At 44.8% G+C, this 57,230-nt stretch carries 64 protein-coding genes, 1 tRNA gene and 4 pseudogenes (1 of these 69 running past the window's edge); 24 read left to right on the forward strand and 45 right to left on the reverse strand.

Annotation, left to right across the window (positions count from 1 at the left end; all coding sequences use genetic code 11):
• Positions 1-354 (forward strand): IS3 family transposase (locus BC351_RS24940; protein WP_144028443.1); only part of this gene is annotated, 354 nt, incomplete at its 5' end.
• Positions 355-635: 281 nt separating this feature from the next.
• Here the strand turns inward: BC351_RS24940 and BC351_RS24945 are convergent.
• Both BC351_RS24945 and BC351_RS24950 read right to left on the reverse strand, forming a co-directional pair.
• A complete protein-coding gene (locus BC351_RS24945; RefSeq protein ID WP_079416116.1) occupies positions 636-851 on the reverse strand; it encodes a hypothetical protein in 216 nt (71 codons plus the stop codon).
• A 112-nt stretch (positions 852-963) separates the two neighbouring features.
• Positions 964-1,509: a DUF4352 domain-containing protein gene (locus BC351_RS24950; protein ID WP_244209166.1), complete on the reverse strand. Its 546-nt coding sequence runs from the start codon at positions 1,507-1,509 to the stop codon at positions 964-966.
• Between the two features lie 183 nt (positions 1,510-1,692).
• Between BC351_RS24950 and BC351_RS24955 the strand changes: the two genes are divergently transcribed.
• On the forward strand, positions 1,693-2,403 hold the full coding sequence (locus tag BC351_RS24955) for a copper amine oxidase N-terminal domain-containing protein (protein WP_244209167.1): 711 nt from the start codon (positions 1,693-1,695) through the stop codon (positions 2,401-2,403).
• Positions 2,404-2,493: 90 nt separating this feature from the next.
• Here BC351_RS24955 and BC351_RS24960 read toward each other — a convergent pair whose 3' ends face one another.
• On the reverse strand, positions 2,494-3,993 hold the full coding sequence (locus tag BC351_RS24960) for an alpha/beta hydrolase family protein (protein WP_079416122.1): 1,500 nt from the start codon (positions 3,991-3,993) through the stop codon (positions 2,494-2,496).
• 299 nt (positions 3,994-4,292) lie between these two features.
• On the opposite strand from BC351_RS24960, the gene BC351_RS24965 reads away from it, so the two are divergent.
• The 7 genes from BC351_RS24965 (at position 4,293) to BC351_RS24995 (ending at position 10,942) form a co-directional block, all read left to right on the forward strand.
• Entirely contained in the window at positions 4,293-4,994 is a 702-nt protein-coding gene (locus BC351_RS24965; protein WP_079416124.1) for a response regulator transcription factor, read from the forward strand.
• Positions 4,991-5,986, forward strand: a complete 996-nt coding sequence (locus BC351_RS24970) for a sensor histidine kinase (RefSeq protein WP_079416126.1) — start codon at positions 4,991-4,993, stop codon at positions 5,984-5,986. The genes BC351_RS24965 and BC351_RS24970 overlap by 4 nt, the downstream gene beginning before the upstream one ends.
• Positions 5,987-6,125: 139 nt before the next feature.
• Entirely contained in the window at positions 6,126-6,899 is a 774-nt protein-coding gene (locus BC351_RS24975) for an ABC transporter ATP-binding protein (protein ID WP_079416299.1), read from the forward strand.
• Between the two features lie 64 nt (positions 6,900-6,963).
• On the forward strand, positions 6,964-8,850 hold the full coding sequence (locus BC351_RS24980; protein ID WP_079416134.1) for an FtsX-like permease family protein: 1,887 nt from the start codon (positions 6,964-6,966) through the stop codon (positions 8,848-8,850).
• A 206-nt stretch (positions 8,851-9,056) separates the two neighbouring features.
• A complete protein-coding gene (locus BC351_RS24985) occupies positions 9,057-9,572 on the forward strand; it encodes an RNA polymerase sigma factor (protein ID WP_079416136.1) in 516 nt (171 codons plus the stop codon).
• Positions 9,553-10,581, forward strand: coding sequence for a hypothetical protein (locus tag BC351_RS24990; RefSeq protein WP_079416138.1), 1,029 nt, complete (start codon positions 9,553-9,555; stop codon positions 10,579-10,581). The genes BC351_RS24985 and BC351_RS24990 overlap by 20 nt, the downstream gene beginning before the upstream one ends.
• Before the next feature lie 175 nt (positions 10,582-10,756).
• Complete coding sequence (locus tag BC351_RS24995; protein WP_144028520.1) at positions 10,757-10,942, forward strand: hypothetical protein; 186 nt, start codon at positions 10,757-10,759, stop codon at positions 10,940-10,942.
• Positions 10,943-11,037: 95 nt separating this feature from the next.
• On the opposite strand, the gene BC351_RS25000 is transcribed toward BC351_RS24995, so the two are convergent.
• The 3 genes from BC351_RS25000 to BC351_RS25010 form a co-directional block, all read right to left on the reverse strand.
• Positions 11,038-11,343 carry a hypothetical protein gene (locus BC351_RS25000; protein WP_079416142.1) on the reverse strand — a complete coding sequence of 102 codons (306 nt, stop codon included), beginning with the start codon at positions 11,341-11,343 and terminating at the stop codon, positions 11,038-11,040.
• A gap of 124 nt (positions 11,344-11,467) precedes the next feature.
• A complete protein-coding gene (locus tag BC351_RS25005) occupies positions 11,468-12,001 on the reverse strand; it encodes a TlpA disulfide reductase family protein (protein ID WP_079416144.1) in 534 nt (177 codons plus the stop codon).
• A 220-nt stretch (positions 12,002-12,221) separates the two neighbouring features.
• Positions 12,222-12,857, reverse strand: coding sequence for a stalk domain-containing protein (locus BC351_RS25010; protein WP_079416145.1), 636 nt, complete (start codon positions 12,855-12,857; stop codon positions 12,222-12,224).
• Positions 12,858-13,018: 161 nt separating this feature from the next.
• On the opposite strand from BC351_RS25010, the gene BC351_RS25015 reads away from it, so the two are divergent.
• Both BC351_RS25015 and BC351_RS25020 read left to right on the forward strand, forming a co-directional pair.
• A complete protein-coding gene (locus BC351_RS25015; protein ID WP_158082221.1) occupies positions 13,019-13,711 on the forward strand; it encodes an RDD family protein in 693 nt (230 codons plus the stop codon).
• Positions 13,712-13,723: 12 nt separating this feature from the next.
• Positions 13,724-13,966 carry a hypothetical protein gene (locus tag BC351_RS25020; RefSeq protein WP_079416149.1) on the forward strand — a complete coding sequence of 81 codons (243 nt, stop codon included), beginning with the start codon at positions 13,724-13,726 and terminating at the stop codon, positions 13,964-13,966.
• A gap of 615 nt (positions 13,967-14,581) precedes the next feature.
• Here the strand turns inward: BC351_RS25020 and BC351_RS25025 are convergent.
• Positions 14,582-15,658 carry a hypothetical protein gene (locus tag BC351_RS25025; RefSeq protein ID WP_144028521.1) on the reverse strand — a complete coding sequence of 359 codons (1,077 nt, stop codon included), beginning with the start codon at positions 15,656-15,658 and terminating at the stop codon, positions 14,582-14,584.
• Between the two features lie 397 nt (positions 15,659-16,055).
• On the opposite strand from BC351_RS25025, the gene BC351_RS25030 reads away from it, so the two are divergent.
• Together BC351_RS25030 and BC351_RS25035 are read left to right on the forward strand one after the other, a co-directional pair.
• On the forward strand, positions 16,056-16,277 hold the full coding sequence (locus tag BC351_RS25030) for a hypothetical protein (RefSeq protein WP_079416153.1): 222 nt from the start codon (positions 16,056-16,058) through the stop codon (positions 16,275-16,277).
• Positions 16,278-16,477: 200 nt separating this feature from the next.
• Positions 16,478-17,065, forward strand: coding sequence for a CBO0543 family protein (locus BC351_RS25035; RefSeq protein WP_079416155.1), 588 nt, complete (start codon positions 16,478-16,480; stop codon positions 17,063-17,065).
• A 59-nt stretch (positions 17,066-17,124) separates the two neighbouring features.
• On the opposite strand, the gene BC351_RS25040 is transcribed toward BC351_RS25035, so the two are convergent.
• Positions 17,125-17,196, reverse strand: a tRNA-Lys gene (locus BC351_RS25040).
• 172 nt (positions 17,197-17,368) lie between these two features.
• Here BC351_RS25040 and BC351_RS25045 point away from each other — a divergent pair.
• The gene (locus tag BC351_RS25045) at positions 17,369-17,845 is read left to right on the forward strand and encodes a DUF5680 domain-containing protein (protein ID WP_079416157.1); all 477 of its coding nucleotides are present in this window, start codon (positions 17,369-17,371) and stop codon (positions 17,843-17,845) included.
• Positions 17,846-17,885: 40 nt separating this feature from the next.
• Positions 17,886-18,056 (forward strand): hypothetical protein, encoded by a 171-nt coding sequence (locus tag BC351_RS42410; protein WP_158082222.1) that lies wholly within the window; start codon positions 17,886-17,888, stop codon positions 18,054-18,056.
• An 85-nt stretch (positions 18,057-18,141) separates the two neighbouring features.
• Here BC351_RS42410 and BC351_RS25050 read toward each other — a convergent pair whose 3' ends face one another.
• The gene (locus BC351_RS25050) at positions 18,142-18,426 is read right to left on the reverse strand and encodes a hypothetical protein (RefSeq protein ID WP_079416159.1); all 285 of its coding nucleotides are present in this window, start codon (positions 18,424-18,426) and stop codon (positions 18,142-18,144) included.
• A gap of 169 nt (positions 18,427-18,595) precedes the next feature.
• Between BC351_RS25050 and BC351_RS25055 the strand changes: the two genes are divergently transcribed.
• Positions 18,596-19,093, forward strand: coding sequence for a GNAT family N-acetyltransferase (locus BC351_RS25055; protein WP_079416161.1), 498 nt, complete (start codon positions 18,596-18,598; stop codon positions 19,091-19,093).
• 4 nt (positions 19,094-19,097) lie between these two features.
• Here BC351_RS25055 and BC351_RS25060 read toward each other — a convergent pair whose 3' ends face one another.
• Positions 19,098-20,135: a WD40/YVTN/BNR-like repeat-containing protein gene (locus tag BC351_RS25060; RefSeq protein ID WP_079416163.1), complete on the reverse strand. Its 1,038-nt coding sequence runs from the start codon at positions 20,133-20,135 to the stop codon at positions 19,098-19,100.
• A 170-nt stretch (positions 20,136-20,305) separates the two neighbouring features.
• On the opposite strand from BC351_RS25060, the gene BC351_RS25065 reads away from it, so the two are divergent.
• Both BC351_RS25065 and BC351_RS25070 read left to right on the forward strand, forming a co-directional pair.
• Positions 20,306-21,352 (forward strand): polysaccharide deacetylase family protein, encoded by a 1,047-nt coding sequence (locus BC351_RS25065; RefSeq protein ID WP_144028522.1) that lies wholly within the window; start codon positions 20,306-20,308, stop codon positions 21,350-21,352.
• Between the two features lie 177 nt (positions 21,353-21,529).
• The gene (locus BC351_RS25070) at positions 21,530-22,546 is read left to right on the forward strand and encodes a CobW family GTP-binding protein (RefSeq protein ID WP_244209168.1); all 1,017 of its coding nucleotides are present in this window, start codon (positions 21,530-21,532) and stop codon (positions 22,544-22,546) included.
• Positions 22,547-22,604: 58 nt separating this feature from the next.
• Here BC351_RS25070 and BC351_RS25075 read toward each other — a convergent pair whose 3' ends face one another.
• Both BC351_RS25075 and BC351_RS25080 read right to left on the reverse strand, forming a co-directional pair.
• The gene (locus BC351_RS25075) at positions 22,605-23,612 is read right to left on the reverse strand and encodes an HD-GYP domain-containing protein (RefSeq protein ID WP_079416165.1); all 1,008 of its coding nucleotides are present in this window, start codon (positions 23,610-23,612) and stop codon (positions 22,605-22,607) included.
• A 206-nt stretch (positions 23,613-23,818) separates the two neighbouring features.
• Positions 23,819-24,271: a Fur family transcriptional regulator gene (locus BC351_RS25080; protein ID WP_079416167.1), complete on the reverse strand. Its 453-nt coding sequence runs from the start codon at positions 24,269-24,271 to the stop codon at positions 23,819-23,821.
• Between the two features lie 162 nt (positions 24,272-24,433).
• On the opposite strand from BC351_RS25080, the gene BC351_RS25085 reads away from it, so the two are divergent.
• A complete protein-coding gene (locus BC351_RS25085; RefSeq protein ID WP_079416169.1) occupies positions 24,434-25,447 on the forward strand; it encodes a permease in 1,014 nt (337 codons plus the stop codon).
• Between the two features lie 32 nt (positions 25,448-25,479).
• The gene (locus BC351_RS25090; RefSeq protein ID WP_079416171.1) at positions 25,480-26,505 is read left to right on the forward strand and encodes a TIGR03943 family putative permease subunit; all 1,026 of its coding nucleotides are present in this window, start codon (positions 25,480-25,482) and stop codon (positions 26,503-26,505) included.
• Positions 26,506-26,622: 117 nt separating this feature from the next.
• Here the strand turns inward: BC351_RS25090 and BC351_RS25095 are convergent, their stop codons facing one another.
• The 7 genes and pseudogenes from BC351_RS25095 to BC351_RS25125 all read right to left on the reverse strand — a co-directional run.
• Positions 26,623-27,822 (reverse strand): MFS transporter, encoded by a 1,200-nt coding sequence (locus tag BC351_RS25095; protein ID WP_079416173.1) that lies wholly within the window; start codon positions 27,820-27,822, stop codon positions 26,623-26,625.
• 347 nt (positions 27,823-28,169) lie between these two features.
• Complete coding sequence (locus BC351_RS25100) at positions 28,170-29,252, reverse strand: CobW family GTP-binding protein (protein ID WP_079416175.1); 1,083 nt, start codon at positions 29,250-29,252, stop codon at positions 28,170-28,172.
• Between the two features lie 104 nt (positions 29,253-29,356).
• Positions 29,357-29,905: a hypothetical protein gene (locus tag BC351_RS25105; RefSeq protein WP_079416177.1), complete on the reverse strand. Its 549-nt coding sequence runs from the start codon at positions 29,903-29,905 to the stop codon at positions 29,357-29,359.
• 22 nt (positions 29,906-29,927) lie between these two features.
• Positions 29,928-31,073: a metallophosphoesterase gene (locus BC351_RS25110; protein ID WP_079416179.1), complete on the reverse strand. Its 1,146-nt coding sequence runs from the start codon at positions 31,071-31,073 to the stop codon at positions 29,928-29,930.
• 35 nt (positions 31,074-31,108) lie between these two features.
• Positions 31,109-31,789 carry an SOS response-associated peptidase gene (locus BC351_RS25115; RefSeq protein WP_079416181.1) on the reverse strand — a complete coding sequence of 227 codons (681 nt, stop codon included), beginning with the start codon at positions 31,787-31,789 and terminating at the stop codon, positions 31,109-31,111.
• A 117-nt stretch (positions 31,790-31,906) separates the two neighbouring features.
• A complete protein-coding gene (locus tag BC351_RS25120; RefSeq protein WP_079416183.1) occupies positions 31,907-32,410 on the reverse strand; it encodes a YhjD family protein in 504 nt (167 codons plus the stop codon).
• Positions 32,407-33,210, reverse strand: a pseudogene (locus BC351_RS25125) (DinB/UmuC family translesion DNA polymerase); the annotation flags it as partial. The gene BC351_RS25120 and the pseudogene BC351_RS25125, both read right to left, overlap by 4 nt.
• Positions 33,211-33,460: 250 nt before the next feature.
• Here BC351_RS25125 and BC351_RS25130 point away from each other — a divergent pair.
• Positions 33,461-34,495, forward strand: coding sequence for an HNH endonuclease (locus BC351_RS25130; RefSeq protein WP_079416187.1), 1,035 nt, complete (start codon positions 33,461-33,463; stop codon positions 34,493-34,495).
• A 36-nt stretch (positions 34,496-34,531) separates the two neighbouring features.
• Here BC351_RS25130 and BC351_RS25135 read toward each other — a convergent pair whose 3' ends face one another.
• From BC351_RS25135 to BC351_RS44410, 9 genes and pseudogenes are all read right to left on the reverse strand, one after another.
• The gene (locus BC351_RS25135) at positions 34,532-34,804 is read right to left on the reverse strand and encodes a peptidase associated/transthyretin-like domain-containing protein (protein WP_079416189.1); all 273 of its coding nucleotides are present in this window, start codon (positions 34,802-34,804) and stop codon (positions 34,532-34,534) included.
• Between the two features lie 75 nt (positions 34,805-34,879).
• Positions 34,880-35,962: a hypothetical protein gene (locus BC351_RS25140; RefSeq protein ID WP_079416191.1), complete on the reverse strand. Its 1,083-nt coding sequence runs from the start codon at positions 35,960-35,962 to the stop codon at positions 34,880-34,882.
• 478 nt (positions 35,963-36,440) lie between these two features.
• Positions 36,441-37,394: a stalk domain-containing protein gene (locus BC351_RS25145; protein WP_079416193.1), complete on the reverse strand. Its 954-nt coding sequence runs from the start codon at positions 37,392-37,394 to the stop codon at positions 36,441-36,443.
• 147 nt (positions 37,395-37,541) lie between these two features.
• Positions 37,542-37,979 (reverse strand): hypothetical protein, encoded by a 438-nt coding sequence (locus BC351_RS25150; RefSeq protein ID WP_079416195.1) that lies wholly within the window; start codon positions 37,977-37,979, stop codon positions 37,542-37,544.
• A complete protein-coding gene (locus tag BC351_RS25155) occupies positions 37,966-38,403 on the reverse strand; it encodes a hypothetical protein (protein ID WP_079416197.1) in 438 nt (145 codons plus the stop codon). The genes BC351_RS25150 and BC351_RS25155 overlap by 14 nt, the downstream gene beginning before the upstream one ends.
• A complete protein-coding gene (locus BC351_RS25160; RefSeq protein ID WP_079416199.1) occupies positions 38,376-38,756 on the reverse strand; it encodes a hypothetical protein in 381 nt (126 codons plus the stop codon). The genes BC351_RS25155 and BC351_RS25160 overlap by 28 nt, the downstream gene beginning before the upstream one ends.
• Positions 38,757-38,806: 50 nt before the next feature.
• A complete protein-coding gene (locus tag BC351_RS44400) occupies positions 38,807-39,013 on the reverse strand; it encodes a stalk domain-containing protein (protein ID WP_425270943.1) in 207 nt (68 codons plus the stop codon).
• A gap of 283 nt (positions 39,014-39,296) precedes the next feature.
• Positions 39,297-39,374: pseudogene (locus BC351_RS44405) on the reverse strand (hypothetical protein); the annotation flags it as partial.
• A 15-nt stretch (positions 39,375-39,389) separates the two neighbouring features.
• Positions 39,390-39,626 carry a helix-turn-helix domain-containing protein gene (locus tag BC351_RS44410; RefSeq protein WP_144028528.1) on the reverse strand — a complete coding sequence of 79 codons (237 nt, stop codon included), beginning with the start codon at positions 39,624-39,626 and terminating at the stop codon, positions 39,390-39,392.
• 1,404 nt (positions 39,627-41,030) lie between these two features.
• Between BC351_RS44410 and BC351_RS25170 the strand changes: the two genes are divergently transcribed.
• Both BC351_RS25170 and BC351_RS25175 read left to right on the forward strand, forming a co-directional pair.
• On the forward strand, positions 41,031-41,399 hold the full coding sequence (locus BC351_RS25170) for a hypothetical protein (protein WP_079416201.1): 369 nt from the start codon (positions 41,031-41,033) through the stop codon (positions 41,397-41,399).
• 46 nt (positions 41,400-41,445) lie between these two features.
• Positions 41,446-41,841 carry a helix-turn-helix domain-containing protein gene (locus BC351_RS25175; RefSeq protein WP_144028523.1) on the forward strand — a complete coding sequence of 132 codons (396 nt, stop codon included), beginning with the start codon at positions 41,446-41,448 and terminating at the stop codon, positions 41,839-41,841.
• A 91-nt stretch (positions 41,842-41,932) separates the two neighbouring features.
• Here the strand turns inward: BC351_RS25175 and BC351_RS25180 are convergent, their stop codons facing one another.
• From BC351_RS25180 to BC351_RS25225, 10 genes and pseudogenes are all read right to left on the reverse strand, one after another.
• Positions 41,933-42,388, reverse strand: coding sequence for a YhjD family protein (locus BC351_RS25180; RefSeq protein ID WP_079416205.1), 456 nt, complete (start codon positions 42,386-42,388; stop codon positions 41,933-41,935).
• Positions 42,385-43,632 carry a DNA polymerase IV gene (locus BC351_RS25185; RefSeq protein WP_079416206.1) on the reverse strand — a complete coding sequence of 416 codons (1,248 nt, stop codon included), beginning with the start codon at positions 43,630-43,632 and terminating at the stop codon, positions 42,385-42,387. The genes BC351_RS25180 and BC351_RS25185 overlap by 4 nt, the downstream gene beginning before the upstream one ends.
• A gap of 137 nt (positions 43,633-43,769) precedes the next feature.
• Positions 43,770-44,639: pseudogene (locus BC351_RS25190) on the reverse strand (DNA polymerase IV); the annotation flags it as partial.
• A complete protein-coding gene (locus BC351_RS25195) occupies positions 44,636-45,007 on the reverse strand; it encodes a YhjD family protein (protein WP_079416210.1) in 372 nt (123 codons plus the stop codon). The gene BC351_RS25195 and the pseudogene BC351_RS25190, both read right to left, overlap by 4 nt.
• Positions 45,008-45,155: 148 nt before the next feature.
• Positions 45,156-45,444: pseudogene (locus BC351_RS25200) on the reverse strand (stage VI sporulation protein F).
• A 174-nt stretch (positions 45,445-45,618) separates the two neighbouring features.
• Positions 45,619-45,885, reverse strand: coding sequence for a DUF1294 domain-containing protein (locus BC351_RS25205; RefSeq protein WP_208629849.1), 267 nt, complete (start codon positions 45,883-45,885; stop codon positions 45,619-45,621).
• 142 nt (positions 45,886-46,027) lie between these two features.
• Positions 46,028-48,073, reverse strand: a complete 2,046-nt coding sequence (gene recG / locus BC351_RS25210; protein WP_079416212.1) for an ATP-dependent DNA helicase RecG — start codon at positions 48,071-48,073, stop codon at positions 46,028-46,030.
• Between the two features lie 4 nt (positions 48,074-48,077).
• Positions 48,078-48,935 (reverse strand): DegV family protein, encoded by an 858-nt coding sequence (locus BC351_RS25215; RefSeq protein WP_079416214.1) that lies wholly within the window; start codon positions 48,933-48,935, stop codon positions 48,078-48,080.
• Positions 48,936-48,979: 44 nt separating this feature from the next.
• A complete protein-coding gene (locus BC351_RS25220) occupies positions 48,980-50,722 on the reverse strand; it encodes a DAK2 domain-containing protein (protein WP_079416216.1) in 1,743 nt (580 codons plus the stop codon).
• Between the two features lie 28 nt (positions 50,723-50,750).
• Entirely contained in the window at positions 50,751-51,110 is a 360-nt protein-coding gene (locus tag BC351_RS25225; RefSeq protein WP_028558212.1) for an Asp23/Gls24 family envelope stress response protein, read from the reverse strand.
• Between the two features lie 328 nt (positions 51,111-51,438).
• On the opposite strand from BC351_RS25225, the gene rpmB reads away from it, so the two are divergent.
• Entirely contained in the window at positions 51,439-51,627 is a 189-nt protein-coding gene (gene rpmB, locus BC351_RS25230) for a 50S ribosomal protein L28 (protein ID WP_029197753.1), read from the forward strand.
• Between the two features lie 98 nt (positions 51,628-51,725).
• Here rpmB and spoVM read toward each other — a convergent pair whose 3' ends face one another.
• From spoVM to rlmN, 7 genes are all read right to left on the reverse strand, one after another.
• Positions 51,726-51,806 (reverse strand): stage V sporulation protein SpoVM, encoded by an 81-nt coding sequence (spoVM, locus tag BC351_RS25235; RefSeq protein WP_036634233.1) that lies wholly within the window; start codon positions 51,804-51,806, stop codon positions 51,726-51,728.
• Between the two features lie 283 nt (positions 51,807-52,089).
• Positions 52,090-52,335 carry a hypothetical protein gene (locus tag BC351_RS25240; protein WP_079416217.1) on the reverse strand — a complete coding sequence of 82 codons (246 nt, stop codon included), beginning with the start codon at positions 52,333-52,335 and terminating at the stop codon, positions 52,090-52,092.
• A 14-nt stretch (positions 52,336-52,349) separates the two neighbouring features.
• A complete protein-coding gene (rpe, locus tag BC351_RS25245; RefSeq protein WP_079416219.1) occupies positions 52,350-53,000 on the reverse strand; it encodes a ribulose-phosphate 3-epimerase in 651 nt (216 codons plus the stop codon).
• A 5-nt stretch (positions 53,001-53,005) separates the two neighbouring features.
• The gene (gene rsgA / locus BC351_RS25250) at positions 53,006-53,935 is read right to left on the reverse strand and encodes a ribosome small subunit-dependent GTPase A (RefSeq protein ID WP_079416221.1); all 930 of its coding nucleotides are present in this window, start codon (positions 53,933-53,935) and stop codon (positions 53,006-53,008) included.
• Positions 53,935-56,046 carry a Stk1 family PASTA domain-containing Ser/Thr kinase gene (gene pknB, locus BC351_RS25255; protein ID WP_079416223.1) on the reverse strand — a complete coding sequence of 704 codons (2,112 nt, stop codon included), beginning with the start codon at positions 56,044-56,046 and terminating at the stop codon, positions 53,935-53,937. Before pknB ends, rsgA begins: the two co-directional genes overlap by 1 nt.
• Positions 56,043-56,807: a Stp1/IreP family PP2C-type Ser/Thr phosphatase gene (locus BC351_RS25260; RefSeq protein ID WP_079416225.1), complete on the reverse strand. Its 765-nt coding sequence runs from the start codon at positions 56,805-56,807 to the stop codon at positions 56,043-56,045. Before BC351_RS25260 ends, pknB begins: the two co-directional genes overlap by 4 nt.
• Before the next feature lie 15 nt (positions 56,808-56,822).
• Positions 56,823-57,230, reverse strand: the 3' end of a protein-coding gene (gene rlmN / locus BC351_RS25265) for a dual-specificity RNA methyltransferase RlmN (RefSeq protein WP_079416227.1). Its footprint extends 660 nt past the window's final position; the window shows 408 of its 1,068 coding nt (coding positions 661-1,068); its start codon lies beyond the right edge, outside the window; it ends in the stop codon at positions 56,823-56,825.

The following is a 57,230-nucleotide window of genomic DNA, read 5'->3' on the forward strand; positions in this document are numbered from 1 at the left end:
ACAGACACGATTGAGGCACTCATGAAGCAAAGAAAATTGAAGTTGCACAAGAAAGCGTTCATCCATTCGGATCAAGGGAGTCATTATACGAGTCCCACATACCAAAAACTTTTGAAGCAAAAGGGATTAGGTCAATCGATGTCTAGAAGGGGGAATTGCTGGGACAATGCGCCACAGGAGTCGTTTTACGGTCATATGAAGGACCATGTTGACCATCGCAGCTGCCCAACATTGGCAGAACTACAACGTAAGATTGACGGTTACATCCGCTACTACAACAACAATCGATATCAATGGGGATTAAAAAAGATGACCCCTGTGCAATACAGGAATCATCTATTGTTAGCTGTCTAGATTTAAACTGAGTTTTTTCAAGTGTCCTTGACAAAGGGTCCAGATCAAACATCCAAGGGCTTTTTCGTGCTACCACCTAAATTATGTTCATCAATGCCTTATTCCTACTACTTCTTTTTTCTGCTCTTACCATGATTTGGTTTGTTATCCTTTTGGTCTTTAGCGTGATTCTCTTGTTGTTTGTCGTGTGTTGTCATGACATCATCCCACCTGTCTGAGTAATTTGAAACATAAATATTGTACTCATCTAAGGAATAATGTAAGCATCCACTTTGTGCCAATTACTCACTATCATCAAGCAATACATATGCTTCCAAAGCCTTATCAAATACGATGATTTGACTGCCATCGCCATACTCCATGTCATTGACCTCAAGATGATTAAGCGTCTTCTCTTCGCCAGTTTCCCTATGTTTTACATGATATTCCATGAAGTCATCCCCCAAAATAATAAATTCCTCAAAAACTGGCAGCCGCATAGCAGCCGCGAATCCCATTTGGGCTCTGCACCCATAATAATGTTACACTTTAGAGTACCTCCTCGCTATTGGTAGTTGAAGGAAAAAATAAAATAAGCCCGAGCCTCCAAGCCCGGGTTGATTTTAATTACTATTCAACTTTTAACTTGATTTCTTTTCCCGTGAAACCGCCCTGTGCCTTTAAATATAACCCTTTTGCATCTTTAGGAACATCATAGGCCACATATCCAGTAATGCTAAGTCCGGGATTAAGCTTTTTTAAGAAAAAAGATTTATCCATTCCGACTGCCATCATTGCATCTGAAGAGCTTGTAAATTCTCTCTTTTGATCATCATATAATTTATAACTTGCAGCATCTACCGTTATTGCATCTTTTTGATTATTTACAACAGTTAACTTGATAATTTTGAATACACCGTTTGCAGTTGCTCTAAGCAATTCATTGTCACCGACTATTTCTTTACTCTCCATACTCTCTACGGTTATCTTAACATTCGAAGAAGTACCCTCTTTCAAAAGCTGATCTGGCGTTGGCACCGGTGCTTTTGTTTGATCTGCTTTAGCAACCGTTGTTTTGCTTGTATCTTTCTTCTCCTCTTGCTGTTTTCCGTTTACGCATGCTGTCAGTACTAGAGTTGTTATTAGAGCAATTGCAGCTGATTTAAATAATTTCAAAGAAAATCCCCCAATACTAGTTATTATTCCCATTTCCGATTATAACGAGACATCCTTTGTTGGTCTACAAATTTTGGAAGAAAGGCAGGAATTTCGTTATAAATCGACAATATCAGACTATCTGGTAGGATTTGGCGTGGACATTAGAGAATATGTGAGGATACAAATTGAGGAGGAATTTACTTGAAGAAGAAATTATTAATTGCTCTTGGACTTAGTGGAATAATAGCGGCATCTGTTGCGGTCGGTGCCTATGCAGCTTCGGATATAAAACTTTTCGTCAATGGCAAGAAGACAACGGCAAGCGTTGAGATTATTGATGGATCAAGTTATGTTCCTTTGAAATTTGTCGCTGAGGCTCTAGGTCAGGAAGTTCGATGGGATGAAGCCAAACGCGAAATACACATTGGGAAAGAGGCGGACACTTCTTTAGTTGGATACTCGAGAAGCAATCCAGCTCCTGTTAACACAACGCTAACCTTTAAAAAGGAGTCCATCCTAGAAAATTATGAAGGTGAAGTGAGTATTAAAGATGTTATTCGCGGCAATGATGCCTGGGCATTGATTAAAAATACCAATAAATTCAACTCACCGCCAGCAGAAGGCAAAGAATATATGTTGGTTAATGCCACAGTTAAAATCACTGGAAACCAGAAAAAGGATACAAAAGTTGATATCTCTTCCGTTCATTTCACCTTAGTATCAACCCAAGGCAAGGATTACGATGCTATATCGGTTGTATCCCCTGCGCCTACAATCAACACAAGTTTATACGTAGGCGCTGAAAATACTGGATGGTTTGCCCTACAAGTAGATAAAAAAGATACTTCTCCTTTGATAACTTACGCAAGGGCAAATGACGGAACTGGTGGAGTTTGGTTTAAAACGAAATAAATCGAAACCCAAAAATCCCCCGCCAGCCAATAGGCCAGTGGGGGATTTTTGGGTGGAACGTAAGGAGATCTACAGCTTTTCCGTAATTTATCATAGCGAGGTTACGAACTTCATCTCCGGAAAGCGGCTATCCGGTCCTTTCATTAAGACTCCGCCTTGATTTTTCAGATACCTATCGAAGAAATCCAGCATATAAGCATTGATAACGGAGTTCGCTCTTTCTGGCGCAATCTTTCCTGTAATGCCCAGCATTTTGAATATCGGAGAAATGAACTGTACGTCGGCGAAATTCAAATGCTCCGAATTTTCGATATAGAGGAATTGTCCCCCTGAGTCGACCGATTCGCGCATCCGTTCAAGCTCCAATTTTTTGTCTTCCGTTACTTGATCCATCCACTCTCTTGTGTTGCCCATACGTTTAAGCTCTGCCTCCGTGTAGACCCGGTTATCCATCACCATTTTTAATTTTTCGAATTCACTTTCCGAGTTGATGAACAAAAACGGCTTTCGCAGACCCTCTCTGTAACGCAGTCGATAAAGCCCTCCATCCAAGTCTATTCCAACCGCGATTCGCGGATCGTAAGAAGCGTCATAGGCCGTCGCTCCGCCGATGGAATGACCGAACACCCCGACATGACCGAGATCAATCCTCCCTTTTAGATGACTTGGAATCTGCCCCGATTGGATAATCTCGAATTGGTCCAGCGCAAACGCCACATCGCCGGTTAGAACTTTTCCCAACTTGTCGCGATTTCCGCTTTCCGTCCGGTAATCATGGTCGGGCGAGAATAAGTCGTTGGTTGAGATGGTCGTGATTCGACCGTCTGGAAACTCGGTTGCAAATGTATTGTAGGTGTGGTCGATCACTGCCACGATATATCCATGACTCGCGAGATTTTCGGCTTGCGACGTGTGGAGGAACCTGGAAGAGCCGAAGCCGGGATTCGCAAGGATCAGCGGGTATGAAGTCTGTGCCGAAGAGACTTCGGCCCCCGAATAAGCATGACTGGATACGTACTTCAGGTGCCCAAAAGTAAACCCGGGAAGGCCATAGTTCGCAGCCATATAACGTAAAATCCGGGTATCGGGAATAAAGGGAGCGTACTTGCCGGTGCCAGCTTGAGCCGGATACCATACCTGAACCATCAATTCTCTCTTACCATCTCTGGCTTCGCCGAAAATCTCTTCCCTATTCGTATCCACGAAATGAAAAGTTTGCGTTCCTACCTTAAATTCGCCTGTCGGTTCAGGTAGTTTAAATACAGGAAAAGCATACATAAAACCCGCTGTTACGACCAGCATTATCGCTATAACGGTATAAGCTGAACCCAACATGAATCGCGGGATTTTTTGGGGGCCGGTTTTTCTGAAATAGCTATAACCTGAAATGGCTAAAAAAATGATCGTTATGCAGTATGGGAAAAATAGCTGAAATCTGTATCCCTCCACCGTCCAATGAATGACCAGTAAAAGTGTGGCGATCCCGCTTGCAACGAATACTGGAATTCTACGCCGTCCTTTTTTTAATAGGACTGTTAATGCAAACAAGCCGATGTTTGACAAAAAAAGCAGCAGTTCAAACAGCCTCATCTCGATTCTCCTTTTAAAAGATTTCTATTTTCGTTTGTTCCAATCTTATCCGGCCAGGCTGGCCTAAGCTATCGATTTGCCTTACATCTACCTTACAATTTTGTAATTCGATCTTGCGGTATTGGAGGACTCGTAAACCGGTTTCTTTTCAGCTTGATAGAGTGCCGCTTACGTTTATAATAGAGATTACAACGGAACCTAATCCGGCCTATTCAAACCATAGAAACACAGTAAGTTCCAATCGCTCTTCGGCGAAGGCATGCTGGTGTTTTTTTAAATCAGAAAAGGAGCCAAGTCCTATGTTTAGTATCCTGATTGTAGAAGACGATCTTAAGCTGGCACAGCTGCTTCAATCATATATGGAGAAATACGGGTACCTGGCTGAAGCAGTCCAGGAGTTCGACCGCGTTATGGAGGTGTTTCAGGACATTCGTCCAGATCTCGTGCTGCTCGACGTCAATCTGCCCCGTTACGACGGCTATTACTGGTGCAGGCAAATTCGAACGGTCTCCACCTGCCCGATTCTGTTTATCTCCGCCCGCGACGGCAAGATGGAGCAGGTCATGGCGCTGGAGAACGGGGCGGACGATTATATCGCCAAGCCCTTCGATTATGAAGTGGTAATGGCCAAGATCAAGAGCCAGCTTCGCCGCGCTTACGGCTCATACGCCCTAGGCAAGAGGGAACGGACCGTGGAATGCGCAGGACTCGTGTTGTATCCCGAAAGGCTTGAGCTAACCTTATCCGGCAAAAGCGTAGATCTCAGTCATAAAGAATCCTTGCTGATGGAAACACTCATGGAAAGCAGCTCCAAGGTGGTCAGCCGCGATTGGCTTCTGGACAAGCTGTGGGACAGTCAACAGTTAGTTGACGACAACACGCTTAATGTCAATATCACACGCATCCGCAAAAAATTATCCGAGCTCGGCATTGAAGAAGCATTGGAAACCGTGCGGGGAGCCGGGTATAAACTACGGCCTTTCTGGAGGGAGGAGCCATGAGGCTGTTTTGGAGAGAACATGTTCCGTTAGTGTTCATGTATGCCGGGCAGCTTCTGCTGACTGTTTATATGTGCCGCTTATCCGGTTTCCGAAATACCTTCGATCTTGTGTACATCTGCATGGTAAATACGGCCTTATTCGCTTTTTACTTGATCTACCGTTATATCCGCCATTTTCGATTTTATAGGAGTCTGACTCGTCCTCTTCCGTCAATTGACGAATCGGCCGAATTTGTCGGGAACGCACCGCTCGCGGATGCACTTGGACATCTGCTCCAGGGGAAGTATCGTCTTTATCAGAACGATATTGAGCGGTACCGTAAGAAGCTAAACGATCACATCACCTTTATCAATCAATGGGTGCACCAGATGAAAACTCCGCTATCCGTTATGCACCTTGCGGTTCAGAAAGAAACCGACCCCTTCTTTGACAGCATGCGAGAGGAAATAGACAAGCTGAAGAAGGGGCTTGACACGGTGCTGTATACCTCACGATTGGATGCGTTCGAGCAGGATTTCGTAGCGGAGCCGGTGCATCTTCGTCAGCTGGTCGGGAAAGTGGCGGCTGAACACAAAAATTTATTCATCCGAAGTAAGGTCTTCCCGGAAATCCAGGTGGATGACCGATTGATGGTCATGTCCGATGACAAGTGGCTTGCCTTCGCACTCGGCCAATTAATCACCAATGCGGTACGGTATTCGGCCGGCGCAAGCAGCCGTATCATGATTACCTCTGAGGTCCGCGGACAGCGAGCCGTTCTTGAGATTCGGGACAACGGCGCCGGCATCCCGCAACAGGATATCAAGCGGGTGTTCGACGCGTATTTTACAGGGGAAAACGGAAGACGTTTCAGCGAATCCACTGGCATGGGGCTCTACCTGGTTCGGGAGATCGCCTCGCGGCTTGATCATCGCGTCGAGCTTGAATCCGAGCAGGGACAAGGAACAGCAGTACGTATATGGATGGGAATCGCGCATGTTCAAGCTCCTTGAACATGCTTTGTTTTTATTACAGCCTTGTAAGATTTGTTTAAGAATAATCGATGGGATAGCGACCCAGGATCGGTTATGATTATGCGAGAGAGCCTTGGAAATTGGAAATTCCGACCGTATGAAAGGAAGAATGCTTGATATGGATATGTTAATCGTGCGCAATCTGGGAAAAGTTTATGATGGCAGCATCGCGTATAGGGCGATGAGCGACATGAATCTGGTTGTCGAGAAAGGCGAGTTTGTCGGCATTATGGGTCCTTCAGGCAGCGGCAAAACAACGCTGCTGAACGTAGTATCGACAATCGACACGCCTACCTCCGGGGAAGTGTTGATTAATGGGGAAAACCCCCATTTGTTATCCAAACACGATCTGGCCCTGTTCCGCAGACGGAAGCTGGGCTTTGTCTTTCAGGATTTTAATTTGCTAGATACGTTGACCATCGGGGAAAATATCATTCTCCCTCTTACGCTGGATGGGAAAAGCGTGAAGGAGATGGACGCCAAGCTTCATCTGGTGGCCGAAAAACTGGGCATCACCCAAGTTTTGAATAAACGAACCTATGAAGTGTCGGGAGGGCAGCGGCAGAGGGCAGCCATTGCAAGGGCCATCATTCATTCCCCTTCGCTGCTGCTGGCCGATGAGCCGACGGGAAATCTCGATTCCAAATCCTCACGTGATGTCATGGAAACGATGGAGGCCATCAACCATACCGATCATACGACCATGCTGCTGGTCACCCATGACGCTCTCGCAGCTAGCTACTGCCACCGGGTCGTATTCATCAAGGACGGTCGGCTCTATAATGAATTTTACCGGGGGAACAACCGGCAGGCCTTCTTCCAACAGATTATCGATATGCTTTCGCTAATGGGAGGGAATGCACATGAGCTTTCACCGCTTCGTGTCAATTAAGAGGAGTTCCCGGCTTATCCTGTCCATGATGACCATTACGGTCATGGGTCGGGAGGGTCACTAAATGACGTTGCGACAATTTGCCTTCCGCAATGTTAGCCGGAACAAACGAACGTATGCCGCTTTTTTTCTGAGCAGCACGTTCTCGGTGATGATCTTTTTCATTTATGCTGTTTTTATTTTTCACCCTGCAATTAGAAATTCCGGTTTCAATTGGTCGGCGGTTGAGGCAATGACGGTTGCGGAATATATCGTGTATGTGTTCTCCATCTTTTTCGTATTCTATTCCTTCAGTGCCTTCCTGAAATCCCGCAAACGGGAATTCGGCGTGCTCATCATGCACGGCATGACCTACAATCAGCTGCGACAGATAGTCTTTATCGAAAGCATGGTGATCGGCTTCGCTTCCATTGCGGCTGGTCTTGCCGCCGGCATGCTGTTCGCCAAGCTATTCATGATGATCGGAGCCGATGTGATGCAGATGAGCCCGCTGCCATACTACATGCCAAGCAAAGCAATTCTGCTCACTCTGTCCGCATTCGTGCTGTTGTTTCTCGTCATCTCCGCGTTCACTGCCGCATTCGTACGGGCCAGCAAGCCAATCGATCTGCTGAAAGGCGGCGCCAAACCGAAGCCTGAGCCTAAATCATCCGTTTTTCTTACAATTACAGCGATCTGCCTTCTTCTTGCGGGATACATCATATCGTTCCTGGTTAAAGGCGCCACTGTCGTTTTCGCTCTTTTGCCGGTCACGATCATGGTCATCATCGGCACTTACTTTTTGTACACACAGTTGAGCGTGTTTGTGATTCGCACTTTAAAAAGCAACCGTTCTGTCTTTTTGCGCAAAACGAATGTGCTCGTTTTTTCTGACATGGCTTACCGCATGAAGGACAATGCCCGCATGTTCTTTCTCGTGACGATCGTTTCGACAGTCGCCATCTGCGCCATGGGCGGCTTGATGGGATTTCTGGAAACAATCCACAAACAAATCTCGGATGCGTACCCGTTCGCCTATAACTACATCCAAACCACCGGCGATGTCGGGCAAGCAGCCGATCAAACGAAAATAATCGAACAAGTGCTCAAAGAACGGGGAATTCGTTATGATAAATTGTCCGTCCATGTAGCGAACTTCGATTCGATAAATGGACAATCACTGAACTTCATCCGCCTGTCCGAGTATTCCAAGCTTGCCAAAGCCTTGGATTACCCGGTACTGTCACTGCAGGAAAATGAAGCCGCGATCATCTGGACTATGAAAGACCGGCCGTTACCGGACCACGAGTGGTCCGTAAAGGGAACATCCATCACATTGGGCATGAAACAAACCATCGGAAAGGCTGTCACGCCTCCCATTGTCGATGAACCGCTGTTGATCGTTCAGGATCGGATGCTTGACTCCTTTGGCAATCCGAAAAATGATCAGCTTCTAACCGCTTACGATACGGACAGCGCCGATTCAACGGCGGACACGGGGGAAGCCATCGCTGGGCAGCTTGGATATGCACAAACTTCCGGTTTTTGGTTCGCAGCTCCTGCCTATTTGGAGGAACAGATGAAGCGGACCTATAATCTGATGCTTTTCGTCGGGTTGTTTGTCAGTTGCGTATTTTTTGTTGCATCGGGAAGCTTTCTATATTTCCGGCTGTTTACCGACCTGAACGATGACAAGATGAAGTACAGTTCCATAACGAAGATCGGGTTGACCGACAAGGAGCTTGAGAAGGTGGCAAATCTACAGTTGGCGCTATTGTTTTTCGTCCCGCTCGCGGTCGCGCTCATCCACAGCTCGGTTGCGCTCTACGCTCTGCATAACCTGTTCCATTCGCCGGTGATCCATTCGGCCATAACAGTCTGCATCGTTTTCCTTGCCGCCCAATTCCTGTACTTTTTACTGATCCGTGCCCGTTATTTAAAGCATTTGAAACAATCAGCGGGCTTGGTGTAACAACAACGTACACCTATGATGCGTTTTGGAACGCGTTGCAAACGAGAGTCAAAAAGGATGCACCTTTGTCCAATTCAGGAACCTCCTCCAACACATATTTTTTTCCAGTCAGCCGATTGATAAGTTTGTTATACATGCAAAAAAATATATCAGAGTAATGGGATATTTTCGAGTCATCAATCGTGTTGTATTTAGGAGGCGAATAAATGGAAAACAATTCTTTATTGCGTACGGATAAAGAGTTGGCTGAACTCTATCAACGGCATGTCGATCAAGTTTACAGGCTGTGCTATATCTATTTGAAAAATCCCGTTGATGCAGAAGACGCTGTTCAATCTGTATTTTTAAAACTGATCAAATCTCAAATGGTCTTCAATGACCACGAACATGAAAAAGCGTGGTTGATAGTAACCACCAGAAATCACTGTAAAGACGTTCTTACAAATTGGTGGACAACCCGTCGTGTGGCTCTAAATGCTTTACCGGAAGTTTCTTCTTGGAATGGTCATGAGCCATCGGGGAAGGTGCTTGCAAGACTGCTTTCACTTCCAGAAAAGTACAAAATAGTTTTATATCTTTACTATTTCGAGGAGTACTCGGTAAAAGAATTATCAAAGATGTTAGGACACAAAGAAAGCACGATCCAAACACAACTATCCAGAGGCCGCAAACGCCTCAAAATTGATTTGGGAGTGAACTATCTTGAGCAACAAAAATATTAATCGGCTGTTCGAAGCCCTTACGCCCACAACCGAACAAAACGAAAAAATGTTTCAGAACATTCTTGCGCAAAGCCAGAACGAAAATACAAGACGCAGAGGATTTGCACCCGTGAAACGCGCAAGATCTGTAGTATTGGCAGCCGTGCTGATGGTTTGCTTAACGACAACAGCTTTTGCTGCGGCATATACGGGATTAGATAAAACATTCTTAAAATTTCTTAGCCCAGTAAATAATGAGCAGGCAGAATATTTGTCAAATGGCGCTTATATGGTTGACAAACAAGTGGCAAACGAGAATGGCTCGCTTACCATTAAGCAAGTTATCGGCGACAGCAATCTAACCTATATCTTAATGAACTTTACTGCGCCAGAAGGCACTGTTCTAAATGCAGCGCGTTACCGTTTCGGGGATAGCATGATTACGACTGATCAGGACTATCAGAGTATAGGATTCAAGGTGCTCGACGATGGAAATCCTGTTGACAATAAAATTAGCTTGGTCATGAATATTATGACTAAAAATTCAATCGCGGGACAAACCGTTAATTTCAGATTCAAAGATTTACAAGCAGCAGATCCACTTCCGGGAATTTTTGAAACGGTCATACCAGGTTCTTGGGAAACAGCTTTTAAGCTGGATTTCAAGGAGTACTCTAACCTTTATCAGATTGATCAAAACATTACCATGTTTGGTTATGAGGCATTATTAAACACGATCTCCGTCTCGCCAATTTCGATTTCTTTAAAGATTCAAAGTAGATCATTGAAAGAGATTAACGAAGCCGCCGGTAGATTAAAGGAAATTGGTCAAAATAAATATTCGGATAACTACCCTATCACGATAAACTATAAAGATGGTTCCTCTGAAACAACTAGCATTTTTACTGGATTGCATTTGCTAGATTATCTAAATGACCAAATGCTTACGATCAAAACTTTTGAACATGTTATAAATGATAAGGAAATCGCATCTATCGTATTTTTTGATAAAGAAATAGCACTAAATTGACCTTATAATCGTTGGTGTGAGAGGTGTGTGAAAATAAACGTGGAACAGGTATAAGATCAAATAAAAAAGAGAGCCATTTTGACTCTCACAATTAATCGCTGCTACTGCTACTGCTGCTGCCTCCGCTGTCACTCCCACCTCCACTGTCACTTCCGCTTCCGCTAGAGGAATCATTGTGATGGTGATGGTGATTGTGATGTTGGTGATCATGATGAATATGGCTATGGTTATTATGATGATTGTGGTGATGGCGATTCATATCATGATCCGAAGAATTATTAACAAAGAAATCAGAGCCCTGATTGTGATCATGGGCAGAATTGCTTCCCCTCTTCCTTTCTTTGTTGAACAAACCAATTAGACAAAAAACAACGAATAGAATGACAATAATAACCATCAAATTCATCAAATCAGTCCCCCCTAATCATTCATTACAAATATTCCTATTCTTCACAATTAATCAGCATAGAAAATAACTTTAACTATTGCAGTGTTAGACAGCTTATCATATAACTCATTGATTAATGTATGATAAACCACAGCTACATTTGCTTTATAATTTGAAAGGTCATCCGCTAATTTTCTTAACTCATCCCCATCAAATGATTCATCTTCATAATAATCACAAAGTCTGCTTAAATAAAGATAACTTCTATATACATTTTCTTTCTGATAAAATATAGCCTTATGCAAATCATCATCAATAGGAAAAAAGTCTATCATAACATTATTACTATCAAACATATGACCATCTAATGCCATGTACCTACCCCCGAAACTTTTTTCATTTAACTTGCTAGAACATCTTCCATTATAAGGTACCATGTGTACGGAAAAAAGCTGCATTTCGGCAGCTCTTTTTAATCTAATTATTTGAATTAATTTGCTACTCTGTTCCGATTAACTTCTTAATTAACTCATCCGCATTCTTGAAATTAACATCCTCTGTCACCGCTAAAATTGTGCCATCTTTTCGAACAAAATAATTCGTAGGTATCCCCATAACTCGATACTGGGATGAAACCGTACCTTTGTCATCATACAGAACAGGAAAACCTATCTGATATTCTTTAATGAATTTTTGTGCATCTTCTACATTATCACTCATTGTTACATTTACTGATACAAAATCAATTTCGCTGCTATATTTTGAATATAGCTTATTTAACTCTTCCGCTTCTTTTTTGCAGTACTTACACCATGAAGTCCAAAAATTAATTAATTTAGGTTTACCACTGTTTCCAGTTATAGCGTGTGATTGACCGTCTATATCTTTTAAACTAAAATCAATCATATTACCGTCGTACCTATCCAACATTATATAATCAACAGGTTTAACTGAAAAATGATTAATCAATGTGTAAGATACAATAATAATAAAACCAGCTAAAATAACTAATGACACTACTTTTTTACTCAAATGTTCCCCCCGGAAAAGCCACGATATGAATAGTTGAAAATCGTATACCTAAATATCGTAACATATCTTGCCAAATAATTGAATATATCGATTGAAAAATACGGAGACAAAAACCATTAAAAACCACATATTCCTTACGGCTTTTAAAAAGCCCGCGCGATAATCCGCACAGGCATTTATAACTCACATACGTATATGTATTTTTGATAACATCATCTAACTATTTCAATTTAATAGGCATTGCCTGAACAGGGTTATATTTACTTCCATCCGTAGATCCTTCTAATACAAAATCAATGGTCTTGATATCGTCCAAGTTCATATTTACTGGAACTACAATTTTTCCTTTTTTCACTGTCTGTAGAGAAAAGCTGCCATTTAAGTCATCCGAGTAATTGACGGGATTGCTTATTTCGATAAAGTTATCATAATTCAAACGAATACTTCCCTTTGTTGGAGACCATTCCAATGTGGAGTATGTTGTATTTTCAATACTCACATCGAATATTATGGCATTAATGGGATTTTTCGTTTTGCTATTTTCATATGCCGTATCTAAGGTAATTTTGGAAATTTTCATCAATAAACTCCCAGACCATATCGTTGTTTCAACTTCATACGTTTTCGTATTTTTGATATTAATTGTACGTTTAGATTCATCCCAGTTAACATCTGCTCCTAATGCTTCTGAAACTGTGCGTAATGGCACATAACTCAAACCATTAACAATTTGGATATCAGCGTTAACTTGCTTTCCATGAACAAATAATCGAATATCCGTTGCGGCATACGCACCAATTCCCACTCCAAAGATCAGAACCAATACCATGCATAAAGCTACTAGTTTTTTATTCATTTCTAGTTTCTCCTTATTTTTGGGTTATCTAGTAACTAATTCGACAATATTTGGCATTTTCCTGCAAGTTTAATATTCTACTTTAAATCTTGAGAAATGAAATGGTACTCTTCCTCCCACAAAGAATTTCCACATTGTTACATTTGAGTTCTAATGATACAATGAAAAATATTATTTTAGGGGGAGAAGTTTTGTCGAACTTTGCACCGAAAACAAAGGAAGAAGAAATGATGGCATACGAAAATCAAGTACAGAACGACATTCAATACATAGCTTTTTGGAAGCGAGTCCAGATGCATCTCTTGGACTTTTTAATCATTGGCATTCCTGCCGTTCTGTTGTACAGATTCTCACTAAGCACATCGATTAAAATTAATTCCGTTTTTCCACTCATCATTTATTGGCTATTATTTTGTGCTTATTACGTGTTCATGACCGTCAAGTTTGGCGGAACGCCCGGAAAATTACTTAGTAAAGCTAGGATTGTAGATAAGAACGGGAGATTTCTTCATATAGGAACTGCCTCAATTAGATACCTACTCACCTTTCTATATGCCATTATTATGGTGCTCAAACTTAAAGAAGGAATTGATTTAAAAGTTAGTTCTAATGATATCAACCACTTTATTAGCACTCATGAAGGGTATTTTTCATCCATCGGCAATTTCATTGGAATTATCACTTTCGTTGAATGTCTTATTGCGGCATTTAACAACAAGAAAAGGACATTACACGACCTAGCTGCTGGAAGTTATGTCATTTCTCATGATACATTTAAACGGATGAAAGAGAACGCTGAGATCCGAATTGATTTAACTCGTGAAGATACCTTCATATCAACTCAAAACGATTAAAGGAGAGCAATCTTGTTTAACAGACTCTTTAGCAACATATATGTTAAGCTTTCATCATTTAAACAGAATATCAAGACACTCCCTGGAGATCTCAATACATTTAATGAAAATTGGATTGCAACCATTCGCTTAGAAATCGATGAAGTGGAATTATTCCTAAATAACGTAGGTTCATTGATTGAAAATGGTTTCGAAGCTACTGAGATTATCGCTGTCATTTCAAAGATTAACGATTATTGTTTACAGGCTGCCTAGTTCACTTATTGGTTTAGAATTTATCACTGATAAAGAACTGGCAGAACAGATTCAGGTAGCAGCAGAATTGTATGAAAATGAACCGGATAAAATGTGGCATTAATTAAGGAGGCCGCCATCCCCTTTTGATGTAATAATAAAAAAATAGGCCTACAACGGTTAAAGTTGTAAGCCTATTTTGTATGCAAACGATGGCACAGGACTAGAGCCCCTATCCCCAATTTGTCTTGAGAATCCAGCAGCTCAGTTCGGCTCATCTGACGATGAAAACCTGCATAAGTGCAGGAATTTTCGGGTGAATTCGGTTAAAAAGTGGAAATTGCTGCAATTGTGCAGGTAATTCCATCTTTTCCAGCCTTTAATCCAGAAAAAGCCTCAAAAGCCTGCACAAACGCAGGAATTTCATGATTGAGGCTACTCCAAGAGCAAAAAAGATGCACAATTGCAGGTTTATGAAAAGCAACTAACGTTAGAGCGAGACTGCATCATGGGACAGTTCCTACCCTGCAATCTTCCACCCGATACTTAGTCACTAAGGGGTAAGCTTCACTCCCCCAAACCCCAAGAATATCAAAAGAGCTGAATGCTAAGCAGTCAGCTCTCTGCGTTTGCGGCTTAATTGCCGTAAAGCTTATTCAACCAATGTACGCCTGTTGGAACCTGCTTCCCATTGCTTTCGATCTCAATAACATCCACATATGGCTCCTTGCTCATTTTCTGTAAATCCTCTACGTAGGCCGTACCTTCTAATTCTGTAAAATAGAATTTAACAAATTCGGTTTGCTTCGGTCTCATCAAAGTCATCACTTCCAGGCCGGTATCATACCAACTGACTGTATATTCTTCTTCATTCTCTTTAATCCCAGCCGCATAAATTTGAGAAAGGGTCAAGTTATACGTTTTAACCAGTTCATCAGGTCTTATCATTGCGTTATTTTTGAATGTGATAGCAAATTTGACTTTATTTCCGCCAGTTGCAAATTTTAAGTTTCGAGCGGCCCCAAGCTTATAGGATTCAAGTTTATCTTTGGAATTAATTAAGGCGTAACTCTTCTCTTTGGCCGTATTGGCTTCATCTTGCCATGTATATTGCTGGAAGGGATTATCGAACGAATTGGGAAGATAGTAATCCCTATATTTCTTATCTGTCTCCTCTGCATCTTTGAACTTAATCGTTGCAATCTCATCGTCTGTTTTGACCAGATCATTAAGCGTTCCATTGGGTTGAGCATATCTTTGCAAAGAGCGAAAAGATACTTGAGAATCCCCTTCCACGGTGTGGAGCCAAGCCGTATAGAATTCATAGGTCTTATCTTTGTTTAATTCATTAATGTTCAGAATTGATAATTTGATTTCTTCGCCATCTGCATCGGTGGCTAATTTTCTAGTAAATTTAGCACCAGGAGCATTGGTGAACATAAGTTTTGATCTTAAGTCATCGAATTGATTCACTTTGTAAAGCAGTGCAGGAAAAAATTGACGATTAACATCATGATCTTGAAACAGTTTTAATTGATCAGCATTCCATTGGAGCTTACTCGTCGTCATAAGTATCTTATTCTCGATTTTCACGGATTCCACAGCTGTTTTGCTTGGTAAATCCCAGTTCGAAACGGACTCTGCATAAGCAGTGGTTCCAAACACCATTGCAGCTGCACTAATTGCTACTATCTTCTCCCATTTGGACATCAAACAATCCCCTCCTTTCTCTATATTAGCACAATTTACCAAATTATTCCCTTTTATCACATTGTTTTTTTATTCCCTCTTTGCAGTTAGCTTTTTTCAATCGCATACATAATTAAATGGTCTTAATTAAAACATATACTAACGAGACATACGGGAGGGAATTTAGATTGAGTCTTTTTCATCTGGGTTACATACTTGCTCTTGGTATTCCACTAGTTCTCGGCAGTATCGGAATTGCATGGCTAGTTTTTCATCGAAGCAAGAGAAAAAGCCGGTAAAACGGCTTCTTTCTTCTCCTCCTACGAATCTTTATTTTTTCTTTGTTAAAAGACACAAAAAATCCACATTCCTCCTTCTAAATATGTTAAATTGATCTTATAACCTACTTGGAGGAGCTGCCTTGAACAACATGACAGAGAAACTCGTTTCTCAACACCGACAATATGTGAAAGACAATCCAAAGGAGCTTGAGAAGTACGCTACATTATATGAGCATATGCTCTTTTATTTCACTGTTATTAGGGGGATCGATGAGCAAACAGCGCTAGGGTATATTCACGATCTAAAAACGGATTTATCCTGCGACATTGTAACAGCCATTGTTTCGAGTGAGATCGTTTAATTTAATCATTTATTACCAAGAAGAGGATAATAGCCTCTTCTTTTTTCTATTTATGCTGCTTCGTATTTCTTCCCATCCGTTGTCCACTTTGATTAATTAAACGGTTCTTGAATAACTCTACCCATATATGGAATACTACTGACGAAAAAAGTATGGTCGATACTTCCAACAACGAAGTAAATATAAGGAGTGTTCCTGTGATGCTTACTGAAATAGAAGAGTTATCGAAGAAGCTCCATCAATTAGAGATGGATTGGTGGATTCATCATGATCTATTCACTTTTCAATGGTGGTTTATTGTCGTGGTTAATCTGCTGTTTTTCTTGGCATTCCTTTTTCTTATGGACCGAGGAAGAGCTCTTAGAATTACGGTAGCCTTCTTGCTGAGCTTTATCATCCTGGGAACATTTGATCAAACAGGCCAATTCTTCGGGCTATGGAGTTATGCGCATGAGTTCATTGGTTTTACTGAGAACTACAATGCTGTTGATTTTCTGGCTGTGCCAAGCATCTTCGCTCTCACCTATCAAATGTTTACGCCATGGCGAATCTTCTTAGTGGCAAACTTGCTTGTTTGTCTGTTGAATGCATATATTGCAGAACCTATTTTCGTCGCCCTTGGTATTTATAAATTAGATAACTGGAGCTACTCAGGGTCCTTTGTTCTTTTGTTCGTTGTAACACTTTTAGTCAAATCCTTAACGGATCTGATCGGCAGTGATAAGAATACCGAGGATTACCGGCCAAAGTCGCAGCGTACATTCGGAAACAAAGAAAAAGCTCGATAATTGCACCGCAAAAAAATAATCCCCACTCGCTAAAAAGCAAGTGGGGATTATTGCATGAATAGGCTCGGTGGGGGTCGAACCCACAACCTACCGGTTAAGAGCCGGTTGCTCTGCCATTGAGCTACGAACCTGCACAAGTTCAGTTCGTTCATAATACCATAAGGACTTGCTATGGTCAACAAGTTCTTTGCATAATGAAAAAACTTAAAAATCAATCTGACTTTTCAATTGCCAATATGCTTTGCTTCCGTTAAAATGAATATCGGATCATACGTTCGCAATCTATCATTTAAGGGGTACTGCATGTCAATTGAATTTGAATCTTTAACTCATTTCCTTGTAAAAGCCAAAAAACAAGCTTATGCCTCGCAAGGCGATGAAGCCACTGTTCGCTCTTTCCTCAATGGCTCCAAGCAATTAGAAATTCGCTCCGGCGACTATTTCTACAGAGACATCTATTTTGGCTTTTCTTTCTTTACAGGTATAGAAACGGTGGAATATCGAGACCGGCCCATCTGGTCCATGGTATATTCCGGCGGGATTACGATGCCCGATGCTTCGCGGGAAACGACCGTGCGCCTCTTTTCTTTTTTGAGGAATGCGCTGCGAATGGTAGATAGTGAGCATCCTTACCGCGGCCCGCAGGCTCACGAAGAGCACTCCTATTTGTATCAAAATGAAGTGAGCGGCACCTTTGAAAGCTTTTCGGGGCACGAAACGATTCATACCCAGAATACGAAAGTTTATGAATTGAGATACAGCGGCGGCATTATTTTATAAAACTCATTCTACAGTCAGAAAAGAAGGTAGCAGGTATACGATGCAAGATCCAACAATTTTTGAGCGCATGCGTAACAAATATGCCGATGAAGACAGAGCTAAGCTCGTGATGCTGCAGTTAAGAACTTTAATGGAACAAAAGAAAAAGAAGAAATGGTATCAGAAATTGAAGACTCCGACCAGAACTCAGCCAACCAGCTGGAACGAATAACAGGTCTGGCTTCGCACGCAGAATCCAGCTACATAGAAAGAGGCTTCCCAGCGTAGTTTTCCTACTGTTGTGAGCCTCTTTCCTTTTAATTGCCTCTTTTTTTGGAATAGTACAACACGCCTAGATAGTGTGCGCCCGTAAATAAGGTGAGAATCCCAAAGAACAGCAGAAATCCGCCTTGACGATCCCGGAAAAATAGTTGGAGAACGAACAGAGCCAGCGATATTTCGCTCCAGAGCAGCGTTCTTTTTTTGAGCTGCGTGAGATCCGCGGTGGATTTGCTAATTTTACGGAGATTCATGTAGGTAAGACCTGCGAGTACGATGACGCCTATAGCGATAACGAGAATGTAGCTTAAATTGCCCGACATATGACTCCCCCAATTCTGATGTCAACTGTTCTTCCTATGTAACGTGTGACTTTATCTTACATGGAATAAGGTTCGTTGTCTATTTGAAAAAGGAGTTTGGTTTTCTTCGTAGAATGTTATACGTGAATGAAAATCACTTACGAATTCCAGTCATGAAGGAGCGTGTCTCATGTCCAACCTATTATTTAAACCCTTAGAAGCGTCCGATATCCCTGCTTTAATGGCGATTTACAACCATTTCGTTGTCCACACGACGGTTTCTTTTCATACCGAACCTGTAACGATCTCGGAATTCACAGAAAGTGTGATCCACCCGAACCCGCTTTATCAAACAGATGTCATCCTGCTGGACGGCATTGTACAAGGATATGTACAAGTAATGCCGCATAAAAAGAAACAAGCCTACGACACGACGGGCGAAGTGACGATTTATTTGCATCCGGATTGCGTAGGAAAAGGGATTGGCTCTGCCGCTATACAGCACATTGAAGCGGTAGCCAAAGAGCGCGGCTTCCACTCGCTGATTTCTACCATTTGCTCAGATAACAACCCCAGCATTCATACCTTCACCAAAAACGGCTATATACAATGCGCACATTTCCGTGAGGTTGGTTTCAAATGGGGCACATTTCTCGACATCGTTACGTATCAAAAGATCCTAGGTTAATCGGCTAATGGGTTAATAAATGCCAATTCAGACCCCCGTCTGCCGTGCCCCACAAATCTCTGGCGTCCCACAGCCAGCCGCTGGTTGAATTCGGAAAGCTCACTTGCAGCTTGCTTTCCAGTGGCTGGAAGGTGCCAGGGAATTCATTCTGACTCCACGTCTTGCCGCCATCTTTGGTTTGGAGCCATTGCCAGGATTGCCCCTGCACCCCACTAGTGTTCTTTTTGATTAAAAGGAAGCCGTTTTGCGCATCTGAAAAAGAAATCGCTTGCGGCGCGCCAGGGCTTGGCCATTTGCCTGCCTCCTCCCACGTTTCCCCATCGGTCATATGGTAAAGCATCATGGTTTCTTTATCTTTCTTACTAGGTCCAACAAACCATCCCTCCGTGGAGGATAGGAACGTAAACACGCCATCTTCTTTGGAAGGAAACGGAATTCGGTTGGATACCCCCCAGGTCAAGCCACCATCCTGCGTGCGTATCAGTTGCAAATCTTTCTCTGTTCGGACAGCCAGCAATCCCTTTTGCCGATCAAAAAAACGAAAATAAGGTGTCCCTCTCGATCCTTCAAGTCCCGGCAAATCCTGAGCAATCACTTCCCATGTCTGACCTTCATCTGAGGTTAATCGAAGCTCCGACTTGCGTGTGCTAGTCTCCCCTGTGAACATCCAGCCAATTCGCGTATTCAGAAAGGAAAGCAAATTAGGTCCGGCTTGATTAGTCACTTTACTCTTCGCCTGCCAGGACACTCCCCCATCACTTGTTTGGAGAAACGTCAGTTCATCATTGCTGGCGGCAAGACCATATCCATGCAGCTCATCGACAAACGAAAGTGCTTTCGTGGGAATAAGCCTTACGGGATTCGCTTGTGTATTTACACGGACCTGCTGCCCGGAAATCAACGTAGAGCCGATATCTGACTTGGTTTGCAAGGAAGGCCTCGGGCTAGGAGACGGCGCAGAAGTTCCTTCATGAATACAACCTGCACACAGTAGAAAAATCGTAACAATGACTAATTTCTTGTTGCTCATCAAGGCTAACATAACCGCACTCCTCTCCTTTTTTTGTGGCTCCTCACCAGTCCTAGATATATGTAATGACGGTCTATGCCGCTAAATAGTTCATGTCCAGCTGGATTGCTATATTTTCACTGGATAGGATCTCCCTCGTTAACAAAAGCTAGAGCATATTCATAATGCTCGGAGGGATTGCCATGACAAAGCTGGTTTGCTCCATCATCATTGTTTGCCTGTTAACAGCAGGCTGCGGTGTATCCAACAGAAAGCCATACTACGATCAGCGCTCTGCACAAAATGCCCATGTGGATGAAGAGGAATTCACAGCAAAGTCTCCTATTTACAGCAGTAAGCTCGATAAGGAGCCTGCAACAAGGCCAATTACGAGCACGCTAACGCCTGCTTCGCCATCCATGCCATCTGCAACACCTACGGCGACCGCTCAACCTGAAACAACACCAACCGCTCTGGCGCCTAGCCCAGCGCCCAAAACTAACACGAAGAAAACCGTACAACCCGAAGCTTCCAAGAAGCCCTCGGTCCCTGTTCAGAAAAACCAAGGACGGGTTAAGCTATCTCAGAAAAAGCTAACCCTCTCGCAACTGGCCGTAAAGTATCCAGACACCTTCAAGCTGCGTGGATCTGCTCAGGAAAAGAAAATCGCGCTCACCTTCGATGACGGACCCGACACCCGCTTCACCCCAAAGGTGCTGGATGTCCTTAAAGCGAATCAGGTGAAGGCTACTTTTTTCGTGCTTGGCTCTAAGGCCAGCTCGTACCCCGATGTTATTAGGCGGATCGTGAATGAAGGCCATGTTATCGGCAATCACTCCTACAGCCATGCCAATCTGCCTAAGCTGACGGTCGATAAATTCCAAAGCCAGATTATTAACACGGAAAGTGTGCTGCAAGGCTTAATTGGCTATGCACCTAAGCTCATCCGCCCGCCTTACGGTGCGATCAATGAGGAGCAGGTCAGATGGGTCGCTGACCACCATTATTTGATTGTGAACTGGAATGTCGATTCCCTTGACTGGAAATCACTATCTTCGGATCAGGTGCTGAACAATATTATGCAGCAAACGAAGCCAGGCTCTATCATCCTGCAGCATTCCGGTGGCGCTGACAGCCAAGACTTGTCCGGCACAGTCCAAGCCCTCGGACCGCTGATTAGCAAGCTCAAAGCAGCTGGCTACACCTTTGTAACCGTCCCTGAGCTGCTGCATGTTGCCAAAAGCAAATAAGCCGGAAGCGCCGCCACGAAGGGGCGCGCCCGGCTTTTCTTTTTAGCCCTGCAGCTCAGTAAGCAACCAGCAGCCGCGGCCCCCGTGCCAAAATGAGCCTTGCAGCCTCCACGGTTTTGTACTACAATTTAATTCGTAATAATTACTTATAAAATCGATCATAAAGGAGATCTCCTTTTGAGCAAAGTTCCTGTTATTGTACTGAGTGGATTTCTAGGCAGCGGCAAAACAACACTGCTCCTCCGCATGCTTCAAGAAGCATCCGCCTTTAACCTTACACCCGCCGTTCTTATGAATGAGCTGGGCAAACAAGATGTGGATGGGCATCTTCTCCAGCAAGCCTCACCTGATGTGAACCTAGCCAAACTGCTCGATGGCTGCATTTGCTGCAGCAAGAAAAGCGAGATCAGCGATTCAGTGAAACAACTGCTTGCGCGCAAGCCGGATGTCATTCTTATTGAATTAACCGGTGTAGCCAATCCGGAAGAAATCGTCGATGCCTTGACCGAACCTCTGCTGCTTTCGCGGGTAAAGCTGCACAAGGTCATTACTGTCCTTGATGCTGAGAATGTGCTTGACTATAACAGCATTTTCGCCTCCGACCGTGAACTCGTTCATACGCTGCGCAGACAAATCGAGGTTGCCGATCTGCTGCTTTTGAACAAAATCGACCTGGTCTCTGACAAACAATTAACATCGATACAAAAAGCGATCCGCAAATCCAATGAGCGTTCTCTGCTGCTGCCAACGACGCATAGTCAGTTTGATTTAGAGCTTGTTTTCAGTTCGCTTGTTTCACAAGAACCCGCAGCTTCCCAAGCACCTGCCTTTAATAGAAGACTGCAGTTCCAAGCCCGTAAACCAGCTCAGCCGCCCCATGAACCATCCAGTCATCCGGCATCTTTCTCGCGCATACATACGATCACGCTGCCTATCGATGAGCATTTCCCTTTGACACAGCGCATCGTGGATCGCTATTTAGCTAAATGGGGAGCAGCCCTGCTGCGCGCCAAAGGATATTTGCATCTCGGTCCAGAGCGAGAATCCGTTCTTATGCAATATGCCGGCAAACGCGTCAATTGGCAGCCCGCCTCTTTTGAGAGCGCGCCATATCTGGTTCTCATCGGCTTGGATCTTGATATCGAGGCTCTCCAAGCAGACTGGCATCAACGACTGACGGCGTCCCGTGATTAAATCATGCTGCGCAAAAAAGCAGTCCGCTGAGTTACCTCGGTCAGACTGCTTATCTATTTTAGGCCAGAATCGATTGAATTTGAATATTTCTTTCCTTGCTCAAGTCCACAAACGCATTGCCCACCTTCACCAGCGGACTGCCAATATCATGAGGATTAAGATAAATAACCTCTCCGCGGCGGCCGTCTGATAACAAGACATCGTTACCAATTAAATGAGCGGTAATGTTGCTGAGAAATACAGAAATAATTTCCGGCTCGAATTCGCCGAAGGTGCCTTCCCGCATTTGCTTAATGATTTCATAGAAGGGCATAGGCTCATGATAAGGACGTTTGGAGGACATCGCATGAAAAATATCCGCTATCGCGACGATTTTGCTATATACATCAATCTGATCTCTTTTGAGCCCGAAGGGATACCCTCTGCCGTCTTCCCGTTCATGATGCTGAATCGCAACAGACGCTACACGATGCCCTACACCAACGGTGTCTCGTAACATTTCGTAACCAAACACCGTGTGCTGCTTAATCACCGTATATTCCTCTTTGGTCAGCTTGCCTGGCTTATTCAGGATTTCGAGCGGGATCTTCACTTTGCCGACATCATGCAGCGTAGCTGCTAGACTTAGCGTTGCCAGCTCGGCACTGCTGAGATTCATCCATTTGCCTATTAAGGTCGACAGCACGCCTACGCCAATATTATGTTGATGTGTATAATCATCCTTAGCCCGCACCGCTTCGAATAACTCGAAGATGTTCGGATTTTCGGTCATTTGCTGCACAGCTGGAATAATTTCTTCGCGAAATTGATGAACGGGTATTTTGCGACCTGTTTGAATCCCTTGAAATAACTGTTTCGCTTGTTTTACCGTTTGCTGCATAAGAACTTCGCTGGACTCTGCGACGGACTTCGCCGGCATCTCCCACACAATCGAAGACATATCCACGCGATGCATCTGAATGAGTTCAAGCTCTTCTGTTCCGATCGTCGCTTTGGCGGGAATGAGGACAAGGCCGACAGAATTAACTATATCGTGTTTAACCTTTTTCCCTATGAAGTTCTTCATCAGCAAATCTCCTATGATGTGGCTCGTATTTACATTTCTTATTTCATTGTAAACGATACTTTACTATTTACAATAACAAATTACATCAAAATTTGACAAAGTTTTTTCCTATATATTTCCTTTTGCAGGTTGGACAAGCATAACAAAGAGAGCCCCGCAATTACGCAGCAGCTCTCAGCTGTATCTATGATTCATCCGTGCTAACCTTAATGCTCCACGCGCTCTGGCGATGCATTTGATTTACAATCCGAACAATAACCGAAAATCTCAAACCGATGGCTTTGAATTTCAAAGTTTTCCGGCAAATCCTGCACTAGCTTCATCGGACAGAACTCGAATGTGACCGTCTTCTCGCAGCTCACACAAATCATATGATGATGATGGTGGGAGAGACAACTGGCCTTGAATTTCAAGCCGTCCGTCAAATGAAACTGCTCCAAAACGCCCATTTCGCTGAGCAGTCGAAGATTGCGGTACACCGTATCGAAGCTTACACCCGGGTATTTGACTTTCATGTATTCATAAACGTCTTTCGGCGATAAATAGCTTCCCGATTCCGCAAATAACGTTGCCAAACTCCTGCGCTGCTCCGTAATGCGCCAGCCTTTTTGTGCCATGGCTCTTAGCATCTCGTCAATCGTATGCTTATGAGTGCCCATTTGCATTACCCCTCTGTCATAAAATGTTCTATTAACATAGTGCCGCAAATCGACCTATTACGTCAAGTAGCGGAGCTGCTGCGACTTTAAAAGTTGTCCTATTCCCCTTTGGAGCCACATAGGTTAAAATAGTAATAATTATCATTAAGGAGTCTTGCGCCAATGCCCACTACCTTGTTTCGAGCCAGCATGCATGTGATTGCAGCTATCTGCTTTCTGTTACTTATGCTTATTTTTTTGAACAAAGATATGCCATCGATCTCCATGTTCACTCTGGAACACATGCAAGCTTTCAAAACCATATTCATCAGCATTTTGCTTGAGGCTATTCCTTTCATTTTATTAGGCGTCGTCCTCTCTTCTTTGCTGCAAACGTTTGTATCCGAGCAAACCATTCGCCGTTTCATTCCGCAGAACCCTATTCTCGGCATTTTATTCGCTTGTGTGCTGGGCATTTTATTCCCCATGTGTGAATGCGGTATGATCCCTGTCGTTCGGAGGCTGATTCTCAAGGGGATGCCGGTTTATATTGCCGTCGTCTTCATCGTGACCGGGCCGATCATTAACCCGATTGTATTCGCCGCTACCTTCATGGCCTTCCGCAATCATCCATCCATCGCGTATTCCCGCATGGGTCTTGCTTTTGCCGTTGCTGTCATCATTGGACTCGTGTTATTTCGTTTTATCAAAAGCAGTCCACTGCGCATCAGCCGCGCCCATTTCTCCGCTCCGGAAGCCGTTGACGGACACCAGCATCCAAGCGGCGGCTTTTCCGGCAAATTAAACACCTTTTTTGTCCATGCTTCAGATGAGTTTTTTGAAATGGGAAAATATCTAGTGTTCGGCTCCCTGCTTACCGCATTGATTCAAATTTTCATGCAGCGCGACAGCTTGCTCGCCATCGGTCAAGGTCCCCTGAGCTCCCATTTGTTCATGATGGGCTTTGCTTACATCCTTTCCCTTTGCTCGACATCAGACGCTTTCGTGGCTTCCTCTTTCCAAACATCGTTTACTTCCGGCTCGCTTCTTACGTTTCTGGTATTTGGTCCAATGCTTGATTTCAAAAGCACGCTTATGCTGCTTTCCGTCTTCAAATCCAAGTTCGTCCTGCTTCTCTCGGTCTTAATCGCTGTTTCCGTGCTTGCCTGTTCATTGCTGTTGGAGCGGTTTATCTAAGTTCAAGTTCTACAAACCAAGGAGGAATTATCATGAGCGCTGCCCGCGTTATGATCTTTCATTATTTTTTTCGCACGCTTATTTTATTGGGATTTTCCAGCTATATTGTCGTTCTGACCAAAACGGATTCCCTGCAATATTACATAGCCCCGCGCATGATGATATATGTCAAAATCGCTTCCGTCCTTCTTTATGTGATCGCCTGCTTTCAAGGCTATATGGCTCTGCGAGCTTATTGGGGCAACCCGGTAGCCTGTGAGTGTGAGCAGCCCGTTTCCCGCTCGGCTTTACGCAACACGGTTGCTTACGGCTTGCTCGTTTTGCCGCTGCTCATCGGCTTTTTGCTGCCGGATACCGCGCTAAGCAGTACTATGGCCGCTGCCAAAGGCATGAATCTTTCCGCCGCCAAATCGAGCATAGCTAAATCCAAAGCAACCCTGCTTGCCGATAGCAGTGCTCAAACAAGCTCTGACACATCTAGCGAGAAAGCCGCTGCAGCCTCGGAGCCTTTACCCTCAGTTCCTCCGCTGAGTTCCAACAACGCTTCAAGCGACACCACTGCCGCCGCAGCGCCCATCCAAGCGACGACCGATGCGCAGCTGCAGCAAATGTTCAAGGCCGATAACGAATGGGATGAAGACTTCTCCAAGATCGGGATGATTTTATATAAAAAGGACACGATCGTCGTAAAACCGGACATCTATATGGAGATTCTATCGTCCATCGACCTCTTCAAAAACAATTTTATCGGCAAAAAAATCGAACTGACAGGTTTCGTCTATCGCGAAGATAACATGACAAACAACCAATTCGTCGTTGGCCGCTTTGCTGTCAGCTGCTGCTCAGCCGATGCTACGCCATATGGCGTCTTGATTGACTTCCCAACCGCCCAGACTTACGAGAAGGATATGTGGGTTAAAGTTACAGGCACCATCCAAAACGGCAGCTACAACGGAAACGACATCTTTATTATTAAAGCCTCGCAGATCGAGAAAGCCGAAAAGCCGGCGTCGCCTTACGTTTACCCTAATTTCGAGCCGCTCAAGGAATTGAACTGAGGACTCTAGTATAAAACAAACAACCGTCAAGGAAGGAATATCCCTGAGCGGTTGTTTGTTTTTGATAAAGCAGATTATATCTCCGCCACGCAATGGCATAACAGTAAATAGCTTCTCTCACCCCGCCAACTTTCGCTCCACCGCTTTAGAGCTTCGTCCTTTCAGTGCCACGGCTGTTCCCAGCAGGACGATGCCAGTAATCAGGAATACGAACTGAATGCCAATCCATCCCCCCAGAATACCCCCCAGCAAAGGACCTGCCACGATGCCGAACTGGCTTGACGATTGATTCAGACTAACTGCCCGCCCGCGAAATTCAGGCTCTACCTGCTTGACAATGAGAGCGTTCAAAGCCGGATATACCGCTGCAAAAAAGAGCCCATAGCTAAATCGCAGAATACCGAAACCGACAAGGTCATGTATAAAAAGCTGAAGCAAATTACCAACCGCCCCGCCTAGCAGCCCGATAAATAGTATCTTCTCATATCCGATTCGCCCACCGATGATCCCCCATCGCGGACCCATAATAACCGTAGCAACCCCTACCGCAGAGAAAACAATGCCCGAGCTGAGTGAAGCACTATTCAGGCTTCCTCCTATCTGCACCACATAAATCGTCAGCAGCGGCTCCAGAATCATCACCGAAGTCGAAACGATTAAAGTTAATCCGAACAGCCGCATCAGCTGCGGATGGCCTGCCGCTTGTTTCAGATCCTGAATAACACTGGAACGGATGCCCGTCTTACGTTCATGAACCTCTTTCACCCCTACAAGGACGATAAAAGCTGAAATCAACGTAATGATTCCGGATGCCACGAAACATTCCCTCAGCCCCATCCAATGGCTCAGCACACCACCTGCCAAGGGCCCCAGAATGCCTCCGGCTGCCGTTGATGTCGAAATAACGCCCAACGCATAGCCGACATGTTTTTCTGGCGTATTGGTACCAACCAGCGCGATCGAAGCGGGACTAAAGCCCGCCATAATCCCTTGAAAAATCCGAACAACAATAAAAGAGAAAAGATCATACACAAAAAAGTTGGCAAAATGCGCCAGAGCTAACCCAACGCCAGAGCGAATAAGCATCGGCTTTCGGCCATATGTGTCAGCAAGCGAACCCCAGAAAGGCGCGCACAAGCCGCTAATGAGAAAGCTGATAGAAATCGACACGCCCGCCCAAACCTCTAGCCCACTCTCTATTCCCAAATCATGCTGCAGAAAAATAGGGAAAAACGGTACGGAAAGCGTGTACGCGATGTGATTAAAAAATAGCCCCAGCCACAGCATGTAAAGATTGCGTTTCCAGTAGAGTTCCATGCGGCCGCGCCTTCTTTCGATTCTGTATTTGCTATTTGCTACTTATAGTTTCTACTTACATCTTCTGCTTACATCTTCTACTTCTTCTACTTACATCTTCTGCTTACAGTTGTTTCTATCGCTCCACATTTCGCTCCCTCACAATAAATCACACTATTTCTATCGACTTAATAAATATATGCCTAAATTTACCACCTGCTCCATGCCGGTGTCTAATAGATTTTTTCAATGCAAAAACAGCCTTAACTCCCTAAACTCACCCTTACCAGGCTGTTCCCCACCAGTAAGTTCGTTTTCGTATTTCATAAAAAAAGAACCCAAGCATTCTGCTTGGATTCTAATATATTTCATTTTATAACGCTGTCAGCAGCGGCTTCCAGCTTAAGAAGCTCCGTGCGGACCGCATCCTTGGAGAAATTTTCTCCGATGAAAACAGCCACATCTGGTACGACCCCTTTGGGTGTAATTTTGACGAAGTCCATTTCCCTGTAGGCATACTGGAAAAGAAAGCGGCTCGATGTGTCAGAGAAGCTGAGAATTCCTTTCGCCCGATAGACCTCTTGCGGCAGCTTGCTTACAAATTCTTCGAAAGCCTGGCTGTCCACGGCACGCTCAAAAAAGTGCGTATATGCCATGACATGGCTATGAGAATGATGGTGCTCCACTTGGGACGCATGGTTATGGTTATGGTTATGGTTATTATGTTTATGGTCATCATGCTCATGGTGATGCTCATGATCGTGCACATGGTCCTGTTTCTGATGCGCATCCTCATGCACGTCACCTGCGGACGGCTGAGGTGTGTCCTCTTCTTCTAACCTTTCGATTAGCCTCATGTCAATTTGGCTGAAAACAGTGTAATGAACAGAAGCAAAGGCATTCCATTCTCGCACAAGCGCATCCACTTCCTGAAGGGCCTCTGTCTGAAGCAGGTCCGTCTTATTCAGCAAAAGCAAATTCGCACAGCGAATTTGTTCCTGCATCAGCCTATAGGTCTTGCCCCGGCTTGTCCGGCTTAGCTCCAGCAGCTGTGGTGCGTCTACGACGGTAATGACAGCTTTGAGCTCTACCGGAAGAAGAAGCGAAGCATCGGTGACTTCATCAATAATTTCCATCGGATTCGCAATCCCTGTTGATTCAATGAAGATCAGATCAGGCTGCTCATCGGTGACGAGCTCTTTCAGCGCCAACCCCAGATCTCCGCGATTCGAGCAACAGATACAGCCGCCAAGCAGCTCGGACATCGGCACTTCGCTGGCAACCAATTGTCCATCCAGGTTCACTTCTCCGATTTCATTCATAATGACGGCGGGTTTGCGGCCCGCTTCGGTAAAATGATCAATTGCTTTCGTTAATAGCGTCGTTTTGCCGCTGCCAAGGAATCCGGATAATAGGTATACGGTAACTCTTTTTGGTGACTTTGGTGACATTTCGTTCGTACCTCCACTCAGCATAAGATAGAACTGCTGCCTCTAATCCTATGTGGTTCATAATCGTTTACTTCCATCTATTATTCGTAATTATTACCTTTAAGTCAAGAAGTTCCGACCTGAACGTCGAATTTCGCCGAAAGGATTGGCCATTTCCCCACAAGCTGAATCAGAAAAGGAAGCAGCTTGGCCCACAACAGGCTATGGCTCAGATCAGCGGGCTTAAGCGGAAGCTCCAAGCGGTCATAGAGAATAAAAGCAGCCTCCTCGACAAGGGCAAGCGCCAAGTCATCAGGAGCTTTTAAGTTAACGGCTTCCAATCGCGGCAAATAGCGCCCTCGAATCGATTCCGATAATTGATGCTCGGCCAAATGCTCTGAAGCCATAACTTCCCCCATTCCCAAGCTTACAAGACGGGCTGTCTCTGCATCAAAAGCGTGAGGAATACAGTAAATTTCCAGCGCCAAGGCCGCTACGTAAATTTCTCGCAGCAGCTCTTCTTCTTTCGCTTCCGATAATACTGGCTCCTTTAAGTAAGCCGCAGCGACCGGTTTAATCGTATCCCAGCTGTTATCTATGCTTTTCATCGTAAACTGCATCATCGCTGCAGCTAGTTCTATTGGGGTAATTTGTTTTTTGTCTGTCTCTTGCATACGGGCTATCCCTCTACTCTCGCTACTTTTTGAAATGAATCGTTAACTGAATAATTTCCGACCGGCTGCCCAGCCGGATAGGCGGTCCCCACGTGCCGAAGCCTGAAGAAACAATCGCGTGCAAATTCCCTTTGCGCAAATAGCCCCAATCGAGCTCGAAGAGTCTTCTTGTGATCAAGTGATTTGGCGCCATTTGCCCTCTGTGCGTATGACCGGACAGCATCACATCAGCCCCAGCGTCAGCAGCTTTATCCAAATGATAAGGCTGGTGGTCCATCACAATAATCGGCTGCTCCGCATCTGTTCCTTCCAGCAGGGCCGCCAGCGCTTGACGTCCTTCGGCAGTTCGTTCTGCCGCCTTGTCTTTACGGCCAACGATGTACAAGCGGTCCATAATATGAATAGTTTCGTCCATGAGAACCTGAACGCCGATCTTCTTCATTTGTTCCACGAAAGCTGGAATATGTCCTCCAATATACTCGTGATTCCCAAGCACGGCATAAATCCCGAGTGGAGCCTTCAACTCTCCCATCGTTTTTCCCATCTCATATCGGATAAAAGGCTTAATATCATCGTCAATGACATCCCCAGGCAAAAGAATTAAATCCGGCTTCATCCCATTGACCTGCGCAACCAGCTTGCGCAAATGACGGTTCCCAACGATGGAGCCCAGATGAATATCAGACGCTACGGCGATGCGCAGCTGATCCCAGTCTCCGGCTTTTTTAGCAATGGTGACGTCATATTTCCGGATCACAGGGGTACGTGCATTGTAGGAACCGCGAAACATCAAGAATAGAACAATAGCTACATCCACCCATCCGAGAATCGGCTTGTACGTATCCGGTGAAACCGAGGCCAGATGAAGCACGCCGATAGCCAGATCGGTCAAAGGCAGCAGCAGAAAGCCGAATTGCATCATAGCAAACCAATACGATCCGACTATTTTGAGTACTCTGGACACGCCCCCAGGCAGCACACGCGAGCCCACCCATGCCAGCAGGTAGGACAAGGCGACAAGCCAGAAAACAATCCAATACACCCCGGAATGAAACGAAGAGCCCAACTGGTCAGCCAAAAACACCTTCGCATGCCAACCGATATAACCGTTCAAACCAAAAATAATTGCCAGCACCATTAAAATGCTGATGATCGTGCGCATTCTCATCTCACTAACTCTCCCATTCTGTTCTTCCATTCTGCTTACAGCAGCAGGCTTAATGGCTCTATGCATAATTCATCATCGTTGCGAACGTTGCCTACGCGAGTGGATACAGGGTACGCCATCATTTGGTCAGACGGATAGGGCCTCAGCAGCGGACTCAGCTTATCTGGGCTCGTGACCTGGCGATCCAACCAAGCAGCCTCCAGCTCTCGCGGCAAAATAACGGGCATCCGCTCATGAATTTCAGCCATCATCTCGTTCGACTCTGTCGTAATGACGGTACAAGTGGATATGCGTGTCCCATCCGAAGCGGTCCAAGTATCATACAACCCCGCCATGCTAAAAATCTCTCGACTCCGCAGCATGATCCGCATAGGCTGCTTATGCTTGCCCGTCCCCTTCCAGTCATAGAAGGAATCCGCCGGAATCAGGCAGCGCTTGCGCTCAAACGGCTTGCGGAAAGCAGGCTTCTCAGCGAGCGTTTCGCTCCTCGCATTGAGCATTTGATAGCCGATCTTCTCATCCTTCGCCCACTCTGGAATAAGCCCCCAGCGCAGCTCACCGAGCTTGTTCTTCTCCCCGTCATGGACAATGGCCATCACTTGCTGCCCTGGGGCTACATTGTACTTGGGGCTGTATCTAGCCGGATACTGGTAATACGTATCATAACGAAGCATTAGTTCCTCTAACGTCACAGTAATCGTGTAGCGTCCACACATTCGGTATACCCACCCTTTGCCTCCAGACTCTCTCTCCATTATGTGAAAAAGAAAGACTCACGTCAATTCGCGCAGCCCGACAGAGGATTCTCTATCGGGCTGCGCGGAACTCTATCATCAAACCTTCTGTTCATCAGCCTTCCGCGCATTGTTCACGACGGCAAGCAATTGCTCAATGTACCGGGCTGTTCGCACGCTGATCTCCGCGCGCATGTAATCTTTGGCGATCATCAGCGTATCCTCATACCCCCGGCACAGATAGCGGTAGTGAATCGCACGGTCATCCTTATTCTCCTCGAATAACTGGATGCCTCGCTGCATCATCTTCGTTTTGGTTTCGCTGAGATCAGCCAGAATTTGCGCAGCAAGCGCATAAGCCACGCGGGCATAAAGCGTTCGCAGCGTTTCGGAGGATTTTTCGATTTCGCCCGCTTTGCGCTTAATCATCCCGTGCATCAGCGGCAGCAGCACATAATCGCGTATCACCCCGATATCTTCTGCCGTGGGCCGATTTGCCGGAGCAGGCTTATGGTTGCGTTGGTTTTGCAATGCCTCCCTGTGCTGCGGCAGCATCATGCGGCTGGATTCCCAAAGGCCGTTCTTTTCCAGCTTTTTACTCATTTATAATGCCCTCCGATTTTGAGCGCCCTAGTCTGTGCTTGACCCGCGGTCGTCATGGAGGAAGCACGCACAATCGCCGCGTTGCCATATCGATCCTTGATGCTGTCCGTCACTTTCTCCAGCGCCCGCGCCTTGATCTGGTCCTCAAAAAGCGTCAGCTGATACGTATGATCCTCGACGAATTGGCTCAGCATAACACCTGCGCGGCGCACGGGCATCGTATCCCAGAATTTATAGAAAAGCTGCTTCACCGCTTCAAAAACGGTACGGGTATGATTCGTCGGATCCGGCATCTTCATTTGACGTGAAAAGCCGGTCGGCGCATCGAAAGGACTGCACATGCAGCTAACGGTCACAATCGAAGCCATATATCCCTTGCGGCGGCAATCCCGGCAAACCTCCTCGGTAAGCTCCAGCAGGATCGTGTTCACTTCTGAAGACTCCTCATAATCCCGCGGCAGCGTCATCATATGACCGATCGACTTCGGAGCCGTATCGAACGTCGTCGGCGTGACCGGACTGTCATCCAAACCATTGGCCGTTCGCCACATGACTTCGGCGTGAATATCCGACTGCTTGCCGAAGCGGGCGCGGAATTTGTTCTTGAGCTGCGGCAGCGGCGTTTGGGCCACATCGCCAACGGTGTACATCCCCAGCTTGGCGAAATGTGCAGTCATCCGCGAGCCGACGCCAAACATCTTGCTGACCGGCTGTGTCCATAAGGTTTCTGCAAGCTTTGATGGGTGCAGCGTGTAGACGCCGCTCGAATTCTTTTTCGCCCAAATATCGGTCGCAATCTCTGGGTGGAAGCCCAGATCATTTATTGAGAGAAGTATTTGGTCTAAAAAACCTTCGTGGTACATTTACAACAGCCCTATATAAGGAAATGGTGGAACTTTTTATCACAGGAGAACCAGAAAATTTAATTAAGGCACGTAAAATTTATGATGATTTAAGTACTACTACAGAGAAGTACCAAGTTTTTTCTGATTTTCGACAATTTATAAATTTGCAAATGAGTATGTCATAGATCTATTAAGTTGGGCGTCTTTGAACAAGATAAAATTTCAAGATGAAAAAGAGATTCTAGCTTGGGCAAAAGTAAATGTTAATAGGCAACCTGAGGTTATTAATAGAATACAAAAAATGGCCGTTAAAAGGATAAGCGTAAGAAATCATATGCTTACTTTAATACAACAATTTGATACTAAAAACTTAAAAAAATTTATAAATACACACAGGCATTGGTCAGAAAACTATGTAAAAGTAATAAAAGGAGAACACAAGAGAATTCCTATTTTTAATGAAAATACTAACAAAGTTCTTAAAAGTATTTTTGAATATGCTTACCTATCTCTTTTAAATAATGATAATTTCTGGGAACTCTATGGTGCTGAAGGAAATTCGATATCAAAGTCAGAAACTCGCACTTTGGTTGGAGCGCATACAAGAATATGTCCTTATTGTGATAAAAGTGAAATAACTAACTCAAATGAATCTAACATAGACCACTTTTTACCAAAATCCAAATTGCCATTACTAAGTATATTTTGGAAAAACTTTGTGATCGCTTGTGTTACTTGCAATTCAAAGTTAGTCAAAGGAGAAGCTTGTCTCCTTCCTGTGTTACATCCATATTATGATGAAATAAATAAAAAAATTAAATTCATATTTGATTCTAGAACTAAGAAAATCTGCGTTAAAGCCACGAAAGGTCAGGATCAGCGTAGAGCTGAAAATTTTATCCAAATATTAAAGTTAAGGGAACGGTATAAAGAGATTTGGCCCCGCAGTGAAGAAATAATATTTACAAAAACAATTAATAACCTATTTCACGATTATATTTTAAATCCTCGCCTTAATTATAAAAAAAATTACAATTGGAACATGATATTTGATCAATCCATTCAACAAAGGAAGAATGAGCTACTGACATTAGCTGGAGAGGATACACAAATTAAATTAAAAACAGATTATTATGATCATGTACAAATTAATGATAGAAAAATGTGGACAAATGAGTTGAATACTCTTATGAGGAAAAGAATTGATTTACTAAAATTAATTGACACAAAAGAATTCTAAGCTATCATAGGTAATCTTTGTTTATAATAAATGTATTTAATTAAAATATGATCTGTATACTTTAAAGAATATGTCTAAATACCCCACAAAAGAAAGTGTATACGCACCAACATCACCACTGTATTGGGTTTTACCTTCTTGATTAGTTGTTACATTTGTAATTGGAGCTGAATTGGAAATCTGTATGTTCACACCTTGTACAGGCTGACCAGTAATTGAATCAACCGTATGAACTTCAATAATGCCTTTTGTACCTGCTGCTGAGTTTAACTGAAACTGTAGCACTGCAGGCTTTGCCACTTTGTCCAACCACAGTCTTTCTTTACCGAAGTTTAACGAATATTCATATTGTGTTCCTACAAACTTAGCTATTTGAGAACCAGCTTAAGTCTCAGGAAATCCAATGTTAAATTGTTGACCCGATTGAATTTGTTCCACAACATTACCTGAAGCATCAAGCAGATGTCCACCACTAACAGAGAAATTAAACGCTGTAGCAACTGGACTGTTGATAGTGTACGGACCAAAATTCACATAATTGAGAGACTTGTTCATCTTAGCCGCTGATGCATCCAGGGTAGGTTTATATGTTGGGAACAAATGCTTTCCCATAGTAACATTTGCTGGCAAGTTTGTAACTTGCGTAGTAGCCCAAGAAGAAATTGCTGTGGCTAAAGAACGAACTGTTGGATCACTAACTGAGTTTACATCAATTTGATATTTCAATTGAACTGTTGCTGCGTAAGTCCATAATGCTAGTTGAGTAGCCTCTTTAACTTGCGCATCTGTTACAGTTATACCTGTAAGTTTTGTAATCTGTGCTGTGTCAAACTTTTGCGAAAATGCAAGAATAGCCGTCAATAAAGATTCATTAGCATCAGAAGGTAGTGCTGAAAGATTTGCTGAAGCTTGATTTGGAATCTTTCTAGGATCTGTGAAAGTGTATGCTGTTGCAGTATAGTTTTTAGATTGTACTGTTGTTAAATATCCTGGCAAAGTCACTGATCCGGTTGTTGTATTGAATTTTGTGTCAGCTAGATTTCCATAGTTGACTGGATCTTCTGACATTGTACCTTGAAAATACGAAGCCGCATTAGCTGATTGTGGTAAGAATGTGCTAAGAAATAATATTAGAATCAACAAACTATTTGTAAATATTCTAGCCTTGTCTGCTGATTTATTATTCTTATTAGGTTCACTTTCACTATCACTCGCACTATCACTCGCACTCTCACTTGGCTTGCTTGTTCCCTCAGAATCTATTTTACGGTAGTATAATATATTCTTACTGGCCACATGAACGTAGCTTATCACATCATCGTGATAGATACTGAGACCTTCCCCTTCATCCCACAGCTCTGTTACAAAATCAATAAACTCTTCCTGCCCCATACAGCCTAAAAGCTCTACAAATTCCTCTGCACCAAATGGGTTTTCAATAGGAACAGCATTCTCTATTAGTTTCATAATTTCCCTCCGTATATGCTAGTTTAACTAATTGGTCTGAATTAGTTACATAAGTGTCATTTATATTGCTTGTATTTACTGTATGTAGAATTGTCTTTGCTAACATAGCAATAGTTTATTGACATTGGTCAATATAGTGTATATTTTGTTTATCTATTCTTTCCGTAATACAAAGAAAAAGTGAGTGTGGATTTATTTTCCACCTCACTTCCTAGTATCTTAACTATAATATTGAAGACTTTATGACCAGTGTTATACCAACTATTATGTCAATATAAATTATAAACAGTGTCTTGCATTGCTTATAGTAGCAAACGGTACATGTTCCTAATTATATATTGCTAATTAATAATCAACTACTTGATGTACTTTCCTGCAACTCAACATACATCCATTGTATTGCATATTCATTGATATAATTAGAGACTCAATCCGTAGTAGATTGAGTCTCTCTTTTATAAATACGAATTATAGCAGATTAGTTAAGTTTAATATAGAGAGCACTTGAGTCAAACTCTACGGTACTATCCTGTTGACGAATCCAAAGCATATTACTTTGACCTTTAAATAGAGTAACTAAGATTTTACCAGAGACATTATAAGACTTTGTCTCACCCGGTTTAATCTTATTATTAGAACCAAGAGCATCATCCAAGTTTCTACTAAAAGAACCATCGAATCCATAATCAGTTACTCCAATAATCTTAGCACTTTTATCAGCTACAGTCACTCCTGAGAACTGAGGAACAATACTAGATATGTAGCCATATTCACTACCTGGATCTGGTTTTACCTGAGTATAATTAATGTTGTCAGCTTTCACTGTAACATCAACTAAAGCCCAACTAGTAGTAGAAGTATCATCCGGTTTCTTGAATCCTAAATCTACAACCTGTTCAGCAGTAACTGGCGTTACTTTATTTACGCTTACTTTATAATTTGCTTTCCAATGACCTTTTGAGTAAGGATTGTTATAAATATCTGTATAGGCCACCGACTCCCCACTGGATACTGTACCAGAGTTAGAAGATCCTTCAGACGGTTTAGTTACTGGAGGAGGAGTAGGTGCTGCAGTAGGTTTAGGTGTTGGTTTAGTAGTATTGTCTTTGTCTGGAATTCCAGAACCAGTACGAGTTCCACTAGTGATCTCAACTGTTTGAGTTGAGTTATTCCATTTAACAGAACCTCCCATAGCTTCTGCAACTGCTTTCGCGGATACATAGCTATGGCCATCATAAACCACTGGATACATAGTCCCATCTTCACTGGACATATCAACTTCACTACCATTGACAGTTACTTTTAATGCTTGATTTTGATATGCTGTGATTTGCTTAAGTGCTGAATCAGCATAGGCTAAAGTTCCTGCCGATACAGCTAGTGATACAATTGCAATGATTGCTGAAACTTTTTTACTGAATAAATTCTTCATTTCTATTCCTCGCGCTTCTTATGTATTTTTGAGACTCTTAGGGTGTTACCCTTTCGTCCCATAATAAAAAGAGGAAGAGAGATTTGAACTCTCAATAAATGCATCCTGCTCCTCTAATAATCTCTATTCAACTCCTAATATAACCAATTACTCTTCTTTTTCTTCGACAGTCCCCAACTGGTAATACTTTGAGTAATCATTCCAGTTATCTAAATCCAAACCGATCTTTTTGGCAGCTTCATAATCCTCTGCATCATACGGTTTACCTGCCCAACCAACTTCCTCACACTTAATCCTAGTGTAGGTATCAATAGCCGCAAGATAACCGAAAGACTCATTATGTTTATTAAGCTCTGGCACTTTAGCGAACTCTTCAGGATCTATGATATGTCCGTACTTATTTGCGAATTGCGTAGCCCACAGAACAACATTTTCCTGAATGGAATCAGAGTTAATGACATCACTGTCGGTGGATATGAGTTGTTTTGTTCCCATCATTAATCCGATATTAACACTAATCTCAATAGCATTTTGTAGAATCTTCGCATTCAAAGCATTAGTGTTATCGTTGTTAGTTGAGCTCACACTTAACATCTCCATTCAACAACAGTTTAGCATTTACTACCTTGGTACCGTGACTGTGAGTAACAACAAAGTCATGACCAGCAATTCTATAAGTTGAGGTTTGGTCTTCCTGAAAATACCCAACATATACATTATCACCGGATGGTTGTCTTTGAGCATACAGCAAACCATGATCTCCCGCAGCAAATACATGTCCAACTAGCGGTCCATGCTTTACTGTCAACTCTAAGCCCTCGTCTAAGCTAAAGCTAAGTACTTCCAAGTCATCTTTGTTGATTCGGTCCAGCACCAATACGTCTCCCTCATTTGTTTGAGAGTACAGTAACATTTGCTCAACACCATTAGATTCATCAGTGAAGCTAATACGAATCCCGCGTTCCCCATTAGTCATCAACGCTACGCCCAACACCCGAACATCAAACACCGTAATTCTCCTTTCGTGTACTGTTTAATTTCTTTATTTTGAAGATCTTGTTTAAGATTGGCGAATTTAGTTTCCATGTGTAATTCAAGATCTTTTTCAGTTAAAGCAATAGTCTTAGTGCCGGAACATAAAACTCCACTGACATAAATTACCGAAGCATTGGTGTCTTCCGTTACAGTTCTTTCAGCCTTTATTTCCAGATCCAAACCCTCTTTTCCGCCAAAAGCTTTGTAATCGTTAAGAATGGTTTCTTTACTAGTAGTAGAACTGTAAGACGTTTTTAATTTAGTCGTAGGCGTTGACGTAGGACTTGGTTTTACGGGTGTTGATGAACTATTATCTGCTGTAGGCAATGCTGCTTGGGTTCCTCCTGTAACGACTACTGTTGAGAAGTATCGTTATCTCACTGCACGACAGCCCCTAATGCTTCTCCTAGTTCTTTTGCAGGAACGTAGCTATGTCCATTATAAATAATGGGATCCATTGAACCAGTGTTATCATTCAGATCCAAAATGCTCCCGTTCACCTTAATTTTAATTGAAAAATTTTGGTAAGCAGTAATTTGTTTGACTACCCCATCCGCATAAACACCCGCCGAAAAGATGCCCACCGCAATAGTAATTGATGCCGGAATTACATAATATTATTTCATCATGAAGTTAAATCCTCCTATGTAGGTTATATCATACACTAATATTTTACATCATATTACAAATTACTGCATATTTTTTATTTATCGGGAACCGTCATTAAGGGGGTTTCAAACACACGTTCATGACTGAATATGGGCGGCATATTGGCCGCAGTCACCGGAAGCCGTGCTTCTTCCGGATGATTGCCAGCACAACAGTCTTCAACTCTATAAACCGAATTATTACTTTATTCTCCTATTATCATGTCATTTCTCTGAGAATCATACTTATGTTCCCTTGACTCATCCCAAGTAATTCAGCTAATTTTTGTTGCGTCGCACCAGGATTATCGTTTTAAGCCCGGAGTACTAGATCCCTATTTTCTGATCTAGTTCGCCGTGAGATTTTTGTATTTATTTTTGAGTTTTTTCCGGATAAAGTCAAACTTATTTTACTCTGACTCATCCCGAGCAATTCCCCGATTTGTTGTTGAGTTGCACCAGGATTCTCGCTATAAGCCTGAAGGACTCTGCCTCTAATTTCTGACTTAGTAAATTGAGCAACATTTGATACAGTGTTGCGAGTAGTTATTTTATATTTTTTTTGTTATGTTGGTCATTTTCTATCTGAGAGGTTCCTAATTGAGTAAGTTGATTAGAGCATTCATTGCATACAAGTTTCCCATGAAACATTACTACATTTACATTGTTCAAGCATAGAACACAGCTGCTTATTGATCTGAATTTTCTCAGCATGATCGAATTTGTTATTTCATCTATTTTACGAACGATCCCTGTTATATTTGTCACGTTAAATCTCCTTACAAGCAGTGAACTATTCTATAGATTAGTTCCTTTATCTAAATCCATACTATCATATTTTAAATTAAATATTACAATTTCAATTTTAAATCATTTAATATTCGACATAAAAATTGATCCTATTACATGAATATTCTGACAAAATCCACGGAGCTCATTTTGATATACTTGGTAAAACCTTTATTAAAGGTGAGCTCTGTAATTGAAACTTTTTGCTCGATGCTCTTTATACTTATTATTTATTTTTCAACCGCGTGGAAGAAAATGAGCTAAAGCGTCTATTCGTTATTTGAATGCGCACCTGCATGTGCTCCGTAAACCCCACAGTTAACCTGCACTGTGCCTGTGACTGATGCCGTGTTTGTCGAAATCAGATGGATGATATTGCCGCCGCCGCATTCGTACCCCTCCAATGCCGTCAAAGCAGGCAGCGCCGTTACCGCCGTTTGTCAGTAAGGTTCCAGAAATGGTCATGGCACCTTCCCGCCCAGGACGAGGATGCCGCCATAACTAATTTATAACTCATTTACTACAATTGTTAGACGAAAATAATGTTTTAGACTGAAGTTGTTGATTTGACGTGGTTTCTGAGCTGAAAAATCGTCAGCTATTAAAAATAAGTTTTAGACTAGCGCCCCATGGCTATGAAGCCATTAAGACAAAAACAGCTAATAAAGTATTAGACAGCGCGAGAGCTGCAGCGTGGCCCGACCGGCCGTCACCGTCACCGGCGCGCTGCTCGATTCCAGAACTACTAGCGATAGATAATGCGTCTATAGAAACGATATAAGTTATTCACTCAAAAAGAAATTTCTCACTGATATCATTGTAATAAGTCAAAACTTTGATTATTAAATACCCCAGAGTACACTTCTAACCATACAAATAATATTTGCATTTGTTGCATAACTCCTTTATGAAATTGCGCATTATTTAATCTGCATATTACGACAACTACTATCTATAAGCAATGATTTTTCCTGAACGGATTAATATAAACTTTTTTATGGCCTTAGTGCATGATACTATATCATTCCGTTTTAATTTGTAACTAAATATGGAAAATTGTTACTTTTTAGCGTTTAAATATAGTATTATAAATAAAAATCTATTTTAAGAGTACTAAGTGAGGTTCTTCAATTTCAGTTAATTTAAAGTGAGGAAGTAGCTTGTAATGAAATCAATTTATCACGACGCTATGAATAGCTGGAATGGATATAGTCATCAGGGAAAAGTTGCTATCTATACAGTTATTTCTATGATTAATGATTTAATGCTATCTGAGGAGAATGCTTCAAGTTACGAGCTTGAACTTGAATACTTGGAGGATTTTTCTATAATCTGTGATAATTCACCAATAGCAATTCACCAGGTAAAGACCTTTGATTCGACTGCTCCATCTGAATACAAAGATGCAGTTTGGACGCTTCTAGGAAAAAGCATGATGCTCCCTACAATAGTTCACGCCTATTTACACACGTCCGAGACACTATCCCAAAAGGCTAGGTTAAAAGAAGTGTATGCTACACTTGTGGCTCCTTGATATTAGTATATAGAACCATAATAGTTCTTATAAGATCTAAAATAAAATGGATATATATGTTATAGGTATCTGTAATTTAGACATAGAGTCTGAAAAAGAGGTGAGTCCGTTGTCCAAACTCTCAAAACATGTTGGAGTAAAAGTGAGAAGTTCCCGTAAAAATAGAGGGTTAACCCAAGAACAACTAGGTGAGCTCGTTGAGCTCCCTCAGTCCTACATTGGTGGCATTGAGCGAGGTGAAAAGAATATCTCATTAGAAACCCTTAGAGTAGAGCCAAGCGATTTATCTAGTGATTATGGCCTTGCTAGTTCGCATTATGAGAGATCAAAATTATTAGATTCTACACACCTTTTAATTGAACACTGTTCGGACAAAGAACTGGCTTTAATTAAAAAATTAGCTGAAGTTGTAATTTCAGAGGTCCGATCTAAAAGCAATTAAAAAAATTAGTTAGTGAAGCTAAAACGAGTGCAACTCAGGACTTGTAAGGTCCTAGAGAGCACTCGTTTTTCTTTAAATATGTGCCAAAAATTTATTTTAGAAACTCCGAATACTTCCCTAAACGTTTCATAAGTTCTGCTCGAGCAACATCTCTAATCAAAACAAATTTGTCCTCGTAGCCGCGGCAGATATATTTGTACCGCAAATTCGAGTCTATCATCTCATCTTCAAACACCTTTATATTTCGTTCTTTCAATAGCTTCCGCACCGCTTGAAGGTCGTTTGTCATGAGGTTTTGAATGATATTTGCCGCTTTAACAAAGACTGTTCTCATTGAGTAGGAAGTTCTTTCTATTTCCTGTTTATTCTTTTCAACAATTGAAAGTAACATCGGAAGTAAAACGAAATCCCGAATCGCTTCCAATTCCTCTTTCGTAGGCATTGTAGTTTGGGGTTGCTGTTGATGTCTCTGCTGAAGTGCAGCACTATGTTCTGGTGACATGAACTTAGTGCTCCATCTACCGTTTCCGTCAAGTAGTTTGCTCAAGCATAATGTCCCCCTATCATGATCGCTCTTTCTTTGGCTTGTGCGGTTCCCAGCAGTGAAGAAGCTCTAATGATTGCGGCGCCGCCAAATCTGTCTTTAATATTATCCTGGGCCTTGGCGAGCCTAAGATTTCTTTCGATATCCTCAAACAGATCAAGCTGGTACGTGCTGTCATTCGTCAGTTGAGATAGGTCTACAGCTAAATGCGTGAGGGGATCTCCATTCCAATATTTCTTGAACAGTTCGCGTGCTACTGAAACAACATGATGCTCTAAACAAGTCGGGGAAGGTATTGTCATCTGCCTCGAAAATCCTCCCGTCATCGTCCCTACGCTAACTGTTACTACACGCCCCATGCTGTTGTACCGCCTGCTTGTTCGGCATACTTCAATCACTAATTCAATCATTAACGGCTCGATGTCCTCCATTGTCTGGTATTTGGTTGACTGTACAGTTCTGCCTCGAGTAATCGATTGCGGCTTCGCGAAGGCTCTTGCAACGACCGGGCTGGGATCAATTCCACGCGCTGTTTGCCAATAATATTCTGCTTTGATGTCGCTTTGTCGTCCCATCCTAATCCGCATGCGCCGCTTGAATTCTCCAAGCTCCAGCCGCGCTATGTCACCAATAGTATTCAGTCCCATTTTTACAAAATGAACCGTCATACGGGATCCCACCATATACATTCTGGAGATAGGTAACGGCCATAATATGGATTCTGCCTGGTCTGCTGGTAACTCAAAAATGCCACTATCACTCTTTTTCGCAAAATTGTCTGTCGCCATTTTTGCAAGTATTTTGGTTGATGAAATCCCGGCCCGAATCCAAACACCGGTGGAAAGCATAACTTTTGTTTGCATCTGGCGTGCAATTTTTTCTGGAGATCCAAAAAGCGCCGTTGAACCTGTCACGTCAATAAATTGCTCATCAATGCTCCACGGCTCAACTAGGTCGGTGAAGGATTCATAAATTTCCGTGATAAGTGTAGAAACATCAATGTACGTCTTCATTCTTGGTCGGACTATAGTAAGATCCGGGCAAACAGCAAGAGCTTCAAAATTTCGCATTGCAGTTGACACGCCATAAGATTTCGCAATGGGACAAGCAGCTAATACAATACCGCTCTTGCGTGCAGGGTCGCCAACCGCAACCGGCTTATTACAAAGCTCAGGGTGCGCTGATTTTTCGACGCTGGCATAAAAACTCTGACAATCCACAAGCATAATAGATCTTTTTGATTCCATAAATCACATCACCGTCCCGCAAAAATGAGCATAAATAGACAAATATTATGCTCATTTTTTATTTATGCTCATTTCCCATAATGTCTGAAACACCATCTGTATCAGGAAGCAATGGTTTTTTTGACATTGTGCACATACATTTTTTTGTAGATACCAAGAAGTATCGTGTTCACTTCCGAAGACTCCTCATAATCCCGCGGCAGTGTCATCATATGACCGATCGACTTCGGAGCCGTATCGAACGTCGTCGGCGTGACCGGACTGTCATCCAAACCATTGGCCGTTCGCCACATGACTTCGGCGTGAATATCCGACTGCTTGCCGAAGCGGGCGCGGAATTTGTTCTTGAGCTGCGGCAGCGGCGTTTGGGCCACATCGCCAACGGTGTACATCCCCAGCTTGGCGAAATGTGCAGTCATCCGCGAGCCGACGCCAAACATCTTGCTGACCGGCTGTGTCCATAAGGTTTCTGCAAGCTTTGACGGGTGCAGCGTGTAGACGCCGCTCGGATTCTTTTTCGCCCAAATATCGGTCGCAATCTTCGCTAGAATTTTATTCGAGCTAATCCCGATTCGGACTCTCACGCCCGTTTGCCGGAGCACTTTGCGCTGGATGGCTTCCGCAATAGTTAACGGATCTCCGAAGAGCGGCAAGCTGGCCGTGACGTCAAGAAACTGCTCATCGATACTAAAAACTTCAACCTGATCCGTAAATTCTTCGTAGATCTTGGTAATCATAAGAGAAATATCAATATAATGCTGCATGCGCGGGCGCATCACGACCAGCTCCGGGCACTTCTTAAGCGCCTCGCCCAGTCGCTCTGCTGTAGATACACCATACTTTTTGGCAACAGGGCAGGCAGCCAGAATGATGCCCGACCTCAGCGCAGGATCCCCAGCGACCGCAACGGGTTTATCCTTGAAGCCCGGATGATCCGCCTTCTCAACACTGGCATAGAAGCTCTCGCAGTCCGCTAGGAATATCGTTCTTTCCTTTCCTTTGCTCACCGTAATCCCCCTCGCATATTCATAAGCATGGTCATAAGTTCTGCCTTAACCAAGCTGCGAAGCATCGTGAAATGGTGAATGTAACCGCGTACTTTGTATTCAACGTTGATCCCTAAGGCATTCATTTCGGTATGAATCACTTTAATGTCTCTTTTTTTCATGCTGCTCTTCAGCTGCTGCAATTGCGGGTAAATGGCATTCTCAACCTCTCTCAAATAAAAAAGCACATGATTGTAGACAATTTTATCCTTGTACACCTTGAGCTCCTCCATATCCCTTGCAAGCATATCGAGCAAAATGGGCAACAGCGTAAATTCCTTAATAAGTTGAACATCCTCGTCTGTCTCAATTCTTGAGCTGACCGTCATTTTATCTCCACCACCATATGCGAACATATATTCGTGTTACTTATTATATACCGAACATGTATTCGTTATGCAAGCAATTTTAATTGGAAATAAAATACACCGTGCAGATGAGCGTCTCAGCTCGGCTGCACGGTGCTTTTTACTTCATCTAACGAAACATCGCCCACAGTCGGATTAAGTGAAAAGTGTTGGAAGGATCGATCTTTTGAGCCACAATAAATTCCAGAATTTGCGCTGTCTGATTGCCGTTCAGCTTCTCGCCGAAGATAGTGGCCGCAAGCTGGGTGAGGCGTGCAACCTGCGTGTGATTTTGCAAATCAGCCTTGGTGACGCCTTGCAGCAGCATTTTGATACGCTCCTTGATCTCCGGGTTTTTCAATTTGAATTTCACACCGCTCCACGAGCGCAGGATCGATGCCATACTGTTGATAGCTCATGTTCGCAACCTCCGATCTGCTATCCTGCTACTAGCATATGAGCGCAGCGAGGCGAACTTGACTCGAATCTGGCACCTTCGGAAGCGTGGATGTACAGGGGAATCTCTATCTCCCTCCCAAAAAATAAGAGGCTGCTCGCCAGGTTTTTCACCTTTGGAGACAACCTCTCAAATTTCACATATAAATAGCAATCAGAATGACACAGATGCAATTGAGCACGACCAGGAGCGGAATGCCGATTACAAACGACATATGTTTGGTCTTATGGCGCCACACGCGCATGCCCAGCCAACCGCCAATCCCGCCACCAAGCGCAGCCAGTGTAAAAAGTCGTTTCTCCGGCACGCGGCGGCCGCCTTTTTTGGCCTGTCCTTTGTCATGTCCCATTTCTATAAACGTAATGATATTCATCAGCAATAAATAAACAAGAAAATAAGTCAAATGCGGGACACCTTCATTTCAGAAAATAGTAAACTCTACTTTCTATCTTAAAAGCGAACGCGCATGGGGTCAATATCTACGACGATCACGCCAAAAATTAGGGCTGGCGATGCTTCCCGTCAAGCGTGCAAACCGCTCGCTACTAATCCAGCACTTCGCTGTCAAAAATATGCGAACGCTCCAAATAGGTTCTCAGCCCCAGGAAAGACGCCCCGGTCCAGAAGGACGAGTCGCCGACGAGCTCAGCCGCATCATCACGCGCCTCTTCCATAACTTCGAAATCCGCCATCATGTCGGCGATGCGGAACTCCGGTAGCCCGCTTTGCTTGGTGCCGAAGAAGTCCCCCGGCCCGCGCAGCTCCAGGTCGCGGCGGGCGATTTCGAAGCCGTCCGTCGTCTCCGTCATCGCCTTCATGCGCTCCTTGCCGACCTCGGTCTTCGGGTCGGCGATGAGCACGCAGAAGGACTGGTGCTCGCCGCGGCCAACCCGCCCGCGCAGCTGATGCAGCTGCGACAAGCCGAAGCGGTCGGCATCGTAGATAACCATCAGCGTGGCATTCGGCACGTCCACGCCAACTTCGATGACCGTGGTCGAGACGAGCGCCTCCACGGTCCCTTCTTTGAAAGCGCGCATGATCGCTTCCTTCTCCTGCGCACTCATCCGCCCGTGCAGCAGGCCGATCCGCATCTGCGGGAAATGCTGCTGCAGCTGAATGTGGACGTCGATCGCATTCTGCACGTCCAGCTTGTCCGACTCTTCGATGAGCGGACATATTACATATGCCTGCCGGCCTGCGGCCACCTCGCGCTGGATAAAGCCCAGTACGCGTTCCAGCATCGCATGCTGCACCGCGTAAGTCTTGATCGGCTTGCGCCCCTTCGGCAGCTCGCGCAGCGTCGACACATCCATGTCGCCGAAGGCAGTAATCGCCAGCGTGCGCGGAATCGGCGTTGCCGTCATCGTCAGCACGTCGGGCTGCATCCCCTTGCGCCGCAGAATGCTGCGCTGGTTCACCCCGAAGCGGTGCTGCTCGTCCGTCACAACGAGGCCTAGCTGCCTGAAGTAGACATCCTCTTGGATGAGCGCATGGGTGCCCACAAGCACGTCGATGAGCCCCATCTGCAAGGAGGCGAGCAGATCCCGCCGCTGGCGGTCGGTCGAGCTGCCGGTCAGCAGGGCCACCTGCATCCCGTAAGGCTCGAACAAGCTGGTTAGCGAGCGCTTATGCTGCTCGGCCAAGATCTCCGTCGGCACCATCAGCGCGCCTTGGTAGCCGGCCTTCACGGTCGCGTAGAGGCCTATGGCGGCGACGATCGTCTTGCCCGCACCGACATCGCCCTGCAGCAGCCGGTTCATGCTGTAAGGCTCCTGCATGTCGTGCAGGAGCTCAGCGACGACCTTCTTCTGCGACTCCGTCAGCTGGAAGGGCAGCGCGCGCACGAAGGCGCGGACAGCAGGCAAGTCCACCTGCTGTTTAAGCCCGTCCGCCCGGCTGCGCGTCACGGCGCGGTAAGCCTGCAGCTTGAGCTGGAACAGGAACAGCTCCTCATAGACCATGCGCCTGCGCGCCTGCTTGCCTTCCTCCACGCCGCTCGGCGTGTGGATGACCGCCAGCGCCTTGCTGCGCGGCATGAACCCGTACCTGCCGGTCAGGCTCTCCGGCAGCACTTCACTGATCATGGCGCTGTACTGCGTCAGCGCCTGCGCGATGACCTTGCGCATCCACTTCTGCGTAATCGAGCCTGCAACCGAATATACCGGCTGAATCGTGCCAGTATTCGAATCCCCTTGTCCGGGAAACTCCGAATCGGACACGCTCATTTGCCTGCGCCTCGCGTCCCATTTGCCGGTCAGAATAATCTCCTGCTGGGGCCGCAAGCGATCCTTCAAGAAATGGCGGTTAAACCACACCGCCGTCAGCAAGAACTCATCGACCATCACCTTGCAGGATAGCCGGGACTTGCCGCTGTAGCGCTGCAGCACCGGCTCGCCGATGATTTCCCCCTTCACGGTGACGCGGTCGCCGTCCTTTACGCTCGCCAAATCGCGGACCGTATAATCCTCATACCGGAACGGCACATATTCCAGTAAATCCATAACCGTAAAAACGCCCATGGCGTTTAGCTCAAGTGCCTTTTGAGCGCCAACACCATGGACTTCGCGTACTGCAATTTGATTTAAATCCATATCCTTATACCGTACTCACGAAGGCTGCGATGGTGCCTGGGCCTGCATGCGCGCCAATCACTGGACCAAGCGTAATATAGTCCACGTGCTCCACAGCGAATTGCTGCATAATGGCTTCCCTCAACAGCTCCGCGCCTTCCCTATTGTTGGCATGAGCGATGTGCATACTGCGGATGCTGCGGCTCGGAATATCGGCAGCCAGCAGCTCCAGAATGCGGGCAATCGCTTTTTTGTGACCGCGCACCTTATCAATGGCCGCTACTTCACCCTCGCGATCCAAGGAAAGGATCGGCTTAATATTTAATAATGAACCAAACAGTGCCGAGGCTTTGCCGATTCGGCCGCCTTTTTGCAGAAATTCCAGCGTATCCACAAGAAAATAAATGTAAAAGTTCTCTCTCATCGTTTGGACGAGCGCCAAAATTTCCGCTGCACTTTTCCCTGCTCTAGCGGCCCTTGCAGCAGCTACGACCAACGCGCCAATTCCATAGGAGGCAGAACGAGAATCAACCACATGCACTTTGGCTGCTTCATCCTCCAGCATCGTGGAAGCCAGCAAAGCGGACTGATACGTCCCGCTCAGCACAGAAGCCAGATGAATGGAGATGACCTCCGTATCCGGCTCCTCCAGCAGGCTCTGATAAAGACTCAGAAATTCCGCAGGAGAAGGCTGTGACGTTCTAGGGAAATGGGAGGACGAAGTCAGCTTCGGATAAAAGGCCTCCGACTGCAGCGTTACCGCATCTAGATACTGTTCATCGCCAAAATGAATCTTGAGCGGCACCATCTCGATGTTCAGCTCTTGCCTGAGTGCCAAAGGGATGTCGGCCGTACTGTCCGTTACGATACGAATTGTCAACAGGATTCACTCCATTTCATGCAATCATCCATTGCGGGTGCGATCGTTTATTCAACAGAGAACAGGTACGCATACAAAGGCTGTCCACCTGGATGAAGCTCGACTTCCATTTCCGGGTACATGGCCTGGATGAACGCTTCGAGTTCCTCGGTTTCTTCCTCCTTGGCATCTTCTCCCGTGAGGATAGTAACGATTTCGCTGCCTTCTTCAATCATGGCTTCCAGCAGCTTTTTGCAAGCGTCCATCAGACTTGGCTGGGACGACACAATGCGGCCATCTTGAATGCCGATGAAATGCCCCTGCTTAATCTCAATGCCGTCCATGCTCGTATCGCGCACGGCATACGTAACTTGGCCCGATTTGACACGCCCCAGCGACTCGTTCATCGCTTCTGTATTCGTATCCGCATCCGCCTTCTCTTGGAAAGCCAGAATCGCGGCAAGGCCTTGCGGAATCGATTTCGAAGGGATTACAATGAGTGCCTTGTTATCCACCAAATCGACAGCCTGCTGAGCCGCCAATATAATATTCGAATTGTTCGGCAGCACATAGATGGTTTGCGCATCAATGCTGTTGACGGCATTCACGATATCTTCCGTGCTCGGATTCATCGTCTGTCCGCCGGACAGAACAACATCAACCCCTACACTGGATAAAATGTCGGTAATCCCATCCCCCAGAGCAACCGCAACAAAACCATAGGCTTTACCTGGTGCTGCCAGTCCTGTCGTTTCCGCAGCAAACGAATGAGGCGCCTCATATCCGCCTGCCATGTCTTCCAATATATGTGAATGCTGATCGCGCATATTTTCAATTTTGATACGACTAAGTGCCCCGTAATTCATCGCTTGGTTCATCACTTCACCTGGATATTCCGCGTGAATATGCACCTTCACCAATTCCTCGTCGGCGACAACTAGCAGAGAATCCCCCAGCTTGCTCAGTTGATCACGGAATGTGATTTCATTGAAAGTCAGCCCCTTGACCTTGCCGGGCACAATCGTCAGCATAAACTCCGTGCAATAGCCGAATTCAATGTCTTCCGTAGCCAAATGTGCTTGAGCCGGCAAATGCGCGTGCACTTCTTTGGCCAAATTCATGCCCGGAACAAGGGAAACAGCGTCCAATCGCGTATCCATCGTTGCATAGTCATCTTCTTCACGAACCAGACCGCCGCTCAGCGACGCCACAAAGCCTTCATAGACGCAGACCAGTCCTTGACCCCCTGCATCCACCACACCAACTTGCTTAAGCACAGCAAGCTGCTCAGGCGTTCTGGCGAGGGCTTCCTTCGCTTTGCTCAGAACCTCCTGCATCAGATCCAACAAATCGTTGCCGCGCCGATACTGCACCGCGTGCTTGGCTGCTTCTTTGGATACGGTCAAAATCGTGCCTTCTACAGGCTTCACAACAGCTTTGTAGGCTGTTTCTACACCTTGCTGCAGCGCCGCTGCAAATTGCTGTACATTTACATGCTCAAGATCGTGCACATGCTTCGCGAAGCCGCGAAACAACTGTGACAAAATAACCCCTGAGTTGCCTCTGGCGCCCATCAGTAACCCTTTGGACAATGCATCAGCTGCTTTCCCAATATGAGAGGATGGCTTCTTCTTCAGTTCCTCACAGCCTGCCGTGAGAGTTAAATTCATGTTGGTGCCGGTATCTCCATCGGGTACAGGGAAAACGTTCAATCCATTAACCTTGTCTACATTTCGGCGAAGGTTATCCGCACCCGCCAAGACCATGGCAGTGAAGTCATTTCCATTTATTGAAATAAAGCGCTTACTCAAAGTGATTCCCCTTCCTGGTTACGGGCTTTTATTTAGCTACTCGAACGCCTTGAACAAAAATGTTCACATCGTCCACCTGAAGCCCTACGACTTCATTCAAAATATATTTAACTTTCGTTTGGACGTTGCCTGCAACTACGGATATTTTGGTTCCATAGCTGACAATAATATAAAGATCAATTTCGAGTCGCCCGTTCTCACGACGAACTTCGACACCGCGGCTTAAATTGTCCCGGCCCAGCAGCTCTGCTATCCCGTCTTTCAATTGCTTTCTCGTTGCCATACCAACAAGTCCATAACAATCTAACGCAGCGGAACCCGCCAGAGTTGAAATCACTTCATTGGTTATGTACACTTTTCCATACTCGGTTGTGAGTTCAATTGGCATCATCTAAACAACTCCTTCAAATTTCCCTTCAGAAAACTACCTATGTAAGCATTCCCATTCCCGCTCTGCCTGACAAATCTGCCGCAAACTAAACACTTGGAATGTGGAGTAATCTTCATTGTACTATAACATACTAAATAAATAAACGGCAAAAAAGCAGGTAATTCGTTGACTAGGCTCCTTTTGCTATGATATTATGTCTAAGTGTGTTTTTGCTGGTTATAACATGAATCGCAAGAAGCAATGTCTAAATTTGAGGAAAGCTGTCATGTCAAGCTTAGGCTTGCCACCCAGGCTGCTTTGTATACTGCCGAAGGAGGTGTCAAACATGTCCCGCAAATGTTTCATTACAGGTAAAAGTCCAAGTTCAGGTAATCACGTGTCCCACGCTAACAATAAAAACAAGCGTACTTGGGGAGTTAACGTTCAAAAGGTTCGCATCCTCGTTGATGGTAAACCAAAACGGGTTTACGTAAGTACTCGTGCGTTGAAATCCGGTAAAGTGGCTCGCGTTTAATTGCAGCTTCTGATACTTACACTTTCGATGTAAAAGACAAAAAGCACCTTATCGGTGCTTTTTTTGCTTTTCTGGGGAGATAGCTAACTATGTGCTTCCTAGTTTTTGCTGAACGTATTAAGCACGGCCTTCACGAATCCACCCAAAAATCTTGGTAGCTTGATTGTGTAGAACTTCATTCTCTACCCCTCCTTAGAGTTTTCGTCAGAAAACTGACTTGGTGAGCATTTGGCTAAGCGTTTTCGTCAGAAAACTGACTTCGTGAGCATGGAACTTGCTTTTTTCGAAAGAAAGCTACCTCGTAAGCTACACTGTTTGCATAACTGCTCCTTAGCATCGTTACAACAGTATATGCCAGGGTCGCAAAAAAGTACCCTCTATTTTACTTTCTCCCGTAAATTCGCTTCCAGAAAGCAAAAAAAGCTACAAGAGCGCTTCACTCTTGTAACTATATGTATGCAGCTACGATGGCGTTATGCCCAGCTGCGTATAAAGTGCAACACCTAAACTGAAAATAAAATATAAAAGAATCGTCAACACAATGAACCATACACGAAAGCTAATTTGCTCGAACTGGCGAAAGAAACGTATCCCCACATACAAGGTGCCAAGTGAAAAAATGTACTTTGTCACGCCTTGTATATTCGAAAAGCAAGTTAACAAAATGCCGCAAAGCACACTGTACATGATCAACCAGAGAAATCTCATCGTCCCGCTCCCCTCTACCCGCGAATTCGACGGATAGCCTCAGCACGATCTGACTGCCCGAATACCGCATTGCCAGCGACCAGCACATCCGCCCCGGCCTCTGCCACCTGGCGAGCCGTAACTTCATTGATCCCGCCGTCCACTTCGATATGCAGCCCGCTTAACCCCTTGGCATTCGCCTGCTCACGCAAGGCCCGAATTTTGTTCAGCATGCCCGGAATGAAAGCTTGACCGCCGAAGCCGGGATTCACCGTCATAATCAGAACAAGATCCAACTGCTCATCCAGCACATGCTCAATGAGTGAAATCGGTGTTGCAGGATTAAGCACAACCCCAGCTTTCACGCCGCTTTGCTTAATAAGATGCAGCGTCCGATGCAGATGCGTACAAGCTTCTACATGAACGGAGATCAAATCAGCGCCCGCCTTGACGAAATCCGGGATATAGCGATCCGGCTGCTCAATCATCAAATGCACGTCAAGCGGCAGCTTCGTCACCGGACGTATCGCTTCAACAACCAACGGGCCGATTGTAATATTCGGCACGAAATGGCCGTCCATGACATCGACGTGAATCCAATCTGCTCCGCCAAGCTCCGCTTCTTTAATTTCTTCCCCAAGTCTAGCGAAATTAGCTGATAAAATAGAAGGTGCTACATATACCATCCGTTCTAATACCTCCTCTTCCGATCCTTGATTTCTGCCAAAAATAATAAGTAATGATCATAGCGAGAAGCCGCAATTGTCCCATCGGCTACGCAATCACGAACCTTGCAATCAGGCTCATGCAAATGCAGGCAGCCTCTGAAGCGACAGCCTTCCGCTATCGCGGCGAATTCCCTGAAGCAGTCGCCAAGCCCTTCCGCTTCCACTTCCATGAAATCCAGTTGGCTGAAGCCCGGCGTATCTGCGACGAGCCCCCCGTTCGTTAGAGGCATCAGTTCCACATGTCTTGTCGTGTGTTTCCCTCGCCCCAGCCGTTGAGAAATGGCATTCGTCTCCAAATTCAGACCGCTGATCATTTCATTCAACAACGAAGACTTGCCTACGCCCGACTGCCCGGCGAATACGCTGACCGTGCCATCCAAATGCTGGAGGATCGACTCCACGCCCTCATGCAGCTTCGAGCTCGTTTTTTGTATTGTGTATCCAATGCCCTCATACAGCTTGGTAATCCGTTCTAACTCCGCAACCGTCATGTCCTTGGCTCCGGAAGCGTCGCTGTCTGCTGTCAATAAATCGCTTTTGGTGAAGCAGAGGAGCACGTCAATGCCGGTATTCTCAATATGAACGAGAAACTTGTCCAGCAATTGCAAATTCAAGACCGGCTCTGTGACCGAAAAGACCAGCACAACGAGATTCACATTAGCGATCGGAGGGCGAATCAATTCCGAAGTTCGAGGAAGGATCTCCGTGACGGTGCCTTCCCCATTCTCGGTCTCTTCGTACATTACACGATCCCCTACGAGAGGGGTAATATTTCTATTTTTGAAAACCCCCCGGCCGCGGCAAGTAATCGTATTCGCCGCAGCCAGCTCCGCCCCTTCGGGCAGTACATAGTAGTAACCGCTCAATGCTTTCGTAATCGTTCCTTGCGGCATTAATTTGCGCCTCCAGTAGGTGGTTTAGAGGCAGCACCGCCTGTTTGGCCTTGCCCATTTCCATTGTTGCCAACCGGGATTGCCGGTCCGCTGTTTTGTTGTTTGGGCGAAGGAGTAGGCGATGCCGTAGGGCTCGGCGATGCCGTTTTCCCACTCTTTTGATCCAAATAATCCTGATACGTGCGCGTGATCGAGTTAACTAGACTGTCGCCTTCTTTGATCAAGATGACAGCTTTTTTATCTGGAGAAACAATGACTTTGACATCCAAATTCTGCGCCTTGGACACTTTTTCCGTTTTGTATTCGAAATTCTCATACTGAGCGTCGCTGACTACAATCTTGAACTCGGAATCCTTGCCTTCTGTCGTTGGCTTCACCGGAATGCTGACCGTTAATTGACCGGCATCTTCCGGCAATCCGTCACTAATAACCAATGAAATTTCAGCGCCGATGGAGACATCCTGATTTTTATCAAAAGGAAATTGCTTGATGACCTTGCCTTTGGCGACTTTATAGCTCTTCTCGCGCGTAATGCCATTCACAGGAAGCTTAAGATTCAGCTTCGCAATCTGCGCCTTCGCTTCCGCTTCCGTCATGCCAACAAGATCAGGCATTTTAAACGTTTCCTTAGCTTTGCTGACGACAAATGTAATGGCTGCTTTGTCCAGTTCAAATTCGTCCCCAACAAGCGGCGTCTGTTTCAAAATTGTACCAGGCGTATCCTCGGTCGTCTCTTGGGTGAACGTAACCTGATCATCATTGATACCAAGCGCTTGAAGCTTTAATTTGGCATCCTTGAGCAACTGTCCGACATAGCTCTCCATCTTGATTTTGGGAACGCCAGAACTAACATAAAGCGTCACTTTAGTCCCCACATTCATCCTCATCCCGCTCGGATCTTGACGAATAACGGTGTCCTTGGCCAGTTTGCTGTCTTTGTCATATTCAACCGTCGAACCGAGCTTAACCGCCGTGAGTTCAGCTTGAGCCTGAATCAACGGTTTGTTAATCACATTCGGAACCTCAACGGTTTCAACGGCGAACATCCCTCTCACATACCCGACCATGTACCACATCCCGCCCAGTACGATGAGCAGAACGGCAATCCAGATCAACGGCTTGGCCCATCCATTTCCTTTGGAAGGAGCTGATTCTTCGCGCAAAGCGGGCTTTTCGGGTTCGTCATCCTCGAACTTCGACAGTTGGTCGGCACGTATCGCAGGCATCACCAACGTACGCTCTTCATCCATCCCATAAGCATCCCAGAAAGCAACCTTCGCTTCATTCCTGCGGTCCGGATTCAAACAGGTGTCCAAATCCTCCATCATGAGCTTCGCTGACTTGTAGCGTTCCTCGGGCTTTTTGCGCATGGCCTTCAAAATAATATTTTCCACACTTTGCGGGATGAGCGGGTTCACCTTGCGAGGCTCTTCCACATCTTCCTGCAAATGCTTGAGCGCTACCGAAATCGGGCTTTCACCCAGAAAGGGCAGCTTGGCCGTCAGCATTTGATACATGACGATACCTAGGGAATACAAATCGGACTTCTCGCCCGTATTCGTCCCTTTGGCATGCTCAGGCGAGAAATAGTGAACAGAACCAACAACCGATCCCGTTTGTGTAATGGTTGAGGAGGTTGCCGCACGCGCAATCCCAAAATCCGTCACTTTGACCCGGCCATTTTTGCCGATTAGAATATTGTGCGGCTTAATATCCCGGTGGATGATTTCATTATGGTGGGCGTGATCAAGCGCATCGGCGATTTGACTCGCGAAATGAACGGCGTCTTCCACCTGAAGCGGGGCTTTTTCCTTGATTAAATCATTTAGCGTTTTGCCCTCTATGTATTCCATGACAATGTAATGCACGTCTTCTTCTTGTCCCACATCATAAATACTGACGACATTAGGATGAGAAAGGGAAGCGGCTGCTTGAGCTTCTCTGCGAAAACGACGAATGAACTCTTCGTCATGCACATACTGCTGGCGCAGCACCTTCACAGCCACTTTACGGTTTAATAAAAGATCATGCCCTTTGTAAACCAAAGCCATGCCGCCTCCGCCAATGCGCTCTAGGATCTCATAGCGGCCTCCAAGCTTTCTACCGATCAATTCTCATCACCCCTTTTTTCGTCCGAATCCTGATCATGTGCAAGTAAAACGACCGTTACATTGTCATCTCCGCCTTCATCAAGCGCGCGTGCAATCAATTGTTCCGCAGCATCTTCCAATTTCGCATGAGATTTGATAATACCCATAATGTCACTGGAGTCCACTAATCCGCTCAGACCATCGCTGCAAATCAGAATCGTGTCTCCCGGGCGCCAAGGGTATTCATAAAGATCCACCTCTACGCCTGGCTCTGTGCCAAGTGCCCGCGTAATCCAATTCCGCCTAGGATGATGATCCGCCTCTTCGATGGTAATCTGCCCGTTCTTCACGAGCTCATATACGAGCGAATGATCTTCTGTCAGCTGAGTGATCGCATCATCTGTTATTTTATAAGCACGGCTGTCGCCGATATGCCCGATAATAAGAAGCTCCTGCGAAGCAATAATGGCAACAACCGTCGTTCCCATCCCATGATAATTTTCCTGCCCTGAAGCAAACTCATAAATCTTCTCATTTGCATTCTCAATAGCTTCCTTCAGCACTTGCTTGCGAGCTTCCACGGGCATTCCCCGATGGATCGACTGCAACTGCTCTTGGATCATATCGATAGCCATTTGACTGGCGATATCACCAGCCTGATGTCCCCCCATACCATCAGCAACAATAGCCAAAGAAAGGCCACCCAGCTCAGGTTGTATAGTGGCGCGGTCCTCATTCACTTGACGGACTTTACCGATATCGGTACGGCTTACCATCTTCATCCGGATTTCACCTCATTACTTGCTCTCCATATGCTTAGCGCGCAATTGCCCGCAGGCAGCTGCAATATCACTGCCTTGTTCACGGCGTATGGTGGCGTTAATTTTGCCCTTCTCAAGAATACGCTGGAAGGTGAAAATATCATCTCTGGGCGTACGTTTGAAATCCCGTTCAGCTACGAAATTCACAGGAATCAGGTTCACGTGGCTAAGCGGCATATCCTTCAATACCAGGGCTAGCTCCTCAGCATGCTCCGGTTGGTCATTCACTTCCCCCATAAGGGCATACTCAAACGTAATGCGTCTGCCTGTTTTGGCAATATAATACTTGCAAGCTTCAATTAAATCTACGAAAGGAAATCTGCGATTTACCGGCATCAGCTTGGAACGAAGCTTATCGTTCGGCGCATGAATGGAAATCGCCAA

It is taken from the genome of Paenibacillus ferrarius (assembly GCF_002027705.1).
In the GTDB taxonomy this organism is placed as follows: domain Bacteria; phylum Bacillota; class Bacilli; order Paenibacillales; family NBRC-103111; genus Paenibacillus_E; species Paenibacillus_E ferrarius.

Excerpts from the sequence above, each read along its gene's own strand:
- BC351_RS24945 (WP_079416116.1), bottom strand. The coding sequence starts at position 851 with ATGGGATTCGCGGCTGCTATGCGGCTGCCAGTTTTTGAGGAATTTATT.
- BC351_RS24960 (WP_079416122.1), bottom strand. The coding sequence starts at position 3,993 with ATGAGGCTGTTTGAACTGCTGCTTTTTTTGTCAAACATCGGCTTGTTT.
- BC351_RS24965 (WP_079416124.1), top strand. The coding sequence starts at position 4,293 with ATGTTTAGTATCCTGATTGTAGAAGACGATCTTAAGCTGGCACAGCTG.
- BC351_RS24970 (WP_079416126.1), top strand. The coding sequence starts at position 4,991 with ATGAGGCTGTTTTGGAGAGAACATGTTCCGTTAGTGTTCATGTATGCC.
- BC351_RS24975 (WP_079416299.1), top strand. The coding sequence starts at position 6,126 with ATGGATATGTTAATCGTGCGCAATCTGGGAAAAGTTTATGATGGCAGC.
- BC351_RS24980 (WP_079416134.1), top strand. The coding sequence starts at position 6,964 with ATGACGTTGCGACAATTTGCCTTCCGCAATGTTAGCCGGAACAAACGA.
- BC351_RS24985 (WP_079416136.1), top strand. The coding sequence starts at position 9,057 with ATGGAAAACAATTCTTTATTGCGTACGGATAAAGAGTTGGCTGAACTC.
- BC351_RS25000 (WP_079416142.1), bottom strand. The coding sequence starts at position 11,343 with ATGGCATTAGATGGTCATATGTTTGATAGTAATAATGTTATGATAGAC.
- BC351_RS25010 (WP_079416145.1), bottom strand. The coding sequence starts at position 12,857 with ATGAATAAAAAACTAGTAGCTTTATGCATGGTATTGGTTCTGATCTTT.
- BC351_RS25015 (WP_158082221.1), top strand. The coding sequence starts at position 13,019 with ATGAAAAATATTATTTTAGGGGGAGAAGTTTTGTCGAACTTTGCACCG.
- BC351_RS25035 (WP_079416155.1), top strand. The coding sequence starts at position 16,478 with ATGCTTACTGAAATAGAAGAGTTATCGAAGAAGCTCCATCAATTAGAG.
- BC351_RS25045 (WP_079416157.1), top strand. The coding sequence starts at position 17,369 with ATGTCAATTGAATTTGAATCTTTAACTCATTTCCTTGTAAAAGCCAAA.
- BC351_RS42410 (WP_158082222.1), top strand. The coding sequence starts at position 17,886 with ATGCAAGATCCAACAATTTTTGAGCGCATGCGTAACAAATATGCCGAT.
- BC351_RS25050 (WP_079416159.1), bottom strand. The coding sequence starts at position 18,426 with ATGTCGGGCAATTTAAGCTACATTCTCGTTATCGCTATAGGCGTCATC.
- BC351_RS25055 (WP_079416161.1), top strand. The coding sequence starts at position 18,596 with ATGTCCAACCTATTATTTAAACCCTTAGAAGCGTCCGATATCCCTGCT.
- BC351_RS25060 (WP_079416163.1), bottom strand. The coding sequence starts at position 20,135 with ATGTTAGCCTTGATGAGCAACAAGAAATTAGTCATTGTTACGATTTTT.
- BC351_RS25065 (WP_144028522.1), top strand. The coding sequence starts at position 20,306 with ATGACAAAGCTGGTTTGCTCCATCATCATTGTTTGCCTGTTAACAGCA.
- BC351_RS25075 (WP_079416165.1), bottom strand. The coding sequence starts at position 23,612 with ATGAAGAACTTCATAGGGAAAAAGGTTAAACACGATATAGTTAATTCT.
- BC351_RS25080 (WP_079416167.1), bottom strand. The coding sequence starts at position 24,271 with ATGGGCACTCATAAGCATACGATTGACGAGATGCTAAGAGCCATGGCA.
- BC351_RS25085 (WP_079416169.1), top strand. The coding sequence starts at position 24,434 with ATGCCCACTACCTTGTTTCGAGCCAGCATGCATGTGATTGCAGCTATC.
- BC351_RS25090 (WP_079416171.1), top strand. The coding sequence starts at position 25,480 with ATGAGCGCTGCCCGCGTTATGATCTTTCATTATTTTTTTCGCACGCTT.
- BC351_RS25095 (WP_079416173.1), bottom strand. The coding sequence starts at position 27,822 with ATGGAACTCTACTGGAAACGCAATCTTTACATGCTGTGGCTGGGGCTA.
- BC351_RS25100 (WP_079416175.1), bottom strand. The coding sequence starts at position 29,252 with ATGTCACCAAAGTCACCAAAAAGAGTTACCGTATACCTATTATCCGGA.
- BC351_RS25105 (WP_079416177.1), bottom strand. The coding sequence starts at position 29,905 with ATGCAAGAGACAGACAAAAAACAAATTACCCCAATAGAACTAGCTGCA.
- BC351_RS25110 (WP_079416179.1), bottom strand. The coding sequence starts at position 31,073 with ATGAGAATGCGCACGATCATCAGCATTTTAATGGTGCTGGCAATTATT.
- BC351_RS25115 (WP_079416181.1), bottom strand. The coding sequence starts at position 31,789 with ATGTGTGGACGCTACACGATTACTGTGACGTTAGAGGAACTAATGCTT.
- BC351_RS25120 (WP_079416183.1), bottom strand. The coding sequence starts at position 32,410 with ATGAGTAAAAAGCTGGAAAAGAACGGCCTTTGGGAATCCAGCCGCATG.
- BC351_RS25140 (WP_079416191.1), bottom strand. The coding sequence starts at position 35,962 with ATGAAACTAATAGAGAATGCTGTTCCTATTGAAAACCCATTTGGTGCA.
- BC351_RS25145 (WP_079416193.1), bottom strand. The coding sequence starts at position 37,394 with ATGAAGAATTTATTCAGTAAAAAAGTTTCAGCAATCATTGCAATTGTA.
- BC351_RS25170 (WP_079416201.1), top strand. The coding sequence starts at position 41,031 with ATGAAATCAATTTATCACGACGCTATGAATAGCTGGAATGGATATAGT.
- BC351_RS25175 (WP_144028523.1), top strand. The coding sequence starts at position 41,446 with ATGGATATATATGTTATAGGTATCTGTAATTTAGACATAGAGTCTGAA.
- BC351_RS25185 (WP_079416206.1), bottom strand. The coding sequence starts at position 43,632 with ATGGAATCAAAAAGATCTATTATGCTTGTGGATTGTCAGAGTTTTTAT.
- BC351_RS25195 (WP_079416210.1), bottom strand. The coding sequence starts at position 45,007 with ATGACGGTCAGCTCAAGAATTGAGACAGACGAGGATGTTCAACTTATT.
- recG (WP_079416212.1), bottom strand. The coding sequence starts at position 48,073 with ATGGATTTAAATCAAATTGCAGTACGCGAAGTCCATGGTGTTGGCGCT.
- BC351_RS25225 (WP_028558212.1), bottom strand. The coding sequence starts at position 51,110 with ATGCCAATTGAACTCACAACCGAGTATGGAAAAGTGTACATAACCAAT.
- rpmB (WP_029197753.1), top strand. The coding sequence starts at position 51,439 with ATGTCCCGCAAATGTTTCATTACAGGTAAAAGTCCAAGTTCAGGTAAT.
- spoVM (WP_036634233.1), bottom strand. The coding sequence starts at position 51,806 with ATGAAGTTCTACACAATCAAGCTACCAAGATTTTTGGGTGGATTCGTG.
- BC351_RS25240 (WP_079416217.1), bottom strand. The coding sequence starts at position 52,335 with ATGAGATTTCTCTGGTTGATCATGTACAGTGTGCTTTGCGGCATTTTG.
- rpe (WP_079416219.1), bottom strand. The coding sequence starts at position 53,000 with ATGGTATATGTAGCACCTTCTATTTTATCAGCTAATTTCGCTAGACTT.
- rsgA (WP_079416221.1), bottom strand. The coding sequence starts at position 53,935 with ATGCCGCAAGGAACGATTACGAAAGCATTGAGCGGTTACTACTATGTA.
- BC351_RS25260 (WP_079416225.1), bottom strand. The coding sequence starts at position 56,807 with ATGAAGATGGTAAGCCGTACCGATATCGGTAAAGTCCGTCAAGTGAAT.